This is a genomic window from Gemella bergeri ATCC 700627 (genome assembly GCF_000469465.1).
Lineage (GTDB): Bacteria > Bacillota > Bacilli > Staphylococcales > Gemellaceae > Gemella > Gemella bergeri.
Genome location: NZ_KI271848.1, coordinates 12,602 through 58,109 on the forward strand (window position 1 = coordinate 12,602; position 45,508 = coordinate 58,109).

Annotated in this window: 44 protein-coding genes, 5 tRNA genes, 2 other RNA genes and 1 pseudogene; 43 read left to right on the forward strand and 9 right to left on the reverse strand. The window is 29.6% G+C overall.

What is annotated here, in order from left to right; translation table 11 throughout:
* Positions 1–39: 39 nt before the first annotated feature.
* The 4 genes from HMPREF1983_RS04580 to HMPREF1983_RS04595 all read right to left on the reverse strand — a co-directional run bounded on the left by HMPREF1983_RS04580 (position 40) and on the right by HMPREF1983_RS04595 (position 390).
* Positions 40–115: transfer RNA gene (locus HMPREF1983_RS04580), tRNA-Asp, on the reverse strand.
* A gap of 26 nt (positions 116–141) precedes the next feature.
* A tRNA-Glu gene (locus HMPREF1983_RS04585) sits at positions 142–216 on the reverse strand.
* Between the two features lie 10 nt (positions 217–226).
* Positions 227–314: transfer RNA gene (locus HMPREF1983_RS04590), tRNA-Ser, on the reverse strand.
* A 2-nt stretch (positions 315–316) separates the two neighbouring features.
* A tRNA-Asn gene (locus HMPREF1983_RS04595) sits at positions 317–390 on the reverse strand.
* Between the two features lie 212 nt (positions 391–602).
* On the opposite strand from HMPREF1983_RS04595, the gene ffs reads away from it, so the two are divergent.
* The 4 genes from ffs (at position 603) to HMPREF1983_RS04610 (ending at position 3,781) form a co-directional block, all read left to right on the forward strand.
* An RNA gene (gene ffs, locus HMPREF1983_RS07710) (signal recognition particle sRNA large type) lies at positions 603–867 on the forward strand.
* Between the two features lie 96 nt (positions 868–963).
* Positions 964–2,322 carry an MATE family efflux transporter gene (locus tag HMPREF1983_RS04600; protein ID WP_021753130.1) on the forward strand — a complete coding sequence of 453 codons (1,359 nt, stop codon included), beginning with the start codon at positions 964–966 and terminating at the stop codon, positions 2,320–2,322.
* A 151-nt stretch (positions 2,323–2,473) separates the two neighbouring features.
* Positions 2,474–2,920, forward strand: coding sequence for a DUF1836 domain-containing protein (locus HMPREF1983_RS04605; RefSeq protein ID WP_021753131.1), 447 nt, complete (start codon positions 2,474–2,476; stop codon positions 2,918–2,920).
* 15 nt (positions 2,921–2,935) lie between these two features.
* The gene (locus HMPREF1983_RS04610; protein ID WP_021753132.1) at positions 2,936–3,781 is read left to right on the forward strand and encodes a DegV family protein; all 846 of its coding nucleotides are present in this window, start codon (positions 2,936–2,938) and stop codon (positions 3,779–3,781) included.
* A gap of 98 nt (positions 3,782–3,879) precedes the next feature.
* Here the strand turns inward: HMPREF1983_RS04610 and HMPREF1983_RS04615 are convergent, their stop codons facing one another.
* Positions 3,880–4,509 carry an NAD(P)-dependent oxidoreductase gene (locus HMPREF1983_RS04615; protein ID WP_021753133.1) on the reverse strand — a complete coding sequence of 210 codons (630 nt, stop codon included), beginning with the start codon at positions 4,507–4,509 and terminating at the stop codon, positions 3,880–3,882.
* A 181-nt stretch (positions 4,510–4,690) separates the two neighbouring features.
* Here HMPREF1983_RS04615 and HMPREF1983_RS04620 point away from each other — a divergent pair, with 181 nt between their 5' ends.
* The 17 genes from HMPREF1983_RS04620 (at position 4,691) to yajC (ending at position 20,636) form a co-directional block, all read left to right on the forward strand.
* Complete coding sequence (locus HMPREF1983_RS04620) at positions 4,691–5,017, forward strand: winged helix-turn-helix transcriptional regulator (protein ID WP_021753134.1); 327 nt, start codon at positions 4,691–4,693, stop codon at positions 5,015–5,017.
* A gap of 103 nt (positions 5,018–5,120) precedes the next feature.
* Entirely contained in the window at positions 5,121–6,194 is a 1,074-nt protein-coding gene (locus HMPREF1983_RS04625) for a PTS sugar transporter subunit IIC (RefSeq protein ID WP_021753135.1), read from the forward strand.
* Positions 6,195–6,530: 336 nt separating this feature from the next.
* Positions 6,531–7,403 (forward strand): ribosome biogenesis GTPase YlqF, encoded by an 873-nt coding sequence (gene ylqF / locus HMPREF1983_RS04630; protein WP_021753136.1) that lies wholly within the window; start codon positions 6,531–6,533, stop codon positions 7,401–7,403.
* Positions 7,393–8,181: a ribonuclease HII gene (locus HMPREF1983_RS04635; RefSeq protein WP_040461034.1), complete on the forward strand. Its 789-nt coding sequence runs from the start codon at positions 7,393–7,395 to the stop codon at positions 8,179–8,181. Before ylqF ends, HMPREF1983_RS04635 begins: the two co-directional genes overlap by 11 nt.
* Positions 8,162–9,949, forward strand: coding sequence for a ribonuclease J (locus HMPREF1983_RS04640; protein WP_021753138.1), 1,788 nt, complete (start codon positions 8,162–8,164; stop codon positions 9,947–9,949). Before HMPREF1983_RS04635 ends, HMPREF1983_RS04640 begins: the two co-directional genes overlap by 20 nt.
* A 64-nt stretch (positions 9,950–10,013) precedes the next feature.
* Positions 10,014–11,225: a DNA polymerase IV gene (locus HMPREF1983_RS04645; protein WP_021753139.1), complete on the forward strand. Its 1,212-nt coding sequence runs from the start codon at positions 10,014–10,016 to the stop codon at positions 11,223–11,225.
* A gap of 32 nt (positions 11,226–11,257) precedes the next feature.
* Complete coding sequence (locus HMPREF1983_RS04650) at positions 11,258–11,932, forward strand: tRNA (adenine(22)-N(1))-methyltransferase (protein WP_245576427.1); 675 nt, start codon at positions 11,258–11,260, stop codon at positions 11,930–11,932.
* Positions 11,933–12,027: 95 nt separating this feature from the next.
* Positions 12,028–12,786: a GNAT family N-acetyltransferase gene (locus HMPREF1983_RS04655; protein ID WP_021753141.1), complete on the forward strand. Its 759-nt coding sequence runs from the start codon at positions 12,028–12,030 to the stop codon at positions 12,784–12,786.
* 168 nt (positions 12,787–12,954) lie between these two features.
* The gene (locus HMPREF1983_RS04660; RefSeq protein ID WP_021753142.1) at positions 12,955–13,893 is read left to right on the forward strand and encodes a serine hydrolase; all 939 of its coding nucleotides are present in this window, start codon (positions 12,955–12,957) and stop codon (positions 13,891–13,893) included.
* Positions 13,894–14,068: 175 nt separating this feature from the next.
* Positions 14,069–14,572 carry a PTS sugar transporter subunit IIA gene (locus tag HMPREF1983_RS04665; RefSeq protein WP_040461022.1) on the forward strand — a complete coding sequence of 168 codons (504 nt, stop codon included), beginning with the start codon at positions 14,069–14,071 and terminating at the stop codon, positions 14,570–14,572.
* A gap of 35 nt (positions 14,573–14,607) precedes the next feature.
* Entirely contained in the window at positions 14,608–16,047 is a 1,440-nt protein-coding gene (locus HMPREF1983_RS04670; protein WP_021753144.1) for a tetratricopeptide repeat protein, read from the forward strand.
* Positions 16,048–16,058: 11 nt separating this feature from the next.
* Positions 16,059–16,259, forward strand: a complete 201-nt coding sequence (locus tag HMPREF1983_RS04675; RefSeq protein WP_021753145.1) for a YqgQ family protein — start codon at positions 16,059–16,061, stop codon at positions 16,257–16,259.
* 9 nt (positions 16,260–16,268) lie between these two features.
* Positions 16,269–16,553, forward strand: a complete 285-nt coding sequence (locus tag HMPREF1983_RS04680; protein WP_040461025.1) for a DUF1507 family protein — start codon at positions 16,269–16,271, stop codon at positions 16,551–16,553.
* A 3-nt stretch (positions 16,554–16,556) separates the two neighbouring features.
* Positions 16,557–17,768: an FtsW/RodA/SpoVE family cell cycle protein gene (locus HMPREF1983_RS04685; RefSeq protein WP_021753147.1), complete on the forward strand. Its 1,212-nt coding sequence runs from the start codon at positions 16,557–16,559 to the stop codon at positions 17,766–17,768.
* Between the two features lie 321 nt (positions 17,769–18,089).
* Entirely contained in the window at positions 18,090–19,118 is a 1,029-nt protein-coding gene (queA, locus tag HMPREF1983_RS04690; protein ID WP_021753148.1) for a tRNA preQ1(34) S-adenosylmethionine ribosyltransferase-isomerase QueA, read from the forward strand.
* 21 nt (positions 19,119–19,139) lie between these two features.
* A complete protein-coding gene (tgt, locus tag HMPREF1983_RS04695) occupies positions 19,140–20,294 on the forward strand; it encodes a tRNA guanosine(34) transglycosylase Tgt (protein WP_021753149.1) in 1,155 nt (384 codons plus the stop codon).
* 129 nt (positions 20,295–20,423) lie between these two features.
* A complete protein-coding gene (yajC, locus tag HMPREF1983_RS07715) occupies positions 20,424–20,636 on the forward strand; it encodes a preprotein translocase subunit YajC (protein WP_245576428.1) in 213 nt (70 codons plus the stop codon).
* Positions 20,637–20,722: 86 nt separating this feature from the next.
* Here yajC and HMPREF1983_RS04700 read toward each other — a convergent pair.
* Positions 20,723–21,175 (reverse strand): annotated as a pseudogene (locus tag HMPREF1983_RS04700) (S-ribosylhomocysteine lyase); the annotation flags it as partial.
* A 204-nt stretch (positions 21,176–21,379) separates the two neighbouring features.
* Complete coding sequence (gene glyA / locus HMPREF1983_RS04705; RefSeq protein ID WP_021753151.1) at positions 21,380–22,597, reverse strand: serine hydroxymethyltransferase; 1,218 nt, start codon at positions 22,595–22,597, stop codon at positions 21,380–21,382.
* Between the two features lie 207 nt (positions 22,598–22,804).
* Here glyA and HMPREF1983_RS04710 point away from each other — a divergent pair, with 207 nt between their 5' ends.
* From HMPREF1983_RS04710 to murB, 6 genes are all read left to right on the forward strand, one after another.
* A complete protein-coding gene (locus tag HMPREF1983_RS04710) occupies positions 22,805–23,755 on the forward strand; it encodes a ribose-phosphate diphosphokinase (protein WP_021753152.1) in 951 nt (316 codons plus the stop codon).
* Positions 23,756–23,831: 76 nt separating this feature from the next.
* Positions 23,832–24,389 (forward strand): aminoacyl-tRNA hydrolase, encoded by a 558-nt coding sequence (gene pth / locus HMPREF1983_RS04715; protein WP_021753153.1) that lies wholly within the window; start codon positions 23,832–23,834, stop codon positions 24,387–24,389.
* A gap of 299 nt (positions 24,390–24,688) precedes the next feature.
* Complete coding sequence (mfd, locus tag HMPREF1983_RS04720) at positions 24,689–28,249, forward strand: transcription-repair coupling factor (protein WP_040461028.1); 3,561 nt, start codon at positions 24,689–24,691, stop codon at positions 28,247–28,249.
* Positions 28,239–28,817 (forward strand): DNA-3-methyladenine glycosylase I, encoded by a 579-nt coding sequence (locus tag HMPREF1983_RS04725; RefSeq protein WP_021753155.1) that lies wholly within the window; start codon positions 28,239–28,241, stop codon positions 28,815–28,817. The genes mfd and HMPREF1983_RS04725 overlap by 11 nt, the downstream gene beginning before the upstream one ends.
* A gap of 210 nt (positions 28,818–29,027) precedes the next feature.
* Positions 29,028–29,558 (forward strand): GrpB family protein, encoded by a 531-nt coding sequence (locus HMPREF1983_RS04730; protein ID WP_021753156.1) that lies wholly within the window; start codon positions 29,028–29,030, stop codon positions 29,556–29,558.
* Positions 29,542–30,441 (forward strand): UDP-N-acetylmuramate dehydrogenase, encoded by a 900-nt coding sequence (gene murB, locus HMPREF1983_RS04735; protein ID WP_021753157.1) that lies wholly within the window; start codon positions 29,542–29,544, stop codon positions 30,439–30,441. Before HMPREF1983_RS04730 ends, murB begins: the two co-directional genes overlap by 17 nt.
* 444 nt (positions 30,442–30,885) lie before the next feature.
* On the opposite strand, the gene HMPREF1983_RS04740 is transcribed toward murB, so the two are convergent.
* Positions 30,886–32,133, reverse strand: coding sequence for a replication-associated recombination protein A (locus HMPREF1983_RS04740; RefSeq protein ID WP_021753158.1), 1,248 nt, complete (start codon positions 32,131–32,133; stop codon positions 30,886–30,888).
* A 98-nt stretch (positions 32,134–32,231) separates the two neighbouring features.
* Between HMPREF1983_RS04740 and ssrA the strand changes: the two genes are divergently transcribed.
* The 16 genes from ssrA (at position 32,232) to HMPREF1983_RS04815 (ending at position 44,081) form a co-directional block, all read left to right on the forward strand.
* Positions 32,232–32,589, forward strand: a transfer-messenger RNA (tmRNA) gene (gene ssrA / locus HMPREF1983_RS07725).
* A gap of 255 nt (positions 32,590–32,844) precedes the next feature.
* Positions 32,845–33,564, forward strand: a complete 720-nt coding sequence (locus HMPREF1983_RS04745) for an MBL fold metallo-hydrolase (RefSeq protein ID WP_040461031.1) — start codon at positions 32,845–32,847, stop codon at positions 33,562–33,564.
* 5 nt (positions 33,565–33,569) lie between these two features.
* The gene (locus tag HMPREF1983_RS04750; RefSeq protein WP_021753160.1) at positions 33,570–34,196 is read left to right on the forward strand and encodes an NfeD family protein; all 627 of its coding nucleotides are present in this window, start codon (positions 33,570–33,572) and stop codon (positions 34,194–34,196) included.
* A gap of 26 nt (positions 34,197–34,222) precedes the next feature.
* Positions 34,223–35,209, forward strand: coding sequence for a flotillin-like protein FloA (floA, locus tag HMPREF1983_RS04755; protein ID WP_021753161.1), 987 nt, complete (start codon positions 34,223–34,225; stop codon positions 35,207–35,209).
* Positions 35,210–35,237: 28 nt separating this feature from the next.
* Positions 35,238–35,723 carry a hypothetical protein gene (locus tag HMPREF1983_RS04760; protein ID WP_021753162.1) on the forward strand — a complete coding sequence of 162 codons (486 nt, stop codon included), beginning with the start codon at positions 35,238–35,240 and terminating at the stop codon, positions 35,721–35,723.
* A gap of 2 nt (positions 35,724–35,725) precedes the next feature.
* Complete coding sequence (locus HMPREF1983_RS04765; protein ID WP_021753163.1) at positions 35,726–36,055, forward strand: hypothetical protein; 330 nt, start codon at positions 35,726–35,728, stop codon at positions 36,053–36,055.
* A 19-nt stretch (positions 36,056–36,074) separates the two neighbouring features.
* Positions 36,075–36,623 (forward strand): hypothetical protein, encoded by a 549-nt coding sequence (locus tag HMPREF1983_RS04770; protein WP_021753164.1) that lies wholly within the window; start codon positions 36,075–36,077, stop codon positions 36,621–36,623.
* 17 nt (positions 36,624–36,640) lie between these two features.
* On the forward strand, positions 36,641–37,945 hold the full coding sequence (locus tag HMPREF1983_RS04775) for a thymidine phosphorylase (RefSeq protein ID WP_021753165.1): 1,305 nt from the start codon (positions 36,641–36,643) through the stop codon (positions 37,943–37,945).
* Positions 37,946–37,957: 12 nt separating this feature from the next.
* Positions 37,958–38,596 carry a deoxyribose-phosphate aldolase gene (gene deoC / locus HMPREF1983_RS04780; RefSeq protein ID WP_021753166.1) on the forward strand — a complete coding sequence of 213 codons (639 nt, stop codon included), beginning with the start codon at positions 37,958–37,960 and terminating at the stop codon, positions 38,594–38,596.
* A 355-nt stretch (positions 38,597–38,951) separates the two neighbouring features.
* A complete protein-coding gene (locus HMPREF1983_RS04785) occupies positions 38,952–40,283 on the forward strand; it encodes a DEAD/DEAH box helicase (RefSeq protein WP_021753167.1) in 1,332 nt (443 codons plus the stop codon).
* Entirely contained in the window at positions 40,283–41,167 is an 885-nt protein-coding gene (locus HMPREF1983_RS04790) for a deoxyribonuclease IV (RefSeq protein WP_021753168.1), read from the forward strand. The genes HMPREF1983_RS04785 and HMPREF1983_RS04790 overlap by 1 nt, the downstream gene beginning before the upstream one ends.
* A 12-nt stretch (positions 41,168–41,179) precedes the next feature.
* Positions 41,180–41,629, forward strand: coding sequence for a Fur family transcriptional regulator (locus HMPREF1983_RS04795; RefSeq protein ID WP_021753169.1), 450 nt, complete (start codon positions 41,180–41,182; stop codon positions 41,627–41,629).
* The gene (gene truB, locus HMPREF1983_RS04800) at positions 41,629–42,552 is read left to right on the forward strand and encodes a tRNA pseudouridine(55) synthase TruB (protein WP_021753170.1); all 924 of its coding nucleotides are present in this window, start codon (positions 41,629–41,631) and stop codon (positions 42,550–42,552) included. Before HMPREF1983_RS04795 ends, truB begins: the two co-directional genes overlap by 1 nt.
* A gap of 16 nt (positions 42,553–42,568) precedes the next feature.
* A complete protein-coding gene (locus tag HMPREF1983_RS04805) occupies positions 42,569–43,483 on the forward strand; it encodes a bifunctional riboflavin kinase/FAD synthetase (protein WP_021753171.1) in 915 nt (304 codons plus the stop codon).
* Positions 43,484–43,633: 150 nt separating this feature from the next.
* On the forward strand, positions 43,634–43,906 hold the full coding sequence (gene rpsO / locus HMPREF1983_RS04810; RefSeq protein ID WP_004632287.1) for a 30S ribosomal protein S15: 273 nt from the start codon (positions 43,634–43,636) through the stop codon (positions 43,904–43,906).
* 101 nt (positions 43,907–44,007) lie between these two features.
* Positions 44,008–44,081, forward strand: a tRNA-Arg gene (locus HMPREF1983_RS04815).
* Positions 44,082–44,172: 91 nt separating this feature from the next.
* Here the strand turns inward: HMPREF1983_RS04815 and HMPREF1983_RS04820 are convergent.
* Entirely contained in the window at positions 44,173–45,360 is a 1,188-nt protein-coding gene (locus tag HMPREF1983_RS04820; protein WP_021753172.1) for an FtsW/RodA/SpoVE family cell cycle protein, read from the reverse strand.
* Positions 45,361–45,508 lie beyond the last annotated feature (148 nt).

The following is a 45,508-nucleotide window of genomic DNA, read 5'->3' on the forward strand; positions in this document are numbered from 1 at the left end:
TCAATCCATTGCTCTACCAACTGAGCTATCAAGGCAAAATGGCGGTCCCGACGGGAATTGAACCCGCGATCTCCTGCGTGACAGGCAGGCGTGATAACCGCTACACCACGGGACCTACTTTATACTCTTATTCTCAAAAAATGGTGACCCGTACGGGACTCGAACCCGTGTTACCGCCGTGAAAGGGCGGTGTCTTAACCGCTTGACCAACGGGCCACAAAAAAAACGGAGCAGGAGGGATTTGAACCCTCGCGCCAGTTTCCCGACCTACACCCTTAGCAGGGGCGCCTCTTCAGCCTCTTGAGTACTACTCCAACTCCACAGGCAGGACTCGAACCTGCGACCCTCTGATTAACAGTCAGATGCTACTACCAACTGAGCTACTGTGGATAAATGTTCAGTTGCAATGAACATTTACTATTATACATAAATATATATATAAAGTCAACACTTTTTTAGAAAAATTATGATATTGTATTGCATAGGTACAATAGATATGAGACAAAAAAGTATAAATAAAATGTACATTTGTAAATGATGTGAGACAAAAAAAGTATAAATAAAAGCTCTTGCTTTTTATTTTTAAATTTGCTATAATATAGAAATGCTAGGTGGGGAGTTAGCGGTGCCCTGTACTTGCAATCCGCTTTAGCAAGACTGAATACCGAGATGCGGGTAAATTAGGGGATGTCGAGTTTGACACGTAATGTTGAGACTAAGGCACCTTACGACGCAGTGCTTATGAACCATGTCAGGTCCGGAAGGAAGCAGCATTAAGTATGTTTATTGTGGGTGTGAGTTTTTGTCAAGGTTGAGTTGGCGATTAGACTAACGGTCTTTTAGTTTATTCAAGTCTTGGTTGCATATTTATAAATCGATGAGTATCTGAAAGTGTTAACTTTTGGATTTTTTTAATGTTTAAACTATAAAAATAGAAATCGTATTAGTGAAAAAGAGGATTTTATGTATCAAGGAAAAAATATAAAAGAGCAATCAATAATATTTATAAAATTACTTATCCCGGTATTGATTTATCAAATTATTTCATATTCATCAGGAATGATAGGGACATTTATGGCAGGGCATTACAGTCCGACAGATTTAGCAGGGGTAAGTATGGGAGTTAATATATGGAATCCAATTATGTATACGCTTAATGCAATAGTGCTTGCTATTATTCCGATAGTATCGCAGTTAATCGGAAAAGGAAGAGAGGATGAAATTCCGACGAAAGTTCGCCAATTTTTGTATATAGCTATAGCGATTAGTATAGTTTTAATAATCGGACTAAATACTTTAGCTACACCGGTAGTAAATTCGCTAGGTTTAGAAGAAAATATAGCTAAAGTTACTAAAAAGTATTTATTTTATGAAAGTTTTGGTGTATTATCAATATTTCTTTATGTTGTGCTTCGTGGTTTTATGGATAGCTTAGGGTTAACCCGTTTATCAATGATTATGATGGTAATTTCAGTTCCGATTAACGTATTTTTTGCTTATAGTTTTATTTTTGGGAAATTTGGAATGCCGGAGTTAGGTGGAGCCGGAAATGCTGTAGCTGTATCGGTGACATATACTGCATTATTTTTTATTGCATTAATTCTTACATTGAAACACTCAAAATTAAATAAATATAAAATATTTCAAAAAGAACGTATTAAACTTAATCATTGGGGAGAAATTTTTAAACTTGGAGTGCCTATAGCGTTTGCAGCAGCATTGGAAACAGTAGTATTTTCGACATTATCACTTATGGTATCAAGGTTCGATACGACTATAATTGCTGCTCATCAATCGGCGTTAAATTTCTCAGGGTTTTTGTATAGTTTACCGGTTAGTGTAGCAAATACTGTAACAATTATTGTTGCATTTCATGTTGGAGCAAAAAATTATAAAATGGCTCAGAGATACACACTTATTGGATGTAGCATAGGTATGGTTTTTTCATTTATATCAGGATTTATGGTCTATATATTTGACTTGAAAATACCTTATCTATATACAAATGACAGTGGGGTAATAAATTTAACGGCACATTTGCTATTGTATGCAATAGGATTTGCCATTTGTGATTCTTTTGCTTCATGTTTAGCAGGTGTTTTGCGTGGTTATAAAAAGGTTGTTCCTATTTGTGTAACAATGGGGATAGGATATTATTTAATAGGAATACCTATATCTTATTATTTGGTATTTGTTCGTAATATAGGAATTGATGGTCTATGGATAGGTTGGATTATCGGTTTAACCTTTTATGCTATTGGTATTTTAATTTATTATTGGTATATGAAAAGAAAACTTAATAGGAAAATTTATTCAATATAATGTTATAATTTAAAATTACGTAATCAACTTGAAAAGTAACAAAGTGTAAATTTAGCTATTTTTTAGTTGAAAGCGTAATTTTTTTCTTGACAATATTTTATAAAAACCATATAATGTAGTTATTGAAACTAGATAAAAGGGTGATGGTAATTTGAAAGAAAATGTATATCCCAAATGGATTGATTTACCGGAGTTTGATTTATATTTAGATCAGGTATTGCTTTATGTTAATCAACTAGATAGCACAGCTGTCGCTCATGGAGAAAAGGGCTTAACGTCAGCAATGATAAATAATTATGTTAAACATGGATATTTAGATAAACCCATTAAAAAAAAATATACAAGAAGACAATTAGCACGTCTTATAGTTATAACATGTTTAAAAAATGTTTTCTCAATTCAAGAGGTTAGTAAAACGGTAAAATTATTAACAAAAAACAATCAATCAGAAAAAATGTATGATAATTTTGTTCGTTGCATGAATGGAGAAGAAAGTGATGATATACCGGCTGCTATTATTTTGGCTTGTAGAACCATTCGTTTATATCAGCAAACTCATATGATAGTAGAAGGCTTAGAAAAACAAGAAGAAGTGTAGTAAAGGAGAGAAATAATGAATTGGAAAATAGTGGTGGATACCGGCTGCGATTTACGAGAAATACCTAATTTAGCAAAAAATACAGTTTTTGAAAGAATTCCATTTTCTATTCAAATAGGGGAGAAAGAGTACAAAGATACTTTAGATTTAGATATAGATTTTATGATGGAGAAAATTTATTCAAGTGAAAAAGTAGCACGTTCTGCATGCCCCAGTCCTAATGCGTTTTTATCAGCATATGAAAATGCAGATAATATATTTGTTTTAACATTAACCAGCGGATTATCAGGCAGTTATAATAGTGCAAAAATTGCTGAGAAAATGTTATATGAAATTAACCCGACAACTAATATACATGTAATAGATAGTTTATCGGCAGGCGGGCATATGGATTTATTGGTCTTGAAGTTAAATAGTTTAATAGATCAAGGATACGGTTTTGAAGAAATAGTGGAAAAAATAACAGAGTATCATAAAAATTCAAAATTATTGTTTGTCTTGGAAAAAGTTGATAATTTAGTAAAAAACGGAAGACTTAGTAAACTAGCGGCAACCGTTGTCGGACTTTTAAATATTCGTATGGTAGGAGAAGCAAGTGCTGAAGGAACGCTTCATTTACTACATAAAGTTCGTGGTGAAAAAAAAGCAATTACTGAGATTATAAGTGAAATGAAAAAACATGGTTATAAAGGTGGAAAAGTAGTTATAACTCATAGGAATAATGAAGGAATTTGTAAAAAATTAGAAAGTAAATTACGAGAATTTTATGGGAATATAACTTTTTCAATTATACGAACTTCAGGTTTGTGCAGTTTTTACGCAGAAGAAGGCGGAATTTTATTAGGATACGAAATTAATTAAAAAATAAAGGTGGAAGAGAATTTATGGTACTAGCTCCCAAAACTTGGACAAGTTTCGAGGACCAGTACCTTATTTCTTTTGTGTTTTTATTTTGAGTATTATAATCCATAAACTGAGATACGTTGCTGAATGTGAGTTCCTTCTTCTACTTCATCAAGCATTGCACTGGCATAATCAGCATAACTTATAGAACTTTCCCCTTTTTGATTTACTGTAAACACTTCTCCGGCAATTGCATATTTATTGGTTTTTTCTCCATTTTCAATAAAATCGGCAGCGGGACTTATAAATGTCCATTTTACATTATTTTTAGTTCTTAGTAGATCTAATTCATCAGCTTGTGCAGTGGCTAACGGTTTAAATTCTTCTGGGAAAGTAGATGTATCCAGTAGACGAGTAGTATGTGTATTATCAATATATAAGCTACCTGCACCACCCACAACTAAGAAGCGGATATTGCTACCTGCTAGTAGAGTTGTAAGGTATTCTATCGATTTACTGTGAATAGGAAAAGTCTCAGGGGTAAATGCTCCTATTGCACTAATTACAACATCAAATTTTTTTAAATCATCCTTAGTTAAATTAAATAAATCTTTTTCAATAACTTCATTTGTTACTGTTTTGTTGGTTGAACGGACGATTGCTGTAACATCGTGATTACGTTCTACCGCTTCTTTTACAATTAAACTACCTACTTTACCGTTTGCACCTATAACCGCTATTTTCATTTTAATGACCTCCGTTTTTAAATTTATTGTTGAATTTTTGATTTGATAATAATATAATATACTTATACAAACTAAATGTAAAGTATGCACTTTAAGGTGCTATAGTTACCTAAAAGAAACTATTGCATATTATAAGTTTTATTAGATACAAAAACTTAATTTTTTTCGGAGGTTATTAGTTATGGAAAAGAATTTACCGGCATGTCCTGTGGAATTGACATTAACTCTTATAAGTAATAGGTGGAGAATACTTATTATTCGTGATTTATTGGAAGGTACTAAACGTTTTGGAGAATTAAAAAGATCGGTAGGGAATGTATCACAAAAAGTTCTTACCGCCAATTTACGTGAAATGGAAAAAAGCGGATTAATTAATAGAAAAGTTTATGCAGAAGTACCGCCACGTGTTGAATATTCGTTAACGGATTTAGGGAACTCTTTAGAACTAGTGATAAATTCGTTGGGTTCTTGGGGGATGATGTATAGAAATAAACTGGAAAATTTATAAAAAGAAAATAATTTAGATGATAATTAATTATTTATGAGTTATAATATAGTCAAGGTGCATAATTATGCACTATTATTTTAATATATATTAAAGGGGAATAACTATGAATAAAAATAGTTTGTTGTCAAAAGTATTTCATAGATACTTCATTGTAGCACTAAATGGTATGGCTCTTGGGTTATTTTGTACTCTTATAATTGGGCTTATTATTAAGCAGATAGCATTAAGCTTAAGCGGAGGGCTATCAGGCTTTTTAGTCGCTGTAGCGACGATAGCCATGGCACTTACGGGACCTGTAATCGGTATAGGAGTAGCACATGCGTTGAAAGCACCTAAGTTAGTAATTTTAGCATCAGGTGTTGTTGGTTTTCTTGGAGCATTTGGTTCTAATCTTGGTACAAATCATTTAATTGAACAAGGAAAACTTTCTATTAGTGGTTCCGGTGATCCGCTTGGGGCTTTTATTGCTGTTGTTATCGCAGCCGAATGTGGACGATTAATTTCAGGGAAAACAAAAATAGATATTATTGTAACGCCTTTTGTGACGATTGTCATCGGAGCCGTTGTGGCTTATTATACTGGTCCATATTTAATTAGCGGTATGAAAATGCTTGGTTCATTTATTCGTGAAGCAACAGAATTACAACCGTTTATAATGGGAATAGTTGTATCGGTTGTAATGGGAATCATTTTAACATTACCGATTAGTTCGGCGGCATTATCTATAATTTTGGGATTGTCGGGTATAGCTGCAGGAGCTTCTACCGTTGGTTGTGCGGCACAAATGGTAGGATTTGCGGTAATTAGTTTTAAAGCAAATGGTTGGAATGGATTACTTGCACAAGGTTTAGGGACATCAATGCTTCAGGTCCCAAATATTATGAAAAAACCTATTATATGGATACCGCCTATTATCGCAAGTGCTATACTTGGTCCGGTAGCAACACTTGTATGTACAATGGAGAATAACTCTGCAGGTGGTGGCATGGGAACATCAGGTCTTGTGGGACAACTTATGACATGGCAAACAATGGCTGGACATACTAATCATATGATACTCCTTGTAGAAATATTGCTACTACATTTTATTTTGCCGGCGATATTATCATATGCAGTTTATTATTATATGGAAAAAAAAGGATATGTTAAATCATCAGATTACCAACTTGCATTATAATAAATACTACATTATACATATATATTATATACAGTTAGCTAATAAAGTATTTAAAATTAATGTAAGAGTTTTTATGGATTTGTAAAAAGATGGATAAAATAAAAATACCGCTCAGGGAAAGTTAGTGCGATTTAAAAACAATCTCAATGTTATATGACTGATGTTGAGATTGTTTTTTGCCGTTTTAACGAGATAATAAATATTATTCTATGAAGAATTAAAAGACAAAAAAATTATAAATACATATAAATAGTATTCAAAAGTCATTAAAATATGGTAAAATAAATAGGACTGTAAATAAAATTATAATTAAATAACAAAAGGAGTTATAACTGCATGGTTATTCAATGGTTTCCGGGGCATATGGCAAAGGCAACAAGAGAAGTAAAAGAAAAATTAAAATTAGTAGATATTGTATTTGAACTTGTAGATGCTCGTTGTCCGTTATCATCACACAATATGTACTTAGATGAAGTAGTGAAAGATAAAAAGAAGATTATTATTTTTAACAAGGGTGACTTATGCGATAGAAAAGAAACTGCAAAATGGAAAAATTATTTTGAAGACAAAGGATATGTTGTTGTTTACACTGATTCAAAAAATAGTAATAACTTAAATAAAGTAATTAGTAAAGCTAAGGAAGAATTAGCAGAAAAAATTGCTCGCCAAGTTGAAAGAGGTATAAAACCAAGAGCAATTCGATCTATGGTAATAGGGGTTCCTAACGTGGGAAAATCAACATTTATAAATAAATTGATTAAAAAAAATGTGGCAAATACTGCTAATAAACCGGGCGTTACTAAAAAACAACAATGGTTAAAATTGAATAAAGATATTGAGTTGTTGGATACACCGGGAATTTTAATGCCTAAGTTTGATAATCAAAAAATCGGTAAAAAATTAAGTTTAATCGCTTCAATAAAAGATGATATAACACCACTTGATGATGTATGTCTATACTTAATAGAATTATTAAAAACAAATTATTTAGAAAATTTAAATAATCTTTATAAAATAAATGTGTCGCAAGATGATGACAATGTTTTTATTATGGAAAAAATTGCTGAGAAGAAATTTAAAAAGATTGCTGGGGATTATGACTATGATTCTACTATAAAATTACTTATTCAAGATTTTAGAACACAAAAATTCGGATTAATTACCTTAGATAATTATCAAGAAATGGTGGGAACTAATGATGAAAATTAATGAAATAAAAGAAATTTTTTCACAAGAAGTAGTAGAAAAAGAAATAATAGAAACATTACAAAATGATGAGAGAATAGGTGTAAAAAAAATATTACTTAGTTATAATAAAAAACAAGAAAAGAAAAATTTTCTAAAAAAAGAATACGAAAAAAAATCATTTTATGAAAATAAGTGTTATAATAATGGATATAAATATATTTGTGGAGTAGATGAGGTAGGTCGTGGACCTTTAGCGGGTCCGGTAGTAGCAGCTGCGGTAATTTTAAAACAGGATAATTATTTTGAAGGGTTAAATGATTCAAAAAAATTATCAAAAACTAAACGTGAAGAATTGTACGATAAAATAAAAACCGAAGCATTGGCATATGCGGTGTGTGAAGTAGATAATAGAGAAATAGAAAAATATAACATTTATAACGCCAGCAGAGTAGCAATGCAAAAAGCTATTGAAAAGTTATCACAGACACCGGATTTTCTTTTAATTGATGCCATGCCATTTGAAAATTATCCAATTTCAAATTTTAGTATGGTTAAAGGTGATGAAAAAAGTGTTTCAATAGCGGCAGCTTCCGTTATAGCTAAAGTACATCGTGATCGCTTAATGGAAGATTATTCAAAAAAATATCCATATTATGATTTTGAAAATAATGCAGGATATGGCACCAAGAGGCACTTGGAAGCCCTAGATAAATACGGAATTTGTCCAATACATCGAAGAGATTTTGAACCGATAAAAACAATAATACAAGGAGGAAAAAATGAACAACGAAAAAAATAATAATCATGGTCAGAAGATCAGTACACATAAAAAAAATAATGTTGTGAAAAATAAATTAAATAACATTGAGATTAAAGAAGTAAAGAAAAAATCAAATAAATCAAGAAAAAATTATCCAAAAATTAGTATAACTCCGTTAGGGGGAGTAGAAGAAGTAGCTAAAAATATGTATATGGTAGAAATTGGTGACGAGATATTTGTTTTAGATGCCGGTCTTATGTTCCCTGAAACTGAAATGATAGGGATAGATGCGGTTATACCGGATATTAGTTACTTGATTAAGAATAAAAATAGGGTAAAAGGTATCTTTTTATCTAATGGACGTGTAAGTTCTATGGGGGCTGTTCCTTATATAATAGATAAGCTAAAATGTCCTGTTTATGGTTCGAAATTAACGATTGATTTATTAAAAAATCATTTAAAACAGTTAAATATCAGACGTCGTATTAAATTTTATTATGTTAGAGAGAATAATAAATATGATTTTAATAATGCTCATATAACATTTTTTAAAACGACATATTCTATGCCGGATTCACTAGGTATTTGTATTTCTACCGCACAAGGAAATATAGTTTATACCGGAGAATTTAAGTTTGACCAATCTGTAAGTAAAGAATACAGAGCAGATATGTTAAAAATTAGCCAACTAGGTCAAAAAGGTGTTATGGTATTATTAAGTGATTCCAGTAATGCTAATGTAAAGGGATATAATGTACCGGAAAATGAAGCGGCAGAACAGATTGATAACGCATTTTATCAAGCTAATAAAAGAATTATTGTTACGTGCTATGCCTCTAATTTTTTAACAATTTCTCATATTGTTAAAGCTGCATTGGGTCAAAATAGAAAAATATTATTACTGGGTCAAGCTATTCAAGATTCTATAAATAGTGCAAGAAATATGAATTACCTAGAAATAGAAGACGATAAATTAATCGGTATAGATGATTTAAAAAATTATCCACAAAATGAAATATGTATTCTTTCATCCGGAGAACAAGGAGAACCTATTGAAGCGATGAAAAATATTGCAGAGAAATCTATTACCAATATTCAAATAGAAGAAGGGGATACTATTATGATAGCGGCAACTCCATCACCTAACATGGAGGTTATGTTATTCCAAACATTAAATCTTCTCGTAGAATTAGGTGCTAATGTTGTTACCGCCTCTAAACGTCTTCATGCTGCAAGTCATGCTACACGTGAAGAATTAAAATTAATGTTGAATATGTTAATGCCTAAACACTTTATTCCTATTCAAGGAGAATTTAGGAATTTAAGAAAACATGCAGAAATAGCTGCGGAAACGGGTGTCAACAAAAAGAATATTCACATATTGGAAAAAGGCACTACGTTGGAAATTTCAGGTAATAAGGCAAAAGAATTATTAAAAAATATTCCGGTGGGAAATATTCTTGTAGATGGTCGTGGAATTGGAGATGTAGAAGATAGTGTTTTAAAAGATAGAAAATTGTTGTCAAATGACGGTATTTTTGTAACCTCATATGCAATAAGTAGAAAAACTAAAAGTTTAGTCGGAAGACCATGTATTCAAACAAAAGGTTTCGTCTATGTTAAAAAAAGTGCTGAACTCATAAAAGAAGCTGAAGAAAAAGTCACAGAATACTTGATTAATAATCCTATAAAGAGTATTCGTGATTGCTCAACAATAAAATCAGAAATTAGAAGTATGTTATCCAGTCTACTTTATGATAGTACAAAACGAAAACCTATAATTATAGTCAACTTTACATTAATTTAATAAAAAATAAAAGGGGATAATAAATTAATTGTCCCCTTATAACTAACTAAAAAGGAGGTAGCTTATGTCTAAAGTGATTGCTCATATCGATATGAATTGTTTTTATGCAAGTGTCGAAGAAAAGTATAATCCAAAATTAAAAGGAAAACCGTTGGCAGTAGCAGGAGAAGTTAAGAAAAGACATGGAATAATAGTTACCTCCAATTATCCGGCAAGATCCTTTGGAGTGAAAACTACAATGAGAGTAGGGGAAGCCAGAAAATTATGTCCAAGTTTGCAAATAGTGCGTCCCGATTTTGAAAAATATCAAATAGAATCAAAAAGAATTTTTGATTTAGTGAGGGAGTATACTGATAAAATTGAAATAGTTTCTATAGATGAGGCTTATATAGATTTGAGTGAATTAAAGGATCCTGTAAAAGTTGCGGCCGTAATTCAAAGAAGAATATACAAACAACTGAAAATACCTTCGAGTATAGGGATTTCTTACAATAAATTTTTTGCAAAGATGGCATCGGATTTAAAAAAACCGCTTGGTTTTACGATAATAAATAAAAAAAATTTTAAGGAAATATTGTGGAATCTTGATGTAGAAAAAATGCACGGTTGTGGAAAAGCTGCAACAAAAAAATTTAAAAAACTAAAAATTAATACAATAGGTGATGTTGCAACTGCTAATGAGGTTATTTTACATAGTATTTTTGGAGTTCAAGGTTTAAGATTGAAAAAAAGAGCCAATGGAGAAGATAGTAGAGTATTAAAATACACCGTAGAAAGAAAATCAATAGGAAATTCTAAAACATTTTCCAGTGATTTAATAGATGAAGACGAAATATTAAAAGAAGTAAAAAAATTAAGTAAAAAGGTAAGTGAAAGAGCCGTATCACGAGATTATGTAGGGAATAATATTTCTATAATGATTAAATTTTCTGACTTCAAGGTTATGACACGTTCGAAAAAAATTTCTGAGTATATAAACACTGAAAAAGATGTTTTCAGTTATGCTTGGGAATTACTGTCAGATAATTATGATTTCAATGTAGGAATAAGGTTATTGGGAGTTTCATTAAATGAGATAAAAAAATTAAAAGAATTAAATATTCAGTTAGATATTTTTGATGAAAAAAATTATAAAAAAGAAGAAAAATTAAGAAAATTATCACGAAGTTTAAAAGAACAATTCGGTGATAAAGTTCTTACAGGTTTCAAAAAAAATGATAATAAAAACAAAAAGACTATAATAACTACAAGCTTTAGTAAAGATTTTTTAGATTAATAAAAGCCTAAAAGAAAGGAAGAAAAATGCTGATGATTAATAAAAGATTAGAATTAGTTGCAACATATGTTAAGGGCAGAAGACTTGCAGATATAGGAAGTGATCATGCATATTTACCTTTATATTTGGTCAAAAATAAAAGAATAGATTTTGCTATAGCTGGTGAAATAGTAGAAGGTCCATATAAAATATCTCAAAAAAATGTAGCACAAGAAGGCTTTTCAAAAATTATTGAATGTCGAAAAGCGGCAGGATTAGATGCAATATCACTTGATGACAATATAGAAGTAATAACTATTTGTGGAATGGGAGGAAAATTAATAGCTGAGATATTGGAAAATGGGAAGGAAAAATTAAAAAACAAACCGAGTTTAATTTTACAACCAAATGTTGGAGAAAATTTTGTTCGTATTAAATTGCAAGAATTAGGATATAAAATAGATGCAGAAGACATAATAGAAGAAGACGGGCATATTTATGAAATAATAGTAGCTAGTTTTGGGAAAATGAACTTAACAGAAGATGAGATAAATTTTGGAAAATTTTTAACAAAAGAAAAACCGGAACTATACATAAAGAAACAAAATTTAGAATTAGAAAAAATAAATTACATATTGGCACAACTAAAAAAATCTAAAAATACTCAGTTAGAGAAAATAAAGGTTCAGAAAGAAAAATATAAAAAAATAGAAGCACTAATTCAGTAGTTTTTAAGATTTACAAATAAAAAATTATTAGAACGGTATTTATAATTTATAAATCATAATTGGTTTGGATAGACACAAGATAGGAGTGTAAGAAAATGGAATATAGTTTCAAGGATATGTATTCTAGATCAAAAGTAGCAGTAGAAACAGATAGATATGTTATTTATCAAATGTTAAAATCGAAATTAAATTTTAGTGGAAATTATTTACTTATAAAACAAATGCCGGAAATTGTTGATGAGTTGGAATATTATATAGCTTCTTGTTATAAATTTTTTAAAGATGCCGGTATTAATTTTATTCATATAGCTATACCGGAAAAAAAAGAACTTTCTAAAAAATTAAAAAAATATCTAAAAAAAGATGGATATAATGAGATAAATTTTGACTTGTACCATTTGAAAAGAGAAGAATTTGTTGAACAAAATCTGAGTAATTATAAAATAGAATTTCTACAGAAAAAAAATAACAGTGAATATTTAGAGTTTCAATATAAAATAGATTCGGAACTGGGTGATAATAGCTGGGCAATTCATAACCAAGAGTTGCTTTATGAAAATATTCGTTCAGAAAATATACTTCAATTAATAGCAAAAGATAATGATAAAATTATAGGAACGATGAACGTAATAATGAAAACAGATTTTTTTGAAGTTGATAATCTGTATGTAGCCAAAAAATACAGAAGACAAGGAGTTGCCAAACATCTTTTAAATTATGCAGTGTTAAATATGAGGAAAGAAAATGTGGTATTGGTTGCTGATAGTAATGATACACCTAAGTATATGTATGAAAAACTTGGATTTAAAAAAATATCAAAGCAAGATTTTTATTTGAAATCGAATATTAATTAAGAAATGGTTTAATAAATATTTGGATAATTATTATATTTGCTATTTTACAATTAAAGAGGATAAATATAGTTGAATATTTTTAGAAAATATTTTTAAAATATTGATGAATTTTGTTATGTGTAGTAAACTAATAGTAGTGGTTTTATAGAAGAGAGTAGGTAAATAAAATTGAAAAAGGTAGTTAAAAAAATATTAAAATTTATTATAGAATCCTCAGTAGTTGTCCTTATTATTTATGGAGTTTTTTCTGCCGGTGGTTATGTGAAATCTAAAAAATATAAAGATAATCAAGTAGAAGTTTCAAAACAGGAGCAGGTTCAAAAAAATAATGAGTCTAAAGAAGAAAATCAAGAAAAGAAAAAATTAAATCAAGTGGAACTTGATGAGGCTATGAATAATATAGTTAGCAAATATCAAGGAAATAACGAAATTGGTGTTGTTTATAAAAATTTTTCAACTGGTTACAGATTTGCGGTGGCAGATGATAAATATTTTACAGCGGCGAGTACCGTTAAAGTTGTGTATGCTATGAAGATTTATGATAGAATAAAAGCCGGGGAAATATCTAAAGATAAGCCGATTTATTATAATAAGAAATTTTTAGAAGAAGGTGGTGGAGAAATAACCAATCAACCTAAAAAGGATAGTTATGAATTAGAATATGTAATTCAAAATATGATCCAATATTCTGATAATACAGCTACCAGAATGCTTATTGGAAACAGTGCGACAGCCGCCGATATTCTTACTAAATATTTTGCACAATTAGGTGTTTCTCTACCCTTAGTACAAGCACAAAAAAATAAAGTAACACCAAAAATGATGGAGGCAGCATGGAGTAAATTATATTCAGAAAAAGAGAACTATCCTGAATTATTTAAATATTTACAAGATACAAAAGACAGTGAATGGATAAAAAAAGGTATCCAAGATAAAAAAATAGCGAGTAAGTACGGCGGAATAGATGCCAATATGCACGATACCGCTATAGTATTTGGGAATCAAGACTATATGCTGCTCATATATACAAATAATTTGTCAGATTCGGGGAATAGTATTTCAGAAATAGCAAAAGAGATAAATAATCTTACCGATAATAACATGTAAAGTAATTACAGTTATTTCGACAATATTAACATCTAACTTTGATAAAAATTAGATATTTTTTTGCGGTTAAATAAGAGAATGTTTTGAAAATAATTTGATAAAAATAATTGAAAAAAGCTATATAAAAGTATATAATAGGTATATTAGAGTAATATTTTTAGTATGGAGGATTGAAATGGGATTTTTATCAAAATTACTCGGAAAAGAAGATAAAAAAATAGAAGAATTAGTAATAAATTCTTATATGAAAGGAAAAGTAGTAGCCATTACTGAAGTTCCGGATCCGGTATTTTCACAGAAAATGATGGGCGATGGTTTTGCAATTATCCCTGAAGAAGGAAAATTGCTGTCACCGGTTTCGGGAGAAATTATCCAAGTATTTCCGACAAAACATGCTTTTGGAATAAAGACAGGAGATGTGGAGTTGCTTATCCATGTTGGCTTAGAGACGGTAGCTATGAAAGGTGAAGGATTTGATGTTTTAGTGTCAGCCGGAGATAAAGTAGAGGTTGGTCAAGCATTATTAACTTATGATTTAGAATTGGTAAAAGAAAAAGCAAAAGATATCATTACCCCTTGTGTAGTTACGAATATGGATATTGTTGAAGATATTAGTGTTTTAAAACTAAATGAAACCGTAGATTTTTCACAAGAAGTAGCAAAAATAAAACTTAAATAGATGTGAGTCTATTTAAGTTTTAATAGTATAATATTATGAATGATAAAAAATTTTGGAAAATAATATATTTACATATCGTTAAATATAATTATAATATACTTTATTATCGTCCAGAGAAGAAAGATGTTTGGTTGATAAATGACGATAATGAACTGGTAAGATTTATTTATAGCGATAATTTTAAAGCAACTGAAATAGATAGTGTGATTTCTAATATAATTCGAAACGAAACAAGGTTGAAAAAAATGTTTAAATTGAAAAATTTAAAAATTAAAATAATATTTGTTTCACCGGAATATGATGAGGTAATTACAGATTATAAAAAGTATAAAATTTCAAGCGATTTAATAATAGAAAGAGTTCTATTTAATGAAAAAAACAGTAAGTTATTCGTGAAAGAACGTGATTTAAAATTTATTGAAGATTCTCCGGATACATCACGTTACAAAACCAGAGTTGTAGAATTATACAAAAAACAAGCTTTAAATAAAACAGTATTTGATGTCAAATTTAATATGATTTCGTTGTGTTATTTATTATTGTTTTTCTTAAATTATGTTAGTATTTATGCAAGTAACGGAAACTTCTCAATCTATAAATTTTTAGGGTATGATTATCAAGGAATTATTAGCGGACAATTTTATAGGTTAATAACAAGTATTTTTGTTGTTAATGATTTTGTGAGCTTATTTATAGTAGTAGTGAGTATTTTTGTATCATCATTATTATTTAATAAGAATTTGAATATTCGTGAATCGTTGGTAATATTAATAACTACAGCTATTGTTTTTAATTTGTTTTTGCTGTTTGGTTATTCGGGAGACTTAAATATTCCTGTTGTTTCTTATCCGGCGGTTTTAGGTTCTATATTTTTAACACAACTAAGTAAAAAAAGTAATAATTTGCAATTTATGTATGCTGTTTCTTTATCTTTAGTGTATTTGTTGGGATGTGCTATACTACTAAATACTAACGTTGCTCTTTATATTTTTTCATTTATAGTTGGAGTGTTTTTACAACTATTTTTATTGAATAAAAAGAGTATTTATATATTATCAGCAGCTTTTGTATTGATTATGGTGTCCGGAATAGTTGTAAAAATTGCTAATATTGATACAAAAAGTAAAGTTAATGCTTATTTAGTTAGAAAAATTGACAAAAGATTGGAAAAACCAAGAAGTGATGAGGATATTTTTAATTTAGAAAAAGAATTGACTTCTAAAAATAAATCGGTACTTACATATTATGAATTAGGTATGATTAAAATGGCAAACCTTTCGGTTAATGATGCTAAAAAAGTATTCTTAGAGGGAATTCAGTTTGATAGCAGTTTTGCACCGCTTTATTACAAATTGGCATTAATAGAAAGACAAGAAGGTAATTATAGTAAATCTAAGGAATATGCAGATAAGGCATTGAAAATTAGTAATCTCGAGAAATATAAAAACTTGGTGGAAGAACTTAGTAATTATTAAGGGTGAAGACAATGATAAATTTTTATGATTTACAACAATTTTTAAAATCTTTTGGTATAATAATATATATGAAAGATAGAAAGCATACTTTAAGCATGGTAGAATATGAAGTAAGAGAATTAAAAAGATTAGAATTAATTTCCAAAGAAGATTTTATAAGAGCGATTGCTATTATAAAACATGAGATGAATTATGAATTAACGAAAGGATAGGTGAGAAAAATGGAAAATAGTCTTATATTTATAAAAGTTAGAAAAAGAATAGAAGAAGATATTATGAAAATCGAAGATATGATTGAAGCGTGTCTTTCTGTTAAAGGTCAAAAAAAATGTCCATTATATCAAGACGTAATTGATACACAAATTTTCGGGTTAACAAAGGAAATAAATCTTGCGGTAGAAATAGGTTGTATCACTGAGGAGGCAGGTAAGAAAATTTTAACTGACCTTGAAGATAAAGCCGGTATGATGTATGGCAATGTTGACAACCAAAGCAAAGCAAACTAGGTTATGAAGATAAGAAGATTACAGCAAAGTATAAAACATGAACGACGTCACGTAAAGCTAGATCTTGTAGTGGCTTTAACATTATTAATTTTGTTTATTTTAAGTTGTATAATGGTTTATAGTGCCAGTATGATTGGGAATAAGTACGGAACATTCACATCATCTGTACCGGTAGATGCAAATTATTTTTTAATAAGGCAAGCAATTTGGGCAGCATTATCTTATGTGGCATTTTTAATCTTTTCAGTAGTAGTTCCATTTGAAATTTTTAGGAGTAAAAATTTATTAAAATATGGGCAGTTCATTATTTTGGGATTACTATTAATACCGTTTGCTTTACCAAGTATAAATGGTGCTAGATCATGGATAAGATTAGGGATGTTTAGTTTTCAACCGTCAACTTTAGCGCAACTGTTTATTATTATTTATATGGCATTTATTTTAGAAACAAGAAAGACAAAATTAAGACAAGTCTTAACAAGCAGTGAATTAATTAATATTTTTGGAATACCTTTATTTTTAACAGCGGTTATATTTGCTCAAAATGATACCGGAATGGTTTTAATAACCCTTAGTGTTGTTGGAATTATGGCGCTTTGTTCCAATATGAATTTTAAAAATATCAGGAAAATTATAACACTTGCATTGTTGGCGAGCGTTATGTTAATAGGTATTTTATTTATTACGGGGTTATTTTCCGGAGGTTCATATAGAACTAATCGGATAAAGGTATTTTTGAATCCTTTTTCAGAAAATCTTAGTGCAGCAGCCGATCAGGTAATAAATTCCTATATAGCGTTTGGTAATGGGGGATTAGTGGGTCGTGGTTTAGGGAACTCTATTCAAAAACTCGGTTATTTACCGGAGGCTCATACAGATTTCATTTTAGCTATTATTGCTGAAGAACTTGGTCTTATAGGGGTATTGTTTGTAATTTTGTTACTTTGTATATTGGTGGGAAAAGCTGTTTTTGCGGGGACTAAATCTAAAAATACGTTTGGTGCCATGTATGCAATAGGTTTTGCAACACTTTTATCAGTTCAAACCGTTATAAATATTGGAGGGGTTACTGCTTCTATTCCTATGACAGGAGTACCACTTCCTTTCGTAAGCAACGGAGGGAGTTCACTTTTAATTCTTAGTATAGGACTTGGTATAGTTACCAATATTCTCGCTCATGTTAAATCTTTAAGAGAAGATAGACAAAATTTATAAAAATAACTAATTTGAAGTGAAAATTTTACTAAAAGTTTTAGAACACATTCTGTTACTTTTGAAGTTTTGGCTTTAAGTTAGTTTTTTTGGTTGTATAGTAAATACGGGATAGAATAGCCCCCAAAACTTGCCCAAGTCTTTAGGGTTATTTTTAATGAAATTAACAAATGAAAAAAATTTCATATATGTATTTTTTGGAGAGCCTAGAATTTTAACTTTAGGTTTATTTTTTATTTTAAAAGAAAATAAATTTGCTGGTTAACTTGATAAGTTTTAACATTCAAGCTATAATAGTAAAGTAACTTTTAAAGGAGATATTAAATGAAATTAGAAGAGTTTAATTTTAATTTACCAGAAGAGTTGATAGCACAAACTCCACTGTTAAAACGAGATACTAGTAGATTACTTATGGTTGATAGAAAAAACAATGATTATAAGCATAAGGTGTTCTCTGATATTATAGATTATTTTAATCCCGGAGATACATTAGTTCTTAACAATACTCGTGTAATGCCGGCACGTTTATACGGGGGAAAAAAAGGAACCGGTGCGGCTATTGAGGTGCTACTTTTAAAAACTAAAGAACATAATATTTGGGAGTGTTTAGTAAAACCTGCTAAAAGAATAAAGATAGGAAGTATTGTTTCATTCGGTGACGGAGTTATGGAAGCGGAGTGTATTAAAGTAATGGATGATGGTTTTAGGTATTTTAGGTTTAGCTATGAGGGAATTTTTCAAGAACGTCTTGATGAACTGGGAACAATGCCACTGCCACCGTACATAAAAGAAAGATTAATTGACAAAGAACGTTATCAGACGGTTTATTCAAAAGAAATCGGCAGTTCAGCAGCCCCAACGGCAGGGTTACACTTTACAGAAGAATTGTTGAAAAAAATAAAAGAAAAAGGTGTAAATATTGCTTATTTGACGCTTCATGTAGGTCTTGGAACATTTCGTCCGGTTGTGACTGAAAATATTGAAGATCATGATATGCATTCTGAATATTATACAATTGATGAAGAAACTGCAAATATAATCGATGAAACTAAAAAAAGAGGTAATAAAGTTTTTTCAGTTGGAACAACTTCTACAAGAACTTTAGAAACTATTGCCCGTGATAATAATGGAAAGATAGTTGCAGCTTCCGGATGGACAAATATATTTATTTATCCGGGCTTTGAGTTTGAATGTGTAGACGGTTTGATAACCAACTTTCACTTACCGAAATCATCGCTAATAATGTTGGTTAGTGCATTTTATGACAGAGAAAAAGTGCTAGAATTATATAAGATTGCAGTGGACAATAAATATCGTTTCTTTAGTTTTGGAGATGCGATGATGATAATATGATTTTTAAGAAAGGATTATGTAATGAGAGATGTAAGAGAAAATGCAGTTTGGTATGAGCATATTAAAACTTGTAAACAGTCAGGAGCGAGGCTGGGTATAGTTCATACTCCGCATGGTAGTTTTGAAACTCCGGTATTTATGCCGGTAGGTACACAGGCAACAGTAAAAGCAATGGCGCCGGAAGAAGTTAAAAGTATGGGAGCCAATATTATTTTATCCAATACATATCATCTATGGCTTAGACCCGGAGAGAGTGTAGTAGAAAAAGCCGGAGGGCTTCATAAATTTATGAATTGGGATGGAAGTATTTTAACCGATTCAGGTGGGTTTCAAGTATTTTCATTAAGTGATTTAAGAAAAATAGAAGAAGAAGGAGTTCATTTTAGAAATCATCTATCGGGTGAAAAATTATTTTTATCTCCTGAAAAAGCTATGTTTATTCAAAATTCACTCGGTTCTGATATTATGATGGCATTTGATGAATGTCCTGATTTTAATCATGATTATAAATATATTAGACAATCTGTAGAAAGAACCTCACGTTGGGCTGAACGTTGTTTAAAAGCACATAAAAATCCAAAAACACAGAGTATTTTTGGGATTGTGCAGGGTGCAGGGTACGATGATTTAAGAAAACAAAGTGCAAAGGATTTAGTGAGTTTAGATTTTCCGGGATATGCAATTGGAGGGCTTTCAGTTGGAGAGCCTAAGCATGAAATGTATAGAGTATTAGAATATTTAACACCGTTACTACCTACAAATAAGGCACGATACTTAATGGGGGTAGGATCTCCTGATGCATTGTTTGAGGGTGTATTACGTGGTGTTGATATGTTTGATTGTGTATTACCGACGCGTATTGCACGAAACGGAACATGTATGACGTCGCAAGGTAGAGTTGTTGTAAAGAATGCAAAATATGCGGAAGATTTCACCCCGCTGGATCCGGAGTGTGATTGTTATTGTTGTAAAAATTATACTAAGGCATATCTTCGTCACTTATTTAAAGCAGATGAAATATTTGGAGCAAGGCTTACATCAACACATAATATACATTTTTTAATTAATATGATGAAAAATATTCGTAAGGCAATTATGGAAGATAGATTATTAGATTACAAAGAAGAATTTTTCGAAAAATATGGTTTAAATCAGAAAAATCCCAAAAATTTCTAATAATACTAATATTTATAGTTTATTTTTTTAAAACATTATAGTAGAATAAACATATACAGAAATTCGGAGGTAAAAAATATGCCAAGTCAATATATTAATATAATAATGATAGTTGCATTATTTGGTTTTATGTATTTTATAGTGATAAGACCGCAATCAAAACGAAATAAAGAATTAAAATTATTGCAAGATTCTTTAAAAGAAGGTGACAGAATCGTCACATTCGCCGGGATATACGGGGATATAATAGAAGTAGGAACGCTGACAGTTAAGGTAAGAATAGCACCTAAAGTAGAAATTGAGTTGGATAGAAATGCTATTCGTAGTTTAGCAGCTAAATAAAATAAAAATCGAGGATAGAAAAATTTTCTAATCTTCGATTTTTTTATAATACTTTTAAAAATAAATTTATTATTTACCAAATACATTTTCCATTCAGATTTTTTATCTAGAAATTTTATAGCTTCTTGTTTAGCGCCTTTTAGAGAGTGAGAAGCTGCCCAGCCGCACTGTATTTCATTGCAAGCCGGTACTTCAGTAGCAACAAGAACATCTTCCAATGTCTTGGTAAGAGCTTCTACTACCGTCTCATAACTATCATTATTTATTACTGATAAATAAAACCCTGTTTGACAGCCCATTGGTCCAAAATCCAAAACGTTATCAAGATGATTACGAATTAATTCTGCAATTAAATGTTCAAGAGAATGAAGGCTTGGCATTTCTAAATGTTCTTTATTTGGCTGGCAAAATCTAATATCATATTTATATATTTTATCTCCATTTTCTCCGCTATATACTCCAACAAGCCTGATATAAGGTGCAACTACTTTAGTATGATCAAGGTTAAAACTTTCAACATTCATTTTTTTATTAGTCATTGTTATTCTCCATTAAAAAATAAATTTTCGATTGTAGTGTAATTATACTATATTTTTTCTAAATAAAAAAGTGTATAATTAACATAAAAAATTATGAATATACGAGAAATTTACCAATTTATTTTTAAATGTATAGCTATTAAATTTTAAATCGTAAAAAATGTGAAAAAGTATAATAAAATTGTCACATAGTAATGGATAAATTTATCTAAATTCTTTTCTTTTTTTACTTGTTATTTTTTTCACATCTAGCTGAGCTATTGGAAGATAGCTTTCTCCATTTTTCAGTAGGTTGCAGATAATATTGGTAATTTCAATAAAATCTTCTTCAATATATCCTTTAGTAGTCATAGCCGCCGTACCTAAACGAAGTCCACTTGTTTTTGCCGGTGGCAACGTATCAAACGGGATACCGTTTTTGTTACATGTGATATATGCTTTACTTAGTAAATCACTAGCATCATGACCGTTGATACCATAGGTAGTAAAGGTATCTATTAAACAAAGGTGATTATCACTTCCGTTACTTACAACAGGAATATTATTTTGCTTGAAAGTTTTAACCATGACTTTCATGTTATTTAAAACTTGTTGTTGATAAAGTTTAAATGATGGTTGTAAAGCCTCATTAAAACAGATTGCTTTTGCTGCAATAATATGCTCCAACGGGCCGCCTTGGGCTCCTGGGAAAATCATTTTGTTGATTTTAGTAGCTATTTTTTCATTATTGGTTAATATAATTCCGCCACGAGGGCCACGAAGAGTTTTATGTGTGGTAGAAGTTACAACGTCAGCGTAAGGTAAAGGAGAAGGATGTAATTTAGTAGCAACAAGTCCTGCAATATGAGCCATATCTACCATTAAGTAGGCATCGACTTCATCAGCAATTTCCCTAAATTTTTTAAAATCTATTATACGAGAATAAGCACTCGCTCCTGCTATAATCATTTTAGGTTTATACTCTTTTGCAAGTTTTAACACTTCATCATAATCAATAAGATGAGTGTCTTTAGTGACCCCATAGGAGATGGCATTAAATATTTTCCCAGAGAAGTTTACACGACTACCATGTGTTAAATGCCCTCCAGAATCCATGCTCATACCAAGAACGGTGTCCCCCGGGTTTAGTAAAGCCATGTAAACTGCAATATTAGCACTAGAACCGGAATGTGCTTGAACATTGACAAATTCAGCATTAAATAATTTTTTTAGTCTTTCAATAGCAAGAGTTTCTATTTCATCAATAACTTCACAGCCGTCATAATATCTTTTTCCGGGATAACCCTCGGCATATTTATTGGTAAGAATACTCCCTGTTGCTTTTAGTATATTTTCTGAAACAAAATTTTCACTAGCAATGAGTTCAATATTTGTATTTTGACGATATTTTTCTTTTTCAATAAGTTCAAAAATTTTATCCATTAAAAGCTCCTTTATAATTAGATTTTTAGAGATGATAGTTTCTCAATTTTTATAGAAATATTTTAACATATGATAAATTGAAATCAAAACAAATGAATTGAAATTAAGTTCGGGGTTTAGGTAGAAAATAGAAATTATTTGTGCTATAATTATAGAGGAATACGGCTGTATTACTATATCGAACCAAATTTAAGGAGAATATTTAAAATGCTTGTAAATAAACCGTTGAAGCTATTTTCATTGAATTCTAATATTCCACTGGCAAAACAAGTTGCAAATTCACTAGGAGTGGAACTTAGTAAATGTAGTGTTAAAAAGTTTAGCGATGGGGAGGTTTCTATCAATATTGAAGAAAGTGTTAGAGGTTGTGAGGTATTTGTTATTCAATCAACGAGTGAACCTGTAAATGACAATTTAATGACTCTTTTAATTATGATTGATGCTTTAAAACGTGCTTCTGTAGATACTATTAACGTAGTAATTCCTTACTATGGATATGCAAGACAAGATAGAAAAGCGAGAAGTAGAGAACCGATTACTGCTAAATTGGTAGCTAATCTTTTAGAAGTAGCCGGTGCTGACAGAGTAATCGCCTTAGACTTACATGCACTTCAAATTCAAGGTTTCTTTGATATTCCGGTAGATCATCTTATGGCAGTACCTATTATTGCGAAATATTTTAAAACAAAGTTAAAAGATATGGATGATGTCGTTGTTGTTTCTCCCGATCATGGAGGAGTTACACGTGCGAGAAAATTAGCGGATTCGTTGAATACGCCGATAGCTATAATAGATAAAAGAAGACCTAAGCCGAACGTTGCGGAAGTAATGAATATTGTAGGTAATATTGAAGGAAAAACGTGTATTCTTATAGATGATATTATAGATACGGCAGGAACTATTACACTAGGAGCTAAAGCACTTAAAAATATGGGTGCTAAAGAGGTGTATGCAAGTTGTTCGCATGCTGTATTAAGTGGGCAAGCATTGGAAAGGATAGAAGATTCTCCAATTAAAGAGTTGGTATATGCAAATACAATTCATATACCGGAAGAGAAAAAATTAGATAAAATGGTTCCGTTATGTGTCGGTGAATTGATTGCTAAAGCAATTTATAGAATTCATCACAACGAACCGGTAAGTGTTCTTTTTGATTAATATAAAGTTTTTGAAAATTTAAAAAAGGCAGCGAATTCGTTGCCTTTTTTAAATATTAATTAAGAAAGGAGAAAAAATGAAATTAATTGTTGGGCTTGGAAATCCCGGTAAACAATATGCAAATACAAGACATAATATAGGATTTATGATCTTAGATGAATTAGCAAAAAGTTGGGGAATCAGTTTTGATAAAAATAAATTTAATGCTGATTATACGATTGCTTATTATAACGGGATAAGGTATTTATTAATAAAGCCGACAACTTATATGAATTTATCAGGTGAGGCTTTAAGGAAATTTTATGATTATTTTGAAATAAATATAGATGATATACTTGTAGTTTATGATGATTTAGATACTAAAACAGCAAGTTTTAGATTGAAGGCAAAAGGAAGTAGCGGTGGGCATAATGGAATAAAAAGTATTATTTCACATTTAGGCACTGAAAATTTTAATAGATTAAAGATTGGGATAGATAGACCGACACCTCCAATGAAAGTTGTTGACTATGTACTTGGAAAATTTACAAAAGAAGAAATGAATGAAATAGAAAAAATTTATAAAAAAAGTATTAACGCTATAGAAGATTTTTCAAAAATGAATATAGTAGAATTAATGAATAAGTATAACTAAAAAGAATTATTAGAATTAAAGTATTGAAAATATTTCGAAAATAGGCAATATAACAATAAAACTGATTGAAAAATAATACAAGTTATATAAAATATAATGAAGTACCGTTAATTATTTTAGAGGTAAAGTGTTTCGTTTTTCAAATAATTTGTATAAAACTTTCTTATATAAAATATTTTATGTATGTTATGCTTAAAATCTTATGTAGGGGTAGATCTATAGATTGATTTTTATAAAATCACGATTTTAGATCCACGCCCTATTTGCCGTGTGAAAATTTTTGTAAAAAGGAGGATGAAATGTTACTTAAAAATTTATTTGAAATTGTAGATTTAAATTTTGATAAACGTTATAAAAATATAGGAATTTATGGTCATAATATCACTACAAAAGCACTACAAATTTTTAATGAATTTGAAAAAAACAAAAAGATGACTATAGTATTCACTCAAGGAAAAGTGGAAGCAGAAGAAATTTTTTCATTAATAAGTGAGTTTGAGAAAGAAACTTATTTATATCCGGAAATTGATGTACTAAAACGTTTTGTAACTAAAAGTAATGATTTGATTCAAAATTCAATACAGGTGTTGGAAAATCTTGTAAACAATATTCCCAGTATCATTATTATTCCAATAGAAGCAATATATAGGACTATAAAAAAACCGGAGGATTTTAAAAATAATAGTTTTGAAATTACACTTAATACGGTTATTTCTTTTGAAGATCTTCAAAAGAAATTGGTTAATATGGGATATAATCGTGTTAATAGTGTTGATGTAGTCGGAGAGTTTTCTAAACGTGGGGGTATTGTTGATGTATTTAGTCCATTAAGTGATAATCCAATCAGGTTAGATTTTTTTGATGATGAATTAGACAGTATAAGAGAGTTTGATATTGTTACACAAAAATCATTAAAAAAGCAGGAAAAAACTTATATTTATCCAACTAGTGATTTCTTTTTAACCAAAAAAGAAAAAAATATGGTTATTAATAATATATTGAAAAAATTGGACAACAAAGCTTTACACAAAAAAGAAAATTATAAAGAAGTTAGTGAGTACCTTAATCAAAAAATAGAACTATATCAAGCGACAAATGATTTTAGTGACTTAGAAAATTTTTCAAATTTAATTTATGATGAAACATATAGTGTAGTGGATTATTTACCTAAGGATAGTATAATTTTCTTTGATAATTATAATAAAATAGTAGAAAAACGAGAAAATCTTAAAGAATATTTTTTGGAAAATTTATCGGAAATGAATAGAAATTATATTTTTCAAGATATTATTGATAATATTGCTTTCGAAAAATTATTAAATATCAATACAACGAAGTATTATCTGTCAAATTTAAAATTAAGTGATAAAATAATTGAACAAAATTATAATTTAGATGTTGTAGATTTAACTTATTACGCAAATGAAGAGTTTTTAGTTAAAGAAATTAGAGAAAAATTAAATAATAAATATAAGGTTATTATTTCTTTAAATAATCAAAAACAAAAAGACTATATAGAAAAAGTACTTTTTGATAATTACTTTTATGATGATATTTACTATGGAATAAAAGAAGGTAAAATTTTTGTAGATATAAATAAATTTAGTCTAAAAGGTTTTGAAGATAATAAAGATAAAATATTATTGCTTACACCTTATGAACTTTTTATAAAAGAAGGTAAGAAAAAACGTAGAGTTAATTTCAAATATAAAAATTCTGAAAAAATAAGGAATTACCAAGAATTAAATATAGGGGATTATATTGTTCATGTAAGTCATGGAATAGGATTGTATAAAGGTATAGAAAATATTGAAGTTGATGGTGTGTACAAAGATTTTTTAAAAATAATTTATGATGGTGGAGATATAATTTATGTTGATATTCATAATATGAATTATATTCAAAAATATACAGCCTCTACTGATAATAGAAAGCCGGTATTAAATAAACTCGGTACTAAAAAATGGCAACAAGTTAAATCAAAAGTAAAAAAAGAAATTGAAGATATTTCAGAAGATTTAATAAAATTATATATTAAACGAGAATTGAATAAAGGGTATGCCTTTAGTTTAGATAGTATTGAACAAGGTGAGTTTGAGGCTGATTTTAATTTTATTCCGACCGATGATCAAATAAAAGCAACGGAAGAAATAAAACGAGATATGGAAAAAGAGCGCCCTATGGATAGACTTTTGTGTGGTGATGTTGGATTCGGGAAGACAGAAGTCGCTATGCGAATAGCGTTTAAAGCGGTGATGGACAATAAGCAAGTTGCTATTTTAGTTCCGACAACTTTGTTGGCTGAACAACATTATGAAAATTTTGTTACAAGATTTGAAAATTTTCCAATTAATATCGAAGTTGTAAGTAGGTTTAATACAATCAAAGATATAACTCGAATTGTTAAAAGACTTGAAGAGGGGCAGATTGATATTATAATAGGTACACATAAACTTCTTAACGATAAATTTAAGTATCGTGATTTAGGGTTATTAATAATAGACGAAGAACAACGTTTTGGTGTAAAACATAAGGAGAAAATAAAATATTTGAAAAATACGGTTGACGTACTAACTCTAAGTGCAACTCCTATACCAAGGACACTACATATGAGCTTAATAGGAATAAGGGATTTATCAGTAATAGAAACACCCCCGAGAGAACGTCAACCTATTCAAACTTTTGTTGCAGCTGAAAATAAAATGGTAATAAAAGAGGCGATTTTGAATGAAGTGGCACGGGGAGGTCAGATTTTTTACGTTTATAACAGGGTAGAAACTATTGATGAAAAATATCTTGAACTAAAAGAAATGCTTCCGGATGTAAATATTGCTTTTGCGCACGGAAGAATGAGTCAAAAAGAATTGGAAAATATAATGGCAGATGTTATCGATAAAAAATACGATGTTTTAATAACGACTACTATAATAGAAACAGGTATTGATATTCCGAATGTTAATACTTTAATAGTAGAAGATGCGGACAGATTTGGGTTAAGTCAACTATATCAATTACGTGGGCGAGTAGGAAGAAGTACACGAGAAGCATATGCTTATTTAATGTACAAACCTTTTAAATCCTTAACAGAAGCTTCAGAAAAACGGTTATCAGCGATAAAAAACTTTACAACATTGGGCAGCGGTTTTAAAATAGCTATGCAGGATTTATCAATCAGAGGTGCGGGAGATGTATTGGGAGGACGGCAACACGGTTTTATTGATTCGGTAGGTTATACACTATACTCGCAAATGCTGGAACAGGAACTTATGATGAAAAAAGAAATATTGGAACCGATTTTATCCCGAGATAAAAATCAAGATATTGCATACTATGAAAATATTATAAAAGAAACAGCTCCAAAAATTAAAACAGATATATTCGAAGTGGAAAAAGATAATGTAGAAATAAAATTAAACGTTGATGCCTTTATTCCTAAAGAATATATTAATAGTGACGGAGATAAAATTGATTTTTATAAACGATTGAACAATGTAAAAACATTAGAAGAAATAGAAGTAGTGGTAGAAGATTTAATTGACAGGTTTTCAGATTCTGGAAACGAAGTGGAAAATCTTATTGATATATGTTATCTTCGTATAATAGCTAAAGATACTTATGTAGAAAGTATAAAAGAGCTTGCTAATAAGGTAGTAATTACCTTTAATAAAGATATTTTCAATAATTTAAACGGTAAAGAGTTATTTACGGCGTTAAACGTATATAAAGATGTTAGAATTGTTGCAAAAGACGGTTTCTATTTAGAAGTTGATAAAAAAGATAATTATAATATTAAACGTCTTACAATGTTGATAAAAATAGTAAATGATAATTTAATAAAGGAAAAAGAAGATGAAAAATAGATGTTCATGGGTGAAAAATGAATTAGATATTTTATATCATGATAATGAATGGTGTAAACCGACACATAATGAAAGAGAATTTTTTGAATATTTGGTGTTAGAAGGAATGCAAGCAGGTCTTAGTTGGTCATTAATTTTAAAAAAACGAGAAAATTTTAGACGTGCTTTTAATAATTTTGATTATAAAGTTTGTGCAAATTATTCAGATGAATATTTAGAAAATTTACGTCAAGATAAAAGTATAATTAGAAATAAATTAAAAATTTATAGTGTTAGAAAAAATGCTAGAGCATTTTTAGAAATACAAAAAGAATTTGGAACTTTTAACAATTATATTTGGCAATTTTCAGATTATAAAATAATACAAAATAATTTTAGCGATAGCAGTGAAGTACCAAGTACCAGTGATTTATCAGATAAGATTAGTAAAGATATGAAAAAACGTGGTTTTATTTTTGTCGGAAGTACGATTATTTACAGTTTTATGCAGGCTATAGGAATGTTAAATGACCATACTGTAGAGTGTTTTTGTCATAAAGAATGTAGTAAAAACCAGAAAATAAATTAGAAATTAATTTTAGAAAAAGTTAAACATATAGGTAAAAAATTAGATTCGATTTTTCATTTAAAAATATGTATTTCTAATTTATTGTTTATTCACATATACTGATTATTTTATTTAGTTAGTAGATGTTTGTTAATACTTTTTAACTTTACATTATCGAAATAAGAAAGTATAATGGATAAGTATTTGAAATAGATGATTGGATAAATTTTAATGAACAAAAGAACTGTACGAATTGAAAATATAAGTAGTAGGAAGCAGTATAAGGAATTGTTTGATGCTGAAATAAAAAAAATAAAAGCAATTCCCAAAATGCCCAAATGTGAGTTTAAACATATCGGAGCAACCAGCATGATAAATGTATTAGGAGAAAATATTGTTGATATTTTGGTCATAGTAGAAAATTTACATGAAATAACAACTTTTGACGAAAAGAGATTAAATAATATAAATTATCATAGAATAGCTCATAATAGCATAAAAGGTGTTATAAAATATGCGCGCCTTATAGATTATTTTAGTATGAATTATGATGTTGTTTTATATGTTGTTCAAAGAAATACGGATATTTATAACGATTTTTTGAAAAGTATAGAATTACTTTCTTATGATAATATAAAAGTAGAGTATAATGATTTTAAGAAAAGATGTTTAGAATTATCGTTTAAAGAGTATTCAAATGAAAAAGCAAAATTTATTGGTGAAATTTTAAAGAAGGTTAGAGTAGATGATAGAAGTAGATAAATTAAGAAAGTTATTAAATGATAGTGAAGTATTGGAAAATGAACCGTTAAGGAAATATAGTTTTACAAAAACTGGGGGAAATGCTCAAATACTTATAAAAGTAAAAAGTGAGAAAGATTTTCAAAATATTATTCGCTTCAGTACCGAAAATAAAGTAGAGTTAACTGTTCTTGGGAATGGTTCTAATGTTCTTATTTCTGATAACGGAATAAAAGGTATAGTCGTTATAACTAGTGAAATGACTGATATGGAGCTACATAATGATATAATATCATGTTATGCCGGTGTAACTCTAAAAGAACTTACAGATTTTTGTATAAAAAACTCATTGACAAATTTAGAATTTTCGTGTGGAATACCCGGTAGCATAGGAGGCGCAATATTTATGAATGCGGGAGCCTATGGTGGTGAAATGAAAGATGTTGTCTTAAAGGTAGAAGTTTTTGATAGAAACGGCAACAAAAAAGTTTATTCAAATAACGAAATGAATTTTAGTTATCGTCATTCTGTTATTCAAGAAACAAAAGAAATTATTTCAAAAGTATACTTTAAAATGGCTAAAGGTAATAAAGATGATATAATCGCCAGAGTTGATGAATTGAATAAATTGAGGAATGAAAAACAACCGCTAGAATATCCTTCATGCGGGTCAGTATTTAAAAGACCGGTTGGTTACTTTGCAGGGAAGTTAATCCAAGATGCAAATTTGCAGGGAGTAACTGTCGGCGGAGCACAAGTGTCTAAAAAACACGCAGGGTTTATGGTGAATATCGGTAATGCAACTTGTGAAGATTATAAGAATTTAATAAGAAAAGTTCAAGAAGAAGTTCTAAAAAATTCCGGTGTTGAATTGGAATGTGAAGTGAAAATTTTAGGAGAATAGGTAAAAGAGTTAGTCCTTTTTTGAAATGACTAACTCTCTTTTTTGATAGTGAAGCTAGAAAAAAAGTGAAGTTATATTTTATTAATTTTGATATAGATTTTATCTTTTACTTTTGTTTTTCGAAACGGGTGATTCATAAAACATAGCATCAAACATCCCTAATAAATATTCTTTATTATCTACGTTATATGCTAATATCATTTTTTTGCGTTAGCATATGGTAATTCATATTTCACGTTTTACATATAATTTATAGCTGATTTTACGGGTTTAATGAGTAATCTGTCATCATATATCTCACCAACAATTTTATCTTTAATAATACAAAATATATTTACCCATCATCGCACGATATTTTATATCTTCCAGTGATGATAATTGTTTTAAAATGAAATTCAAATTTTTTTGCTGGAAGCCATATTATTACCTTAACTTTCTAATTTTTTATTTGGAATTATCTACAAATTTTTTATATCGTGCTAGATTTTGTTCATTTTTATTATTTAATTTAGGAGAGTAAAATTCTGCGCTTATTAAGTTATCAGGTAAGTATTGTTGTTTAATATACCCATTAGGAGAATTGTGTGGATATTTATATCCGATACCATGACCTAACTTTTCCGCTCCGCTGTAGTGATTATCTTTTAAGTGTGTTGGAATAATAAATTTTGGATTATTTTTAATTTCTGTTAGTGCGTTATCAATTGCTGTGATAGCACTATTTGATTTTATTGACAGTGCTAACTGAATAACAGCGTTGGCAAGAGGAATACGTGCTTCAGGAAGTCCAAGCATTTTTGCACTTTCAATAGCAGAGTGAACAAAAGTACCGATATTAGGATTAGCAAGCCCAACATCTTCATAAGCAATAACAGTCATTCTGCGATAAATAGTATCCAAATCGCCGCTGTCGATTAATAAGGCTAAGTAGTATAAAGATGCTTGAACATCACTACCGCGAATTGATTTTTGAAAGGCACTTATTATATCATAAAAATTATCTCCGTCAGCATCATAATGGGTATTATGCCCTAAAGAAAGATTTAAAAGATCTTCCTTAGTTATATGAGAGTTTTCATCACATAGGTTATATAATATTTCTAATACATTTAAAGAAAATCGTAAATCACCGGCGGAATTAAGTGAGATAGTTCTAAAAACACTATCATCTATATCAAGTTTTTTAGAAAATAATTCTCTATCTGTTGATATTTTTTTTAAATGATTATAAATATTTTCATCAGAAATCGCGTTTAATTCAAAAATAATTAGACGGGAGCGAATTGCAGGGTTAACAGTGTGATAGGGGTTATTGGTGGTACAACCAATAACATAAATATTGTCATACTCAATTTCCGGTAAGAGTATATCTTGCATCGGTTTAGTAAGCCTATGAAATTCATCCAATAGCAAAATAACTTTTTTAAAACGTTTTGACTCTTCAATAACGGTTGTTAAATCTTTTTTTGTGCAATTCACAGCATTAAGTATTTTAAATTTATAGTCAAGTTCGTTTGCTAGAGCAGAAGCGATAGATGTCTTCCCGGTTCCGGGTGGACCGTATAAGATGAAAGAGAACATCTTTTTGCTGTCAACTATTTTAGTGAGAACTTTGTTTTCCCCAATAAGATGACTCTGTCCTATTATGTCATTAATTTTTTGGGGGCGTAGTTTATTTATTAATGTTTGCATAAAAAACCTCCAAATAATATAGTTAAGGTAATTATATCATAAAAATGAATAAAGTTTTACATATTTTAAAAATTATGATAGAATAATAGCATCAGTTAGGGGATGTTTAGGATTCGACAGGGATACTGGTCTTCTTGGCGGCATGTAGGAGGGTTGACTTCTTTAACAACACATTCAGTTAAATATAACTGGCGAAAAAACAAATTACGCTTTAGCAGCTTAATAAGCTAAAGGCTGGTTACTTTGTTCGACTGCGGCAAGGTTAATCGGTTCATTAATAGCAGTCTACGAATATACTTTTCCGTTTGTAAAGTTTATTAAGAGATAAATCAAACTCGTTTTCTATTGCCTGTTTATCGGCTTATGTAGAAAATTAAATTCAATAGATAAACTAAACATGTAGAAACTAAGGGGAGGTGTTTTTGGACGCGGGTTCAAATCCCGCCATCTCCATATCTAAAATATTATACGGGGTGATTTGACAAAATCAATTTTTAATGAAATCATGATTTTTAAGTCGCTTCTTTTTTTTAAACTTTATATTATCGGTTATTGGCGGATATTGTTTATAATATTATTAGGATTTTAAGTGTAAAATTTATTTAAATAGGTAATACGTTAGATTGATATAATTTATGTAAATTTGAAAATGTTTACTAGAAAAACAAATTATGCTATAATGAGGTTATCATTTCAAGGAAGTAAACAGGTATGTTAATAAAATTTTCAGATAGAATATATTACTCGAAACAAAGGTATATGTATTTAGAGCCTGCACTTGGTTACGTGAGAGGTGATAACTTTTCCGTAATGATAGATGCAGGAAACGGTCCAAAGCAGGTGAAAGAATTTTTAAATGATTTAAAAAGAGAAAATTTACCGATGCCAAGTTATGTAATATTAACTCATCATCATTGGGATCATAGTTTCGGTGCAAGTTATTTGGATATACCGGTTATAGCAACAACTAAGGCTAAAGAAGCCCTTGTAGAGTTATCAAAACTTAGTTGGGATATTGACAGCATTGAAAAAAGGGTAGAAAGCGGAGTAGAAATAAGATATAGTGCAGATGTTTTTGAAAAAGTATATGAAAATTGTCAAGTAAAAATAAGGATACCTGATATTCCAAAATCCGGCGATATTATTATTAATACCGGAAATGATAAAATCACTTGTTTATATAGTGATAATTCTCATTCTAATGATGCTTTTATTGTTTATGTTCCTGGTGAAAAAGTTTTATTTTTAGGTGACAGTCATGCCAAAAATTACTACACAAAACCTATGAGCTATAATAAAGAAAAATTAAGAAATTACATTGACAAAATTCAAGGTTTAAATTTTGAGTTTGCTATACCGGGGCATGGAAATATTTTTTCAAGAAAAGCACTATTAGATTATTTAGAAAAAGAATATAATAAGCTGAGGTAATCAAAATGGAAAATATGTATTTGTATCTTGATTGGGTCCTTTTAATATTAATGTCACTTACATTTTGCCAACAATTATTTTTAAAGAAATTTAATCTTTATGGAATAATATCAGTTCTTAGTTTGGCGATTTATATAGCTTTACATTCATATAATACAGATATAAGTATATTTGTTTTGGTGATGTTTTTAAGCGGAATAGCTCTTGTTGTTTTAGAAATGTTTATTCCGGGCGGAATAATAGGTACGATAGGAATTATAACTTTGATAAGTGCGATAATTTATATCAACAACGCTACTTATAGCGTTACATTTATTATTGTTATAGCGATAATATTATTTATTGGTTTGTATTTATTTAATAGGCACATATTAAACAAAAAGTTAGTATTTTTAAATGCGTTAGTATTAAAAGATGCTATTACAACAAAAGACGGTTATGTAGCTATGGAAAACAGAGATGAATTACTTGGAAAAAGTTTAGTAGCATATACTGACTTAAGACCCGCCGGAACAGCTATATTGAATGATGAAAAGTTTGATGTAGTTACCGATGGAGATTTTATTAAAAAAGGTGATATTATTGAAGTTACGCATGTTGAAGGTATGCGTATCGTAGTGAGAAAAAAATAATTTTATAATATAAAGGAGGTCGTAATATGCCGGAATTAATTTTTACAGGTATAATTTTAGTTGTAGTACTTATTGTATTATCAATATTTTTTACATTTTTCCCGTTGGGATTGTGGATTAGTGCTATAGCAGCCGGTGTAAAAGTTGGAATTTTTACACTGGTGGGAATGCGTCTAAGACGTGTTATTCCAAGTCGCGTTATCAATCCTATGATTAAAGCACATAAAGCCGGGCTTGATGTGACTATTAATCAATTGGAAAGTCACTACTTAGCAGGGGGGAATGTTGATAGGGTAATTAATGCTCTTATAGCTGCTCATCGTGCCAACATCGTTAGTTTAACGTTTGAACGTTGTGCTGCGATTGACCTTGCAGGTCGTGATGTACTCCAAGCCGTTCAAATGAGTGTTAATCCTAAGGTTATTGAAACACCATATATTGCAGGTGTTGCGATTAACGGTATTGAGGTAAAAGCAAAAGCTAGAATTACCGTTCGTGCCAATATAGAACGTTTAGTAGGGGGAGCAGGAGAGGAAACGGTTATTGCTCGTGTAGGTGAGGGTATAGTTTCTACCATTGGTTCTTCCGAGTCACATACTGTTGTTTTAGAAAATCCGGATAGAATTTCTAAAACAATTCTTAATAAGGGTCTTGATGCAGGGACTGCATTCGAAATCTTATCGATTGATATTCTTGATGTTGATATTGGTCAAAATATAGGTGCGAATCTTCAAACAGAACAAGCGATTGCAGATAAGAACATTGCTCAAGCAAAAGCAGAACAACGTCGTGCTATGGCGGTAGCGGCTGAACAAGAAATGAAAGCAAGAATTCAAGAAATGCGTGCTAAAGTAGTTGAAGCAGAGGCGGAATTACCGCTTGCAATGGCAAAAGCATTCCAAGAAGGTAATCTTGGGGTTATGGATTATATGAATTATAAAAATCTGGAGGCTGACACCGGAATGAGAGATTCAATAAAACGAATGTCACAACCAGATACAACAAGGAAATAAATAATAAAGAAACAGAGGGGGTAATAGCATGACATTTGTACTCTTCGCTGTACCTATAATATTTATTGTTATATTAATTATTTTTGCTACTGTAATTTTATCAGATAGTAATAAATATAAAAAACGTTTAAATAATGCTAGCCAGATTGAGCTTGATAAAGCTAGAGAATTTGCTCTAAGAACAATGGAAGAGATTAAAAAGATTAGAAGTGAATATGATGCTCAAAAATCACTGAATGAGCAGAATTTACCTAATACAAACAGAGAACCTAAAAAAGAATTTGCTTCTATAAAAGGAAAAACTTTACAACAACAGAGAACTTTAAATAAATATGAAGAATATTATAATGAAAAACATCACGGAACTAAAAATATTTTATCTGAACCGATAAATAATGATTGGTTATCCAAAGAAGTATATTCTAAAAAGCTGGTCTTGTCTAAAGAAAATATAGTAAGAGGACTTATAGCAAAAGAATATTTGAATAGGAAAAATATAAGGAAAAGAGTTTAGTTATGAATTCTATTATTATTTCTATTGTAATATTTGTGGTTGGTCTAATTATTAGTAATTTAAAAAAAGAAAATAAGAAAACCAAATTTAAAGAAGTCTCAAAAAGTAAAGTTAAAGAGCAAAGACAAAATAAAAAAAATTTAATAAAAAGCGGGATTACTATTGATGAAAAGGATAGTATGAATTATAATAGAACTATTCAAAGACAAAATAGAGTTGTAGTTGATAAAGAAAAAGAAATTTTATCAAATTCAAGCATTATTGATAAAGAAAAAATTATAAATGATATAATTTTCTCGGAAATTTTGTCTAAACCTAAGAGTAAACGCTAAGTATCAGGAGGTATAATCTATGAAAAGAGTTTATAACTATTTAAGTTATTGTATCTGTTCATTTATACCTCTTTATATTTTTTTACTTATTTATTCATTTATTAAACAAGATATTGAAAATGTAGTTTTGATAATAATTTTATTAATATTATGTTTTATTGGTATTATAAAACAAGGATTGGAAGAGCCGACAAACGTTTTTGTCTGTTCTCAAAAGGAGATAATTTCTGTAAAAAAAATTGATTATATTTATTTAATTCTTAGTATCATATTAACTTTTTTAATTATTCATGATAAAATGAATATAAATATAAAGTTAATAATTCTTGCGATAGTGTTTTTCTTACTAACGACATTAAAATTCAAATTTAAATCTTATACTTTAATATTATTGGGGTATAAAGTCTATAATATACGTGATAAGTTAATATACAGCAAAAAAAGTTATTTAGAACTATCACTAATATTAAAAGAAAGAAAATCATTGCAAATTATTGAAATATCAGATAATATTTACATAGAAAAAGAGAAGTATAATTTGAAGAATTTTTATTGTAAAGACTATTAAATAAAAAGGAGAATTTTATGCGTATTGTTGACATTATTGATAAAAAGAAGAAAAATCATGAATTGTCTAAATCTGAAATTGAAACATTGTTACATGGGTACCTGGATGGAACAGTTCCTGATTATCAAATGAGTTCATTTTTAATGGCGGTTTATTTTAATAATATGACAACTGATGAACTTGCTCATTTTACTATTACAATGAGAGATTCCGGAGATACAATTTTTTTTGATAACCTTAATTCATATTTGGTAGATAAACATTCTACCGGTGGTGTCGGGGATAAGGTAACTGTTGTTTTAGGCCCCATTTTATCAGCCTTGGGGATGGCTACCACAAAATTATCCGGAAAAGGGTTAGGGCATACAGGTGGAACTATTGATAAATTTGAATCAATAAAAAATTTTGAATTTAGTACAACAAAAGAAGAATTAATGGATATTGCTGGTAAAACGGGTATAGGGTTAATGGGTTATAGCGATAAAATAGTTCCCTTGGATAAAAAGATATACGCATTACGTGATGTGACTGCAACGGTAGATAGTATACCGCTTATAGCCAGTAGTATTATGAGTAAAAAATTAGCTATTCAATCCAATCTTATAATTTTAGATGTTAAGGTAGGAGATGGTGCTTTTATGAAAACGATAGAAGAGGCTCGAGAATTATCACGAAGAATGGTTGAAATCGGGAATGCTGTAGGCAGAAAAACAATGGCGGTTCTTACAAATATGGATGAACCATTAGGGTTTAATATTGGTAATGCTAACGAGATAATAGAGGGGATAGAAGCATTAAAAGGAAATTGGGCGACAGATCTTAAAGAAATTGTTTACGAGATAGTTTACCTTGCTTTAAAATACAAAGGGGAGGTAAAAACTTTTGATGAAGCCTCTAAAAAAATTGATAAAGTGATTGAAAGCGGGAAAGCTCTAAAGGCATTGAAAGAATTTATACAATTGAGCGGAGGAAATGGAGAGATAGTAAATAACTATTCATTACTCCCTACACCAAATGAAACTTTGATAGTTACTTCGGACAAAGAAGGTTATGTTTCTAAGATAAAAGCTGAAGAAATAGGAAAAGCGGCTATGGTAATTGGAGCGGGACGTGCAACAAAAGATGATATTATAAATCATGCTGTCGGTATAAAATTAAACAAAAAAGTAGGAGATTTTGTGAGAGAAGGAGAAATTCTTGCTAAAATTTATTACAATAATAATGAAAATATTTTAAGTAGTAAAAATATGGTATTAAAATCTTATATAATAAAAAAAGAAAAACCAAAAAAAATTAATAATATATTAGAAATAATAGAATAGAGAGGTATATATATGGAATTAAATAAATACATAGATCACACGATTTTAAAAGCAACAGCAAGTGAGAATGACATAAAAAAACTTTGTGAAGAAGCAAAAAAACATAAACTTTATAGTGTTTGTGTTAATGGTTGTTATGTTAATGATGCAAAAAAAATATTACAAGGTAGTGATGTGAAAGTAGCGGCTGTGGTAGGTTTTCCTCTAGGGGCGATGTCAACAAAAGCAAAAGTTTTTGAAGCTAAAGATGCAATTGAGCAAGGAGCATCAGAAATTGATATGGTGATTAATGTAGCAAAATTAAAAGATGGTAAATATGATTATGTAAAAAACGAGATCAAACAAATAAAAGATGCCATAGGAGAAAATATTTTAAAAGTAATCATTGAAACTTGTTATTTATCAAATGAAGAAAAAATAAAAGCGTGTGAATTATCATTAGATGCTAAAGCTGATTTCGTGAAAACTTCAACAGGTTTTGGCACCGGCGGTGCAACATTTGAAGATGTTAAACTTATGAAAGATGTTGTCGGTAATAAAGCTAAGGTAAAAGCAAGCGGTGGAGTAAAAGATAAACAAACTGCGGAAAAATATATAGAACTTGGAGCGGAAAGATTAGGAACAAGTTCAGGAATAGAAATAATAAAATAATTTAAAAAAGAGATATTTTGATGGCTCTGTGTTAAATACATAACATGAAAAAAACTAAGCAACACTACGTTACTTAGTTTTTTCTTATTAATTTTAAAATTATTTTGAAAACTAAATTATAAAAAAAATTCAGTGTAATTTCCTATTATAATGTTTATAAAAAAAGATAAATTATTGTATCAAAGTATAATATATAATAAATATATTTTTAATATAACATTAATAAAAAATAATTTTAATGGCTAAAAATAAGCATTTATAGTATAATAAAAAATGGTTTATTATAAATAAAATAGTTATTTATATATAATAATATTGAATGAACAGTAAGTGTTGATAGTATAAAGGAGATATAATGTTATCAAAATCATTTGAACAATATGGATTTAAAGACTTTGTAAATAAGGCGATAATTGATTTGGGATTTAAAAATCCGACAAAAATTCAGGAGCGAGTATTTTCTCCGGTGTTAAAAGAAAAAAATATTGTGGCGAGATCACAAACAGGTAGTGGAAAAAGTCATTCATTTTTATTGCCGATTTTTAGTAAGCTAGATTTAGATAGGAAGAAAACGCAGGGTATTATCTTGGCGCCAACACGTGAGTTATCACGTCAGTTATACGAAATGGCGGTGCATATTGCAACATTTAGTGAAAAAGAAATAAAAATTACTTTGTGTATCGGTGGACAAGATTTAAATCGTGATATAGAGCGTGTATCGAATGCACCACATATTATTATTGGAACACCTACACGTGTTTTAGAATTGGATAGAGCCAATGCTTTATCGATAAAAGAAGTAGAAACGTTGGTTATTGATGAATGTGACATGATGATTGATTTAGGTTTTATGGAAGATATAGACAAATTATCTAAACGTGCAGCAACAAATTGTCAATTTCTAGTTTTTTCTGCAACTATACCAACACAAATGAGTTATTTTTTAAAAAAATATTTAAACAATGCCCAACATATTGATGTGGATAATGCAAAATTTGGGAAAATAGACTATATACTAATACCGGAAAAAAGTTCTACACGTTTGGAAAAATTGTATGAAATAACAACAGTGCTTAATCCATATTTAGCTTTGATTTTTGCCAATAAAAAAACGGAAGTAGAGGAAATTAGTAATTATTTAATTAAACAGGGACTTAATGTTGGTGTGTTGCATGGTGATTTGACACCACGTGAGAGAAAGCAAATGCAACGCAGGATTAATAATTTAGATTTTACCTATGTAGTTGCTAGTGATTTAATGAGTCGAGGCATTGATATCGAAGGAATTAGTCATGTTATCAATTTTAATATTCCTAATGATTTGGATTTTTTTATTCATAGAGCAGGTAGAACAGGTCGTGCAGGCTTGAGTGGAGAATGTATTACGATTTATAACAGCAAGGATGAAGAAAAATTACAAATATTAGAAAATCGTGGTATAAAATTTAATCATGTAGATATTAAAAATGGACAATTTATTGAAGTAAAAGATAGAAACAAACGTCAGAGTAGAAAGAAAATAGTAGCTGATCATAATTTAACAGAAAAATTAAAATCAAAAGTAAAAGTATCAAAGAAAGTAAAACCGGGTTATAAGAAAAAATATAAATATAAGATGGATAAATTAAAACAAAAAGAACGCAGAAAATTTGCGAAAAGAATGAATAGGACAAATAGAGGTAATTGATGAATAGTTTAAAAATAGGATCACACGTATCAATGTCGGGTAAAGAAATGATGCTTGGTTCTGTAAAAGAAGCTGCAAGTTACGGTAGTGATACATTTATGATTTATACAGGTGCACCGCAAAATACAAAAAGAAAACCTATAGAAGAACTTCGTATTGCTGAGGCGAAAGACTTGATGAAAGAATATAATATTAGTGATATTGTTGTTCATGCGCCGTATATTATTAATTTGGGAAATACAATAAAACCGGAAATTTATAAACTTGCGGTAGAATTTTTACGTCTGGAGATTGAGCGTACTGAAAAAATTGGGGCAAAGAATATTGTTTTGCACCCCGGTTCTCACGTAAAAGCTGGTGTAGATAAGGGTATTAAAAGTATCATTAAGGGATTAAACGAGGTACTTACTAAAGATATGATACCAAATATTTCGCTTGAGGTAATGGCTGGTAAAGGTAGTGAGTGTGGACGAAGTTTTGAAGAAATTGCTCAAATTATTGACGGTGTGGTGTTAAATGATAAATTGACTGTTACATTTGATACTTGTCATGTTTTTGAAGGCGGGTATGATATAGTAAATAATCTTGATGAGGTTTTAACACAATTTGATAAGATAGTAGGGCTTGGGCGTATCCAAGTATTACACATTAATGATAGCAAAAATTCTTTAGGAGCTCATAAAGATAGGCATGAGAATATAGGATATGGTGGGATTGGGTTTGATGCGATTAATCGGATTGTTCATCTTAGTGAATTTGAGCATATTCCAAAAATTTTAGAAACTCCATGGTATGGTGAAAATAAGGAGTTTGCTCCGTATAAATATGAAATTGATATGTTGCGTCGTGGTATATTCGATATAGATTTTAAAAAAGAAATATAGAGGAGAAGGACTATGAGTACGGTAGAAGAAAAAGTTGATGAAATAATGAAGTATTTAAAAGAAAAAGGGTATAAATATACCGATAAGCGTAGGGCTATGGTTGAATTGTTCGTTAGTGAAGATAGGTATATTAATGCAAGATATGTTTCCGAAACAGTAGGAAAAGAATACCCCGGGTTAAGTTTTGATACTATTTATAGAAATTTAAGTACGTATGAAGAGTTAGGTATTTTAGAAGCAACAGAAATAAAAGGTGAAAAATATTTCAAGATAGGTTGTTTAAATGTTGATCATCATCACCATCATCATATCTGTTTAAATTGTGGTAAGGCGAAGACAATTCATATTAATGTTTGTGCAGATTTAAAAGTTCCTGAGTTAGAAGGATATAGAATTGACGGTCATAAGTTTGAAATTTACGGCTTGTGTCCTGAGTGCCTTGAAAAAAAGGAGAATAAATAATGTTCAATGGCATCTTACCAATCTATAAGGAGCATGGGATGACAAGTCATGATGTGGTTTTCAAAGCAAGAAAAATTTTGCAGATGAAAAAGATAGGCCATGCCGGTACATTGGATCCTGAAGTGGATGGAGTTCTTTTATTACTACTAGGAGGAGCAACTAAGGTTAGTGATTATGCTATGAATTTAGGTAAAAGTTATCGTGCAGAAATTTGTTTAGGAGTACAAACAACGACGGAAGATTTAACCGGTGAAATTGTAAAAGAGCAGAAGGTAACCGGTGTAAATATAGCGGACATTAAGGAAATACTTATGACTATGGTTGGGGAAATAGAGCAAACACCACCTATATATTCAGCTGTTAAAGTTAAAGGAAAAAAACTATATGAATATGCGCGAATCGGGAAGTTTGATGTAAAAATACCAAGCCGTACGGTAAGTATTTTCAATATTGATTTTATAGATGGTAGTGAGTATTACAAAGATGGACGATATTATTTTTCACTTGATATTAGTTGTGGTAAAGGAACGTATATAAGAACGATAGCAACACAAATCGGCGTGTTATTAAATATTCCTAGTACAATGAGTAAATTAACACGGATACGGAGCGGGAAAATAGGTGTTGCTGATTGTTTAAGATTATCAGAAGTAGAACTTGCAATAAAAGAGGGAAATTTAATAAAATATTTATTACCAAAAGAATATGCACTGGAAGAGTATCAATTTTTAGAACTTCCGATGTATCGTGCTAAGCAAGTAATGAATGGCTTGCGTTTTAGAAAAGAGCAATTCCCCGATTATGATTTTTCAACACCTGTGGTGTTTACTTATAACAAAGAAGCGATAGCGGTGTATTATTTAAAAAATAGCGAAGATGAATTGTTATCGGTAAAAACGATATTTCCAAAGATAATAGAGTAGTTAAGAAAGGTAAATTATGGAAATTTTTAATATTTCTAATTTGGGTCAAATAAAAAAAGACAATAAAAGAAGAGCGGCAGCGTTAGGTTTTTTTGATGGTGTTCATAAAGCACATAAAAAAATAATAGCGGAGATGTTGAAAGAAACAGATATAATTCCGATAGTAATAACACTTGATAAAAGTCCTAAGGAGTATTTCGGTCATACAAGTGTTGAATGTTTAACCCCACTTGAGAAAAAATCAAAAATATTTGAAACGCTTGGAGTACAAGAAGTATATTATTTAAGTTTTAATAAGCAACTACAAACATTGAGTGCAGAAAGTTATATTGATAAAGTATTAAAACAATTAAACGTGGAGAAAATATTTTGTGGTTATGATTATAAGTTTGGGTATAAAGGGGTAGGAACGCCGAAGTTAATAGCTGACTATAGTGATATAGAGGTAAATATTTTAGAAGAAGAGATGATTGGAGATAGAAAAATATCAACAACAGCATTGAGAGAATTTGTGGAAAGTGCAAATTTTACCGGATATTATGATTTTACCGGTAGATATTACTCAATATCCGGAGTAGTGGTGAAGGGACGTCAACTAGGAAGAACTATAAATTTTCCGACAGCAAATTTAAAAATGAAATCTTCGTATTTACTTCCAAAAACTAATGGTGTTTATATTACAAAAACGAAAGTAAGGGATAAAATATATAAATCAATTACCAATATTGGTTATAACCCGACGGTGTCGGAAGTAAAAGATAAAAAATTTATAGAAACTCATATTTTAGATTTTGATGCTGAAATTTATGGAGAAATGATAGAGGTTTATTTCTACGATTTTTTAAGAAAAGAAAAAAAATTTGAAAGTTTTAATCATTTAAAAAAACAATTACAAAAAGATAAAATGGTTTGTGAACAAAAAGAAATATAGATTTTAAAAAAAATTGTAAAATTATTATTTTTTACTTGAAATAAGTATAAAAATAATGTAGAATAATCAATGTGCCTTAGTCGTGGTATGGAAACACTCCAGGTTCTTTACTAGGATTAAGGAAAAAAATAATATATGGAGGAATAAAGAATGGCAGCAATTAGTCAAGAAAGAAAACAAGAAATTATTGCTAAATACCGTACTCATGAATCAGATACCGGTTCTCCGGAAGTGCAAATTGCGGTATTAACAGCAGAAATTGATGCTTTAACCGAGCATTTGAATACTCATAAAAAAGATCATGCCGGTCGCCGTGGATTACTAAAAAAAGTTTTCCGTCGTCGTCACTTGTTAGACTATTTAATTAAAAAAGATATTCAAAGATATCGTGAGTTAATTAAATCTTTAGGTTTAAGACGATAGTGAAATTTGAAGGAGTTGTTCTCCTTCAAATTTTTCAAAAAGGTATTGACATAATATTGTATTATTGATATACTATTATAGTGATTTGAAAGAAGTGAGTTGTCTCAGTAGCTCAGCAGGATAGAGCAACGGCCTTCTAAGCCGTCGGTCAGGGGTTCGAATCCCTTCTGGGACGTAATGAGAATAGAACTTTTAGTTCTATTTTTTTTGGCTGCATAATAAGTTATAGAGATGTTTTATTATACTCTATACTTATTATGCAGCCATTATTCATAGTATGGATGATTATATTCATCTTTTTGTTCTGCAGAATATTCATCTTCTAAATATTCCTCATAAATGGTGGCGTTTATTTTTACAATAATGCCGAAGAGAAGTGTATTTGCGATGAGAGAACTACCGCCATAACTTATAAACGGCATACTAATTCCAATAACAGGAATAATACTCAAGGTAGAAAAGATATTTATAAAAAATGAAAAGCAGAAACTACAAATTGCTAAAAGAATAAAATAGTAACTGTAATTTCCTTGTTCGCATTTTTTTACAATACTAAATAATCTCAGTATAAAAATAAAGAACAATATAAGAAATAATGATGCACCGATATATCCAAAGTTTTTAGCAACGATAGAAAAAATAAAATCGTTAAATTGTTCGTCAATATAGTTTTTATTTTTAGCAAATGTACCGGTAACACCGCCACGATTAATTTCGCTTATAACTTGAGTTATTTGATAAGAATAGTCTTGTCTATAGCCTTCAGGATTTAACCACGATAATATTCTATTTAGTTGATAAGGTTTTAGACCAACTAAAGAAAGTAGTCGCGGGAAATAAAGTGCAGCTAAAATAATGATACCAAGGGCAGCAAGAACAACTGAGTAAATATTTAGTAAAGTTTTTCTATGTGTGCTAACCAAAAAGACCAATCCTAAGAATAAAAATATAAAAAATAAACCGTTTCCTAAATCATTTTCTTTTAAAACTAAAACAAAAGGAAGTGCGATAATTAATAATATTTTTAATAGTTTGATTTTATCGCTATTTTCTTTAAAACTATTTTCTTTAATAAGAAAACTAATCATTGCAACTGTAGCAACCTTTGCAAATTCGGATGGTTGTAAGGTGAATATTTTAAGATTATACCAACTGCGAGCACCATTAACGATGGGGGCAAGGTTATTAGGAACTAAAAATATTCCAACCAGTAAAATTAAAGAAAATAAATAAAATGGTAGTGTTAATCGTTCTATATAATCAATCGGAATTTTTTGTAAAAAATAAATAATAAAAAATCCTAAAATGTAAAACAGTAGTTGTTTTAAAAATAAAGTTGGTGTGATATTGTTATTATATTCAGCTAAGGCTATCAATATTAAACTTGATAGAGAGAATATAAAATAAAATATAAGTATTGATAAATTAATTTTATCTTTTATAAAATTTCGCATAATACAACTCCTTTTGTGTAATTATACAATAACAAGAATAGTTTGGCAAATTTTGATATTTTGATTAATAAAAATAGTTTATAGGGTTTATTTTGATGTATTATTAATAATTTTAAATTAAGAAAATATATGTTATAATCAAGTGTAG

What these genes read in the sequence shown, in the direction of transcription:
- HMPREF1983_RS04635 (WP_040461034.1), top strand. Translation starts at nt 7,393, where the DNA reads ATGAAAATTAATGAAATAAAAGAAATTTTTTCACAAGAAGTAGTAGAA.
- HMPREF1983_RS04745 (WP_040461031.1), top strand. Translation starts at nt 32,845, where the DNA reads ATGTTAATAAAATTTTCAGATAGAATATATTACTCGAAACAAAGGTAT.
- HMPREF1983_RS04685 (WP_021753147.1), top strand. Translation starts at nt 16,557, where the DNA reads ATGAAGATAAGAAGATTACAGCAAAGTATAAAACATGAACGACGTCAC.
- HMPREF1983_RS04670 (WP_021753144.1), top strand. Translation starts at nt 14,608, where the DNA reads ATGAATGATAAAAAATTTTGGAAAATAATATATTTACATATCGTTAAA.
- HMPREF1983_RS04680 (WP_040461025.1), top strand. Translation starts at nt 16,269, where the DNA reads ATGGAAAATAGTCTTATATTTATAAAAGTTAGAAAAAGAATAGAAGAA.
- glyA (WP_021753151.1), bottom strand. Translation starts at nt 22,597, where the DNA reads ATGGATAAAATTTTTGAACTTATTGAAAAAGAAAAATATCGTCAAAAT.
- HMPREF1983_RS04730 (WP_021753156.1), top strand. Translation starts at nt 29,028, where the DNA reads ATGAACAAAAGAACTGTACGAATTGAAAATATAAGTAGTAGGAAGCAG.
- HMPREF1983_RS04640 (WP_021753138.1), top strand. Translation starts at nt 8,162, where the DNA reads ATGAACAACGAAAAAAATAATAATCATGGTCAGAAGATCAGTACACAT.
- HMPREF1983_RS04620 (WP_021753134.1), top strand. Translation starts at nt 4,691, where the DNA reads ATGGAAAAGAATTTACCGGCATGTCCTGTGGAATTGACATTAACTCTT.
- ylqF (WP_021753136.1), top strand. Translation starts at nt 6,531, where the DNA reads ATGGTTATTCAATGGTTTCCGGGGCATATGGCAAAGGCAACAAGAGAA.
- HMPREF1983_RS04760 (WP_021753162.1), top strand. Translation starts at nt 35,238, where the DNA reads ATGACATTTGTACTCTTCGCTGTACCTATAATATTTATTGTTATATTA.
- mfd (WP_040461028.1), top strand. Translation starts at nt 24,689, where the DNA reads ATGTTACTTAAAAATTTATTTGAAATTGTAGATTTAAATTTTGATAAA.
- HMPREF1983_RS04625 (WP_021753135.1), top strand. Translation starts at nt 5,121, where the DNA reads ATGAATAAAAATAGTTTGTTGTCAAAAGTATTTCATAGATACTTCATT.
- truB (WP_021753170.1), top strand. Translation starts at nt 41,629, where the DNA reads ATGTTCAATGGCATCTTACCAATCTATAAGGAGCATGGGATGACAAGT.
- HMPREF1983_RS04740 (WP_021753158.1), bottom strand. Translation starts at nt 32,133, where the DNA reads ATGCAAACATTAATAAATAAACTACGCCCCCAAAAAATTAATGACATA.
- tgt (WP_021753149.1), top strand. Translation starts at nt 19,140, where the DNA reads ATGAGAGATGTAAGAGAAAATGCAGTTTGGTATGAGCATATTAAAACT.
- yajC (WP_245576428.1), top strand. Translation starts at nt 20,424, where the DNA reads ATGTATTTTATAGTGATAAGACCGCAATCAAAACGAAATAAAGAATTA.
- queA (WP_021753148.1), top strand. Translation starts at nt 18,090, where the DNA reads ATGAAATTAGAAGAGTTTAATTTTAATTTACCAGAAGAGTTGATAGCA.
- HMPREF1983_RS04820 (WP_021753172.1), bottom strand. Translation starts at nt 45,360, where the DNA reads ATGCGAAATTTTATAAAAGATAAAATTAATTTATCAATACTTATATTT.
- HMPREF1983_RS04750 (WP_021753160.1), top strand. Translation starts at nt 33,570, where the DNA reads ATGGAAAATATGTATTTGTATCTTGATTGGGTCCTTTTAATATTAATG.
- HMPREF1983_RS04645 (WP_021753139.1), top strand. Translation starts at nt 10,014, where the DNA reads ATGTCTAAAGTGATTGCTCATATCGATATGAATTGTTTTTATGCAAGT.
- floA (WP_021753161.1), top strand. Translation starts at nt 34,223, where the DNA reads ATGCCGGAATTAATTTTTACAGGTATAATTTTAGTTGTAGTACTTATT.
- HMPREF1983_RS04805 (WP_021753171.1), top strand. Translation starts at nt 42,569, where the DNA reads ATGGAAATTTTTAATATTTCTAATTTGGGTCAAATAAAAAAAGACAAT.
- deoC (WP_021753166.1), top strand. Translation starts at nt 37,958, where the DNA reads ATGGAATTAAATAAATACATAGATCACACGATTTTAAAAGCAACAGCA.
- HMPREF1983_RS04770 (WP_021753164.1), top strand. Translation starts at nt 36,075, where the DNA reads ATGAAAAGAGTTTATAACTATTTAAGTTATTGTATCTGTTCATTTATA.
- HMPREF1983_RS04650 (WP_245576427.1), top strand. Translation starts at nt 11,258, where the DNA reads ATGATTAATAAAAGATTAGAATTAGTTGCAACATATGTTAAGGGCAGA.
- HMPREF1983_RS04790 (WP_021753168.1), top strand. Translation starts at nt 40,283, where the DNA reads ATGAATAGTTTAAAAATAGGATCACACGTATCAATGTCGGGTAAAGAA.
- murB (WP_021753157.1), top strand. Translation starts at nt 29,542, where the DNA reads ATGATAGAAGTAGATAAATTAAGAAAGTTATTAAATGATAGTGAAGTA.
- HMPREF1983_RS04615 (WP_021753133.1), bottom strand. Translation starts at nt 4,509, where the DNA reads ATGAAAATAGCGGTTATAGGTGCAAACGGTAAAGTAGGTAGTTTAATT.
- HMPREF1983_RS04655 (WP_021753141.1), top strand. Translation starts at nt 12,028, where the DNA reads ATGGAATATAGTTTCAAGGATATGTATTCTAGATCAAAAGTAGCAGTA.
- HMPREF1983_RS04665 (WP_040461022.1), top strand. Translation starts at nt 14,069, where the DNA reads ATGGGATTTTTATCAAAATTACTCGGAAAAGAAGATAAAAAAATAGAA.
- HMPREF1983_RS04785 (WP_021753167.1), top strand. Translation starts at nt 38,952, where the DNA reads ATGTTATCAAAATCATTTGAACAATATGGATTTAAAGACTTTGTAAAT.
- HMPREF1983_RS04775 (WP_021753165.1), top strand. Translation starts at nt 36,641, where the DNA reads ATGCGTATTGTTGACATTATTGATAAAAAGAAGAAAAATCATGAATTG.
- HMPREF1983_RS04710 (WP_021753152.1), top strand. Translation starts at nt 22,805, where the DNA reads ATGCTTGTAAATAAACCGTTGAAGCTATTTTCATTGAATTCTAATATT.
- rpsO (WP_004632287.1), top strand. Translation starts at nt 43,634, where the DNA reads ATGGCAGCAATTAGTCAAGAAAGAAAACAAGAAATTATTGCTAAATAC.
- HMPREF1983_RS04610 (WP_021753132.1), top strand. Translation starts at nt 2,936, where the DNA reads ATGAATTGGAAAATAGTGGTGGATACCGGCTGCGATTTACGAGAAATA.
- HMPREF1983_RS04795 (WP_021753169.1), top strand. Translation starts at nt 41,180, where the DNA reads ATGAGTACGGTAGAAGAAAAAGTTGATGAAATAATGAAGTATTTAAAA.
- HMPREF1983_RS04765 (WP_021753163.1), top strand. Translation starts at nt 35,726, where the DNA reads ATGAATTCTATTATTATTTCTATTGTAATATTTGTGGTTGGTCTAATT.
- pth (WP_021753153.1), top strand. Translation starts at nt 23,832, where the DNA reads ATGAAATTAATTGTTGGGCTTGGAAATCCCGGTAAACAATATGCAAAT.
- HMPREF1983_RS04725 (WP_021753155.1), top strand. Translation starts at nt 28,239, where the DNA reads ATGAAAAATAGATGTTCATGGGTGAAAAATGAATTAGATATTTTATAT.
- HMPREF1983_RS04600 (WP_021753130.1), top strand. Translation starts at nt 964, where the DNA reads ATGTATCAAGGAAAAAATATAAAAGAGCAATCAATAATATTTATAAAA.
- HMPREF1983_RS04675 (WP_021753145.1), top strand. Translation starts at nt 16,059, where the DNA reads ATGATAAATTTTTATGATTTACAACAATTTTTAAAATCTTTTGGTATA.